This window comes from Kitasatospora sp. NPDC093806, from assembly GCF_040683335.1.
Taxonomy (GTDB): domain Bacteria; phylum Actinomycetota; class Actinomycetes; order Streptomycetales; family Streptomycetaceae; genus Kitasatospora.
Genome location: NZ_JBFBDO010000078.1, coordinates 1 through 40,611, shown reverse-complemented (window position 1 = coordinate 40,611; position 40,611 = coordinate 1). Strand labels below are relative to the sequence as shown.

Annotated in this window: 32 protein-coding genes and 1 pseudogene; 22 read left to right on the top strand and 11 right to left on the bottom strand. The window is 73.4% G+C overall.

All coding sequences use genetic code 11. The features are described 5' to 3' along the window. Positions 1-1,291, bottom strand: a 1,291-nt coding sequence (locus AB0N76_RS28620; RefSeq protein WP_363561872.1) for an ABC transporter permease, incomplete at its 3' end; no start/stop codon positions are given. Positions 1,292-1,628: 337 nt separating this feature from the next. Then, complete coding sequence (locus tag AB0N76_RS28615; RefSeq protein ID WP_363561870.1) at positions 1,629-3,149, bottom strand: hypothetical protein; 1,521 nt, start codon at positions 3,147-3,149, stop codon at positions 1,629-1,631. Positions 3,150-3,353: 204 nt separating this feature from the next. Here AB0N76_RS28615 and AB0N76_RS28610 point away from each other — a divergent pair, with 204 nt between their 5' ends. Further along, complete coding sequence (locus AB0N76_RS28610; RefSeq protein ID WP_363561868.1) at positions 3,354-4,250, top strand: nitroreductase/quinone reductase family protein; 897 nt, start codon at positions 3,354-3,356, stop codon at positions 4,248-4,250. Positions 4,251-4,421: 171 nt separating this feature from the next. Continuing rightward, positions 4,422-4,847: a MarR family winged helix-turn-helix transcriptional regulator gene (locus tag AB0N76_RS28605; protein ID WP_363561876.1), complete on the top strand. Its 426-nt coding sequence runs from the start codon at positions 4,422-4,424 to the stop codon at positions 4,845-4,847. Between the two features lie 15 nt (positions 4,848-4,862). Here the strand turns inward: AB0N76_RS28605 and AB0N76_RS28600 are convergent, their stop codons facing one another. Beyond that, positions 4,863-6,485: a serine protease gene (locus AB0N76_RS28600; protein WP_363561866.1), complete on the bottom strand. Its 1,623-nt coding sequence runs from the start codon at positions 6,483-6,485 to the stop codon at positions 4,863-4,865. A gap of 114 nt (positions 6,486-6,599) precedes the next feature. Between AB0N76_RS28600 and AB0N76_RS28595 the strand changes: the two genes are divergently transcribed. Further along, entirely contained in the window at positions 6,600-8,390 is a 1,791-nt protein-coding gene (locus tag AB0N76_RS28595; RefSeq protein WP_363561864.1) for an FUSC family protein, read from the top strand. A 34-nt stretch (positions 8,391-8,424) separates the two neighbouring features. On the opposite strand, the gene AB0N76_RS28590 is transcribed toward AB0N76_RS28595, so the two are convergent. Continuing rightward, on the bottom strand, positions 8,425-8,985 hold the full coding sequence (locus AB0N76_RS28590) for a hypothetical protein (RefSeq protein ID WP_363561862.1): 561 nt from the start codon (positions 8,983-8,985) through the stop codon (positions 8,425-8,427). A gap of 120 nt (positions 8,986-9,105) precedes the next feature. Beyond that, positions 9,106-9,762 (bottom strand): MBL fold metallo-hydrolase, encoded by a 657-nt coding sequence (locus AB0N76_RS28585; protein WP_363561860.1) that lies wholly within the window; start codon positions 9,760-9,762, stop codon positions 9,106-9,108. A gap of 82 nt (positions 9,763-9,844) precedes the next feature. On the opposite strand from AB0N76_RS28585, the gene AB0N76_RS28580 reads away from it, so the two are divergent. Next, positions 9,845-10,810 (top strand): helix-turn-helix domain-containing protein, encoded by a 966-nt coding sequence (locus AB0N76_RS28580; protein WP_363561858.1) that lies wholly within the window; start codon positions 9,845-9,847, stop codon positions 10,808-10,810. Between the two features lie 181 nt (positions 10,811-10,991). Further along, positions 10,992-11,504, top strand: a complete 513-nt coding sequence (locus AB0N76_RS28575; RefSeq protein ID WP_363561856.1) for an RICIN domain-containing protein — start codon at positions 10,992-10,994, stop codon at positions 11,502-11,504. 12 nt (positions 11,505-11,516) lie between these two features. On the opposite strand, the gene AB0N76_RS28570 is transcribed toward AB0N76_RS28575, so the two are convergent. The 4 genes from AB0N76_RS28570 to AB0N76_RS28555 are packed head-to-tail and all read right to left on the bottom strand — an operon-like array spanning position 11,517 to position 15,909. Beyond that, positions 11,517-11,870: a VOC family protein gene (locus AB0N76_RS28570; RefSeq protein WP_363561854.1), complete on the bottom strand. Its 354-nt coding sequence runs from the start codon at positions 11,868-11,870 to the stop codon at positions 11,517-11,519. Positions 11,871-11,898: 28 nt separating this feature from the next. After that, a complete protein-coding gene (locus AB0N76_RS28565; protein ID WP_363561852.1) occupies positions 11,899-13,518 on the bottom strand; it encodes a hypothetical protein in 1,620 nt (539 codons plus the stop codon). A gap of 4 nt (positions 13,519-13,522) precedes the next feature. Continuing rightward, the gene (locus tag AB0N76_RS28560; protein WP_363561850.1) at positions 13,523-14,728 is read right to left on the bottom strand and encodes a hypothetical protein; all 1,206 of its coding nucleotides are present in this window, start codon (positions 14,726-14,728) and stop codon (positions 13,523-13,525) included. Continuing rightward, on the bottom strand, positions 14,725-15,909 hold the full coding sequence (locus tag AB0N76_RS28555; protein ID WP_363561848.1) for a hypothetical protein: 1,185 nt from the start codon (positions 15,907-15,909) through the stop codon (positions 14,725-14,727). The genes AB0N76_RS28560 and AB0N76_RS28555 overlap by 4 nt, the downstream gene beginning before the upstream one ends. Before the next feature lie 313 nt (positions 15,910-16,222). On the opposite strand from AB0N76_RS28555, the gene AB0N76_RS28550 reads away from it, so the two are divergent. The 6 genes from AB0N76_RS28550 (at position 16,223) to AB0N76_RS28525 (ending at position 23,968) form a co-directional block, all read left to right on the top strand. Further along, positions 16,223-17,482 carry an extracellular solute-binding protein gene (locus AB0N76_RS28550; protein WP_363561874.1) on the top strand — a complete coding sequence of 420 codons (1,260 nt, stop codon included), beginning with the start codon at positions 16,223-16,225 and terminating at the stop codon, positions 17,480-17,482. Positions 17,483-17,490: 8 nt separating this feature from the next. Next, positions 17,491-18,405, top strand: a complete 915-nt coding sequence (locus AB0N76_RS28545; protein ID WP_363561846.1) for a sugar ABC transporter permease — start codon at positions 17,491-17,493, stop codon at positions 18,403-18,405. After that, on the top strand, positions 18,405-19,253 hold the full coding sequence (locus tag AB0N76_RS28540; protein WP_363561844.1) for a carbohydrate ABC transporter permease: 849 nt from the start codon (positions 18,405-18,407) through the stop codon (positions 19,251-19,253). The genes AB0N76_RS28545 and AB0N76_RS28540 overlap by 1 nt, the downstream gene beginning before the upstream one ends. A 49-nt stretch (positions 19,254-19,302) precedes the next feature. Continuing rightward, complete coding sequence (locus AB0N76_RS28535; protein ID WP_363561842.1) at positions 19,303-20,298, top strand: SIS domain-containing protein; 996 nt, start codon at positions 19,303-19,305, stop codon at positions 20,296-20,298. Positions 20,299-20,347: 49 nt separating this feature from the next. Continuing rightward, on the top strand, positions 20,348-21,193 hold the full coding sequence (locus tag AB0N76_RS28530; protein WP_363561840.1) for a class II fructose-bisphosphate aldolase: 846 nt from the start codon (positions 20,348-20,350) through the stop codon (positions 21,191-21,193). Between the two features lie 102 nt (positions 21,194-21,295). After that, on the top strand, positions 21,296-23,968 hold the full coding sequence (locus AB0N76_RS28525) for a TIM-barrel domain-containing protein (protein ID WP_363561838.1): 2,673 nt from the start codon (positions 21,296-21,298) through the stop codon (positions 23,966-23,968). 94 nt (positions 23,969-24,062) lie between these two features. On the opposite strand, the gene AB0N76_RS28520 is transcribed toward AB0N76_RS28525, so the two are convergent. Further along, positions 24,063-24,707 (bottom strand): GntR family transcriptional regulator, encoded by a 645-nt coding sequence (locus tag AB0N76_RS28520; protein ID WP_363561836.1) that lies wholly within the window; start codon positions 24,705-24,707, stop codon positions 24,063-24,065. A 139-nt stretch (positions 24,708-24,846) separates the two neighbouring features. Between AB0N76_RS28520 and AB0N76_RS28515 the strand changes: the two genes are divergently transcribed. The 11 genes from AB0N76_RS28515 (at position 24,847) to AB0N76_RS28465 (ending at position 40,353) form a co-directional block, all read left to right on the top strand. After that, positions 24,847-26,829, top strand: a complete 1,983-nt coding sequence (locus AB0N76_RS28515) for a beta-galactosidase (RefSeq protein ID WP_363561834.1) — start codon at positions 24,847-24,849, stop codon at positions 26,827-26,829. A gap of 9 nt (positions 26,830-26,838) precedes the next feature. Beyond that, positions 26,839-28,188 (top strand): aminomethyl-transferring glycine dehydrogenase subunit GcvPA, encoded by a 1,350-nt coding sequence (gene gcvPA, locus AB0N76_RS28510; protein ID WP_363561832.1) that lies wholly within the window; start codon positions 26,839-26,841, stop codon positions 28,186-28,188. Next, positions 28,185-29,801 carry an aminomethyl-transferring glycine dehydrogenase subunit GcvPB gene (gene gcvPB / locus AB0N76_RS28505; protein WP_363561830.1) on the top strand — a complete coding sequence of 539 codons (1,617 nt, stop codon included), beginning with the start codon at positions 28,185-28,187 and terminating at the stop codon, positions 29,799-29,801. Before gcvPA ends, gcvPB begins: the two co-directional genes overlap by 4 nt. Beyond that, positions 29,798-30,916, top strand: a complete 1,119-nt coding sequence (locus tag AB0N76_RS28500; protein ID WP_363561828.1) for an NAD(+)/NADH kinase — start codon at positions 29,798-29,800, stop codon at positions 30,914-30,916. The genes gcvPB and AB0N76_RS28500 overlap by 4 nt, the downstream gene beginning before the upstream one ends. Next, positions 30,913-31,698: an SDR family NAD(P)-dependent oxidoreductase gene (locus tag AB0N76_RS28495; protein ID WP_363561826.1), complete on the top strand. Its 786-nt coding sequence runs from the start codon at positions 30,913-30,915 to the stop codon at positions 31,696-31,698. The genes AB0N76_RS28500 and AB0N76_RS28495 overlap by 4 nt, the downstream gene beginning before the upstream one ends. A gap of 38 nt (positions 31,699-31,736) precedes the next feature. Continuing rightward, on the top strand, positions 31,737-33,050 hold the full coding sequence (locus AB0N76_RS28490; RefSeq protein ID WP_363561825.1) for a sugar ABC transporter substrate-binding protein: 1,314 nt from the start codon (positions 31,737-31,739) through the stop codon (positions 33,048-33,050). Further along, positions 33,047-33,943 (top strand): sugar ABC transporter permease, encoded by an 897-nt coding sequence (locus AB0N76_RS28485; RefSeq protein ID WP_363561823.1) that lies wholly within the window; start codon positions 33,047-33,049, stop codon positions 33,941-33,943. The genes AB0N76_RS28490 and AB0N76_RS28485 overlap by 4 nt, the downstream gene beginning before the upstream one ends. Positions 33,944-33,955: 12 nt before the next feature. Then, on the top strand, positions 33,956-34,780 hold the full coding sequence (locus AB0N76_RS28480) for a carbohydrate ABC transporter permease (protein ID WP_363561821.1): 825 nt from the start codon (positions 33,956-33,958) through the stop codon (positions 34,778-34,780). Further along, the gene (locus AB0N76_RS28475) at positions 34,780-36,438 is read left to right on the top strand and encodes a glycogen debranching protein (protein ID WP_363561819.1); all 1,659 of its coding nucleotides are present in this window, start codon (positions 34,780-34,782) and stop codon (positions 36,436-36,438) included. The genes AB0N76_RS28480 and AB0N76_RS28475 overlap by 1 nt, the downstream gene beginning before the upstream one ends. Before the next feature lie 141 nt (positions 36,439-36,579). Beyond that, positions 36,580-39,423 (top strand): SdrD B-like domain-containing protein, encoded by a 2,844-nt coding sequence (locus AB0N76_RS28470; protein ID WP_363561817.1) that lies wholly within the window; start codon positions 36,580-36,582, stop codon positions 39,421-39,423. A 150-nt stretch (positions 39,424-39,573) separates the two neighbouring features. After that, entirely contained in the window at positions 39,574-40,353 is a 780-nt protein-coding gene (locus AB0N76_RS28465) for a hypothetical protein (protein WP_363561815.1), read from the top strand. A 63-nt stretch (positions 40,354-40,416) separates the two neighbouring features. Here AB0N76_RS28465 and AB0N76_RS28460 read toward each other — a convergent pair. Next, positions 40,417-40,611: pseudogene (locus AB0N76_RS28460) on the bottom strand (plasmid stabilization protein); the annotation flags it as partial.

The window sequence follows — 40,611 nt, the reverse complement described above, 5'->3', positions numbered from 1 at the left end:
CGGGCACGCCGCGGCCGGCGGCACCACCGGCCGGGTCCGGGCCGCCGTCTGGTCGACGCTCCTGCTGGTGGCCGGTACCGCGCTGGTCGCCGTCGGCGTGCTCGGCGCCGCCGAGCGCGGCGATCGGCGGGACGGCGGACGCGGCCTTGGCGGGGCCGCGGACGGCGAGCAGGGTGAGCAGGACGCCGAACAGCGCGGCCAGGGCGCAGACCAACGGCGAGGGGAGCAGGGAGAGGTGGACCGGGCCGAGGTCGGCGGTGGTGGCGACGGCCTGGCCGGCGGCGCAGACCCCGACACCGAGCAGGACACCGGCGGCGGAGGCGCCCGCGCCGAGCAGCAGGCCCTGGCGGCGGATCAGTCGGCGGACCTGGGCCCGGTCGGCGCCGACGCAGCGCAGCAGCGCGAGCTGGCGGGTCCGCTGGGCGAGGACGACCGTGAAGGTGTTGCCGACGACCATCCGGGCGACCGCGAGGGCGATCAGCACGAAGGAGAGCGCGGCGATCAGCACCACGCCGTAGAGGGTGCCGCTCTGCCGGGTCGCCGCCTCGACCGAGGCCGCGCGGGTGTGCACCTGGGGAGTGGTGGGTGCGTCGGTACCGCTGCCGGTGCCGAGGGCGGTGCGCAGGGCCTCCACGGTGCGGGTGGGGGAGGTGCCGGGGGTGACCCGGAGGTCGAGCTGGGTCGCGACGGCGCCGGCCGCGTACCGGGCGACCGCGCTCTCCGGGACGCCGATGACGGGGTGTCCGGCGAAGCTGGGCGCGCCCCGGCCGTCCAGGGTGCCGGCGAGGCGCGCGGTGGTGGGAGTGCCGTCGGCGAGGGCGAGGCGGACGTCCGTGCCGGGGCGGGCGCCGAGCCGCCGAGCGGTGTCCGCGTCGAGCAGCACCTCGTCGGGCCCGGCGGGCCAGTGCCCGGAGCCGAGCAACTGCCAGCGCAGGGCGGGATCGTCGGCGACGGCGCTGACGACGGTGCCTTCGTCGAGCGGGCGGCCCTCGGCGGTGAGCAGTCCGCCCCGGCCGGTGAGACGCAGGGCGGTACCGGCGACGCCGGGCACCTGCCGGGCCCGGTCGGCGGTGGCCGCGTCGAGGCCGCCGCCGGAGACCGGCCGGGTGACCTGGACGTCGCCGGGGCCGACCTCGGCGGCGGCGCTCTGGCCGAAGGAGTCGACCAAGGCGCCGCTGCCGCTGACCGAGGCGATGAGGAAGGCCACGCCGAGCGCGACGGCGGCGCCGCTGAGGAGCAGTTGCCGGAGCTGGCCCCGGAGTTCGGCGAGGGTGTAGCGGAAGGTCGTCATCGTTCCCGGCTCGTTCGTGCTGCTGGGGAGCAGTGCGCTCCATGATCGACTTCGAGCCTAGGCGGGCGTCCGGGCCGGCCCGTAGGCGGCAGGTCGCGTCCGTGTTCACCCCGGCGACCGAGGGCGGGTCGGCCGGCCTCCTCCCCGGGAGGTACGCCGACCCCGAGGCGCGGGGCCATCACGGCACCGGCCCGCCCGAAGCAGCCGGCCGTCGCCCCGTTCGTGATGGTCGACCAGCACCCCGTGGACGCGCCCCCGGTCGTCTGACGGGGTACCACGCGTGCACAGGAAGTCGGCCGGTCCGACTTCCTGTGCACGGCGTTGGCGGGTGGGCCGGTCAGAAGAGGGAGACGCGGCGGGTGAAGGCGTCGGAGGCGGTGTTGGTGTCGCCGGGGACCAGGGTGCCGTCGTCGGAGGTGAAGAGCACGGTGGTGCCGAGGGCGTCGACGATCGGGCCGGAGGAGGAGCCGGTGGTCTGGGCGCCGTCGGAGGAGACGCTGAGGCGTTCGGTGCGGCCGGTCCACAGGTCGTGGCGGAAGATGTCGTCGACCTGGTTGGTGTCGCCGGGGACGAGGTTCTCGGCGTCCGAGACGAAGTACACCCAGCGGTTGCCGGCCGCCATCACCCCGCCGTAGGAGGAGCCGGTCGTGGCCGTGCCGGGCAGGACGGGCGGCAGTTGGCGGACGGTGCCCTGGCGCAGGTCGCGGACGAAGATCTCGAAGTGCCGCTGCCAGCCGGTGCTGTCGGGCGAGTTGGGGAGCGGCAGGGAGAAGACGGCGTAGCGGCCGTCGGGGCTGAGCGAGCCCGCGGAGGAGCCGAGCAGCTCGCCGCTCTGGTCGATGCTGGCGCCGCTGGTCTTCCCGGTGGCGAGCCGGTGGACGTAGAAGGGGTAGTGGCGCGGCTTGAGGATTTCCGCGCGCGCCCCGGTGGAAGGGGAGTCGATGGCCGCCCGGGCCGGTCGCCCGGGCACGTGGTCGTCGACGGAGTCGCCGGAGTCGCCGGATTCCACGGAGCCGGCCGCGAAGCCGGACGGCCGGCCCTCGGTCGCCGGGAGCAGGTTGGTGGCCTTGGAGGTGAAGCCGACGGTGCTGCCGTCACCGCTGATCACCGGGGCGGTGGACGGCCGGTCGGCGGGTGTGCCGTCGGCGCCGACGGTGATCAGGCGGGTGTCGCCGGTCCGGCGGTCGGTGACGTAGACGTTGGCGAGCGACGGGCTGCCGCCGGGCACCAGGTCGGTCCGGGTGGAGGCGAAGGCGACGTACCGGCCGTCCCAACTGATCGACGGCATGAAGGAGTTGCGGTCGGCCTGGGCGCTGTTCGGGTCGCCGGCGGTGAGCCGTTCGGTGCGGCCGGTGAAGCGGTCGCGGAGGTAGATGTCCTCGGTGCCGTTGGTGTCGCCGGGGACGAGCGCGGCGGTGGAGGTGAAGACGACGTAGCGGCCGTTGGCGCTGATCGAGCCGTCGTAGGAGGCGCCGTCGGCCTGGGCGCCGGTCGAGGTGAGGCTGACCCGTTCGGTGCGGCCGGTGAGCAGGTCGCGGACGAAGACGTCGGTCTTGCCGTTGGTGTCGCCGGGCACCAGGTTGGTCGCGTCGGAGCCGAGGACGGCGTACCGGCCGTCCGCGCTCAGGCCGTTGGCCCAGGACGCGCCGTCGGGCTGGGCGCCGGCCGTGCCGGTGCTGACCCGGGTGGTGGCCGCCCAGGGCGATCCCGGCCGGGCCGGGGCGGCGGTCGCGGTGGTGGCGGCGGCCGTGGTGCCGGCCAGGACGGCGGCGGCCAGCAGGGCGCCGGCCCCGATCGCGCGCCGTCCGGCCCGGGTGAGGGTGCCCTGGCCGGTCGTTCGTGGTGTGGTGCTGCTCAAGAGGTGCCTCCCTGGTGTGCGGCTCGCCCCCCGGCGGCCGCGTCGGGTCGAGCCAACCGTCCTGGCGGAGTGCCCGTCAATGGCCATGGGTGTGCAAAAGGCCAACTCCGCTGTCGGCGGCGTGAAATGACGAATCGTTTGACAGCGGCGAGGCGCCCGTCCTAAGTTGGCTTTGCTTTCAAAGCAAACGATGGGAGTGCCAGCATGAACGGGAACGAACCGGTCATCAAGGAATTCCGGGCGAACAACGGGCAGGTGGGCGGCAGGTTCGAGGGCGTGCCGCTGCTCCTCCTCACCACCCGGGGCCGCCGGACCGGCAAGCCGCACACCACTCCGGCCGTCTACCTGCGGGACGGCGACCGCTACCTCGTCTTCGGCAGCAACGGGGGCGACCCGGAGCACCCGCACTGGTTCCGCAACCTGGTCGCCGCCCCGGCCGTCACCCTGGAACTCGGCACCGCCGAGGGGCGGGTGAAGCCCTTCGCCGCCCGCGCCGTCGTCCTGGAGGGGGAGGAGCGCGACCGGCACTACGAGCGGCAGTGCGCCCTGGACCCGGCCTTCCGGGAGTACCGGCGGAGGGCGGCGGCGCGGGTGATCCCGGTGGTGGCGCTCCAGCTCCTCGATCTCGCCGCGGACGGCGAGCGGAATGTGCTGATCGGACGTCAGCTCCTTATCCACCACGAGGAGTTGCGCGCCGAACTCGCCGAGGTCCGGGCCGCGGTGGACGAGGCCGCGAAGGGCGGCGGCTCCGTGGTCCGGTCGGCGCCGCCCGGGCTCAGCCGGCAACTGCGCCGCCGCTGCCTCGACTTCTGCTACGGGCTCCAGCTGCACCACACCCGCGAGGACGGCGTGTTCACCGCCTTCGAGGCGCGCTTCCCGCACCTCGTCCCGGCCGTCACCCGGCTGCGCGAGGAGCACGCCGTGGTCGAGCGCGCGCTCGCCCGCCTGGCGGATCTGCTGGAGATGGGGCCCGCCGCCGACCCGGGCGGCCCGGCCGCGCTCAAGGCGGAGCTGGACCGGGTGATCGACGGCCTGGAGGAGCACTTCGCCTACGAGGAGGAGCACCTGCTGCCCGCACTCGGCCTGCCCCGACCGGCCTGACCGTCCCGACCGTCCTCGCCACCCCTTCCGGTACGGTGTCAGCAGCCGAGCGGAGGGGTGGAGAGGATGCCGACGGTACCCGGGCCCGGAACCGACGCCGCGACCGACGCTGACGCCAACACCGACGCCGAAACCGACGCCGCGCTGAGCACCGACGAGGCGATCCGCGCGATGCTGCTCCTGATGCCGAGGGTCGCGGCGCGACTCAAGCGCACCCCCGTCCCCGAGCGGCTCCGGTCGGCGAACCTGGCCCCCCGTCACCTCTCCCTGCTCGCCTACCTGCTGTTCGACGGCCCGATGCCGGTCAACCATCTGGCGGCCCGGTTGGAGGTCGCCCCCACCACGGTGAGCCTGATGGTCAGCGACCTCAGCCGGCAGGGCGTGGTCGAACGCAAGGCCGACCCCGCCGACCGCCGCCGCACCATCGTCACCATCACCGAGGAACCCGCCACCCGCGAGGCGATCGAACGCTGGCTGGCCAACGGCGCCGACGCCTGGCGCAACGCCTTCGAACCGCTCGCCCCGCAGGAGCGCGCCCTGTTCGTCCGCACCATCGAGGCGTACGAACAGGGCGTCTCCCGCCGCCTGGACGCCTGAGGCGGAAGCCCCCGCCTACACCGTCCGGTACGCGTCGGTGATGGTCTGGGTGAGGGTGTTGCCCGCGCCGTCCGTCAGCTCGGCCCGCAGTGCGACGCCGCCGGGCGTCCGCGGGTGGCGGACCGTCACCGCGCCGCCCTCGACCGGCAGCGGACGCCAGGACGCCCCGCCGTCGAAGGACACCGAAACCGCCGGAGGCAAGGTCCGCCCAGTCGCGGCCGCAGCCGCGCCCAGCACGGCGACCGGCACCGTCAGCGACGCGCCCGCCGCCGCCGTGCCCGCCGGGGACAGCTCCGGCGCGAACCGCACCACGCTGACCGGCAGCCGGACCGGCCCGTCGCCGAACCGGGACCGGAACGTCCACGTCACGCTCACCCCGGTGGTGCGGCCGGGGGCGCCGCGCCGTTCGACCGTGCTGGTCAGCCGGTACGCCGCGGGGCCCGGCGGGACGGCGAACTCGGCCTGCCCGGGGCTCCCGGTCGCCGTGCCGAGCGGGGCGCCGTTGCGGTGCAGCGTGGTGGTGGCGGTGTCGAACGGCGCCGCCGACGGGCGGTGGCCGTCACCATCGGCGAGCAGCGGCACGTCCACCGTCAGCCGGCCGCCGTCCCGGGTGACGCCCGCCCGCGCGTCGAGGTGCGGGCCGAAGACGGGGCCGTCGAAGGTGTGCGTGACGGTGGTCCCGGCGCGGACGGACAGGCCGTAGACGCCGTAGTGGTTGGACCGCCCCTCCGGATCGCGCGGGCCGCCGTACCCGAGGTCCCAGGCGCCGCGTTCCGGGGTGAGCAGAAAGGTGGCGGTGTCGGGCGCGGTCAGCCGGTGGACCAGGCCGAGCGAGAGCCCGGTGCTCGGCGACAGCTCGATCGTGCCCGGTCCCTCGGGGCCGGGCCCGGCCGCGGCCCGGACCCGCACGGTCGCCAGCTCGCGCACGGTCGGGTGTCGGGTGAGCCCGGTGAGGGCGCGGCGGCCGGTGACGACGTAGCCGAGCCCGTAGTTCACCGCCCCGGCCGACCAGTACCCGTCGAACCACTGCTTCACCGAGCCGGCCTCGGCGTCGGGCCCCAGGTGGCCGATCCGCAGACCGGGGCGGTTGGACAGCAGGCTGACCTCCCGGGTGGTGCCGTCGTGGGTGGCCTGGACGACCGTCACGCCGTGCCGGTACTCCGCGGCGTCGCCCGGCGGCCGGACGTCGACGAGCCGGGCGGCGCGGGCGTCGACCGTGACGGTGGTGTCCCGGGTGAGGTCCAGCCGGGGCTGCACCAGCCAGTCCGAGCTCCGGGCGCCGATCACCGTGCTGTCCAGCAGGTAGCGGCCCGGGGGCAGCCGCACGGTGACGGTGCCCGACGCGTCGTGCGGTTTGACGACCTGCTCGGCGCCGGGGCCGGAGATCCCGGTGAGCCTGGTGTCGTAGGAGCCGGTCGGACGGCCGTCCCGGTCGAGGTGGACGAGGGTGAGCGCGTACGTCCCCGGCTCGGCGCCTGCCGCGCCTGCCGCGTCCGGGGCCTCGACGGCGCGGGCCTCGGCCGCGCGGGCCTCGACGGTGGTCAGCGCGCCGGCCGTCAGGGCGGCGCCGACGGTCAGCGCCCGCAGGGCACCGCGACGGGACAGCGCACCGCGACGGGATACGGATGAAGTCTGCATGCCTTGACCTGGCCGAACGGGCGCCCGCGTTCCCGTGATCCGGCTCACACCCGCTTCGCCGACGCCCGCCGACCCGGTCCGCCCACCGCCCGGAGCGGGTGATATACACCCCCTATGCCCCGTTTGCGCCCCCCGTCCCCGACTCCGCGCGGGAGGTACGCACCGGGCTCGACGGCCCGCCTGGCCCGGGCGCTCTCCCCGCGCGGGGCCCTCGCCCTGCACAGCGTGGACGGCGCGCTGTCCTTCGCCCTGCGCGCGGCCCTCGCGATGGCGCTGCCCGCGCTGCCGCTGGCCCTGGCCGGACGGGCCGACCTGGCCGTCTACACGATGCTGGGCTCCTTCACCACCACCTTCGGCCGCAACCTGCCCTACCCGCGGCGCGCCCGGGCGCTCGCGCTGGTCGCGCTCGCCATGACGGCCTGCGTGGGCGGCGGCGCGGTCCTCGGCGCCTGGGCCCGGCCGCAGGACGGGGGAGCGGGCGCCGCCGTGGTGATCGCGGCCACCGCGCTGGTGGCCGGGACCGCCAAGTTCGCCTGCGACGCGGCCCGGCTGAGCGGGCTCGGCGCGGTGCTGCTGCTGTTCTCCTTCGCCGTGGCGGCCTACGGTTCGCCGGACGCCGCCGACGTCCTGCCCCGGGCCGGACTGGCGGCGGCCGGCGCGGCGGTGGCGTGGGTGCTGGCGGTGGCGGGGCGGCTGGTGCACCCGGACCGTCCGCAGCGGCTCGCCGTGGCGGCGGCCCTGCGCGAACTCGCCGCCCTGACGGAGGCCGCCGGCCCGGCTGCCGGCGAGACCACTGGTACGCCCGCCACCGCGGCCCGCCCCGCCCGGCACCGGGCCACCGCCGCCGTCCTCCAGGCCTACCGCACGCTCGGCCTGCTGCCGCCGACCGCCGCCGCGCCGCGGCCCGACGGGGGCGGCACCTGCGTCGTCCTGGCCGACCTCTCCTGGACGCTGCTGATCCGCTCCGCCGCCCGCCGCCCGTCCGGGGAACCGCTCGTCCTGGCCCGGCAGCTGCGCGTCCAGGTCCGTCTGCTGGTCAGCCGCCGCCACCGGGTCCCACCGCTGCTGCCCGAACTGTCCCGCCTCGCCCCGGCGCGCCCGCCCGCCGACGAGCTGCCCACCGACGAGCCGCCTTCAGCCGGGCCGCCCGCCGACGAGCTGCGCGCCGCCGAACTCCTCACCGGCCACCGCCCCGGCCGGGCCTCGTCCGTGCTGCTCGTCCCCGCCCTGCGGATGGCGCTCGGCACCGGGGTGGCCGGCGGGGCGGCCCTGCTGCTGGGCCTCGGCCACGGCTACTGGGCGGCGATCACCGCCGCCGCCGTCCTGCACTCGGTCAACGTCCGCACCGCGGCCCAGCGCGCCGTGCAACGCGCCCTCGGCACCGCCGCCGGACTCCTGCTCGCCCTCGCCGTGCTGGCCACCCACCCCGAACCGGGGGTGCTGGTCCTGGTGATCGTGCTGCTGGAGTTCCTGCTGGAGTACGTGGTGGCCCGCAACTACGGCCTCGGCGTCGTCTTCCTCACCCCGCTCGCCCTGCTGCTGTCCGACCTGGCCGCCCCCGCCCCGACCGGCGTCCTGGTCGAGGACCGGGTGCTGGGCAGCGCGCTCGGCATCGCCATCGCCCTGGCCTGCGCCCTGCTCGTGGTGCACGGCCGCCCGGCCGCCCGCGCGGTCCGCGCCCTGGCCGCCTGCACGGCCGCCGCCGAGCACGCCGAGCGCACCCTGACCGAGGGCCGGGCCGACGGGTACCCGGCGGCGCAGACCCGGCTGGCCGCCGCCGTGGTGGAACTGCGCGAGGCCGACGACGCCGCGGCGGGCGAACTGTGGCCGGCCGAGATCGACCCCACCGAGCTCGCCGCCGCCGAACAGCGCGCCTACCTCCTGCTGACCCGCTTCCCGCACTGACCCGCACCCCGGTCGGACGGCCGACGCGGTCCGCTCACCCCGGCCGCCAGTACTCGACGCCGAGGTCCAGGGTGATCCCGTGGTGCGGCCCGCCGGCCGTGCAGGCGCCGTGGTTGCCCTGATCACGGGTGTAGACCAGCAGCCGACAGCTCGCGCAGACCTCCCAGCCCTCCATGACGTGGTCGAACGGCCTCCAGGACAGCGGCAGGACGTACTCCTCGCCGGCCTCGTGCCGCGGTTCGACCAGGCTGGCACCGGCGATCCCGATACCGCTGGGGACGGCCGGCCCCCAGCAGCGGTCCGGGCTGTCGCCCACCGGGAAGAACAGACCCTGGCACCGCGTGCACCGGTGGAAGCCGCGCTGGGTGACGCCCGCGAACGGCCCGGACGTGTCGGCCGGGAAGAGCGTGAGCTGGCAGTACGACCAGCCCGGCCTGGGCACGTGGTGGAGGTCGGCGGCGGAGGTCCCCGGGCAGAGGCCGCTCGGCTTCGGCTGGAAGTCCGAGGACAGGATCGGCTCCGTCGGCCACCAACTGAAGAACAGGGAAAGGCAGTTGCGGCACCCGGCCCAGCCCCGTTGCACCTGATCCTGCATGGCCGACTCCTTTTGCAGCCCCAGGATCCAGTGTGCGCGTGTCGCCGGTCCGGCGCCCACCCCCGTGGGACGCCGTCCCGTCCGGCACGCAGCTCGTCCGTCCGCCCGTCCGCCCTCCGCTCAGTGCAGGGCCGACGCGGCCGGGAACGGCGCGCCGTGACCCGGCACGATGACGTCCGCGGCGGCCTCGACCCGCAGCCGGGAGGCGAGCAGCTGGTCGTGGTCGGGCGCCACCGGGTCGAGCACCGGGCCGTTCGGCCGCCACCACAGGTCGCCGACGAACGCGACCACGCCGTCCGGCGTCCCGGCGAGCAGGGTGATGTCCTCGGCGCTGTGCCCGGGCGTGCGGATCAGCCGCAGCGAGGGGGTGAGCTCCAGGCCCTCGGCGTCCCGGTCGAGCCACTGGTCGTCGAGGTACTCGGCCTTGTGGTCGTGCACCCGGGCCCGCTGGAACAGGCCGACGTTCATGGTGTTGTCCGGGTGGTGGTGGCTGAGCACGACATCGGTGACGTCGTCGGCGGAGAGCCCCAGCTCGGCGAGCGGGCCGAGGATCCGGTCGCGGCCGGCCACCATGCCCGGGTCGACGACGATCCGCCGGTCGCCGTCGACGACGAGCGAGACGGTGGCGGCCACGCCGGGGCCGGTGGACAGGGTGTAGCCGACGGTCAGGACGTGGTACCCGGCGGTGCGGCCGGCCGGCGCGTCGGTGCGGATCAGGGCGTCGTTGCTGTTCAGGGGCGCGGTCGGGGCGGCGATGCTGCTCGCGGTGGTGTTCATGGGGACGATCCTGCCCGGCCCCCGGAGACCCGACGAGTGGCAGATCTGCCACCGATCGCAGGATCTGTGCCAGACTCCCGGGATGCCGAAGTTCAGCACCGTCGCCGCCTACGCCCCGCCCGGCGTGGGCCTGCTCGCGGTCGGGGTGGTCGCCGAGGTGTTCGCCGAACGCGGCGGCGGCCTGCCCCGGTTCGAGTTCACGCTCTGCAGCGACCGTCCGGGGCCGGTCGCCACCGACGTCGGCGTCCCGGTCGCCGTCGAACACGGCCCGGACCGGCTGGCCGAGGCCGACCTGGTGCTCGTCCTGCCCTGGGCGGGCTTCCGCGACCCCGTGCCCGAGCCGGTGCTCGACGCCCTGACGGCCGCCCACGCGCGCGGCGCCACCCTCGGGGCGCACTGCGTCGGCACCTTCGCCCTGGCCAGGACCGGTCTGCTGGCCGGACGCCGGGTGACCACCCACTGGCGGTTCGCCGAACTGCTGGCCGGCCGCCACCCGGACGTCACGGTCGAGGCGGAGTCGCTCTACGTCGACGAGGGCGGCATCGTCACCGGGGCCGGCGCGGCGGCCGGCTTCGACCTCTGCCTGCACCTGCTGCGCCGCGAGTTCGGCGCGGCGGTGGCCAACGCGATCGCCCGCGACCTGGTGCTGCCGCCGCACCGGGACGGCGGACAGGCCCAGTACCTGGCGGCCCCGGTCGCCGAGGACTGCCAGGACGAGCGGCTCGGCGAGGTGCTGGCCTGGGCGCGCGAGCACCTCGACCGGCCGCTGCCGGTGACGGAACTGGCCGAGCGCGCGCTGATGAGCCGCCGCTCGTTCGCCCGCCGCTTCACCGCGGCGACTGGCACCACCCCGCACGCCTGGCTGCTGAACCAGCGCCTGGGCCGCGCCGAGGAACTGCTGGAGACCACCGACCTGCCGGTGGAGGAGGTCGCCCGCCTGGTCGGCTACGGCAGCGCGGCCGTGCTGCGCGAGCACTTCGTCCGCCGCCGCGGCGTCCCCCCGACCGCCTACCGCCGCGCCTTCACCCGCACCCCCGGGCCCCGCTGACCCGCTGCTGACCGCGTGCTGACCAGCCTCTGACCTGCGGCTGAGCCGCCACTGAGCCGTGCCGCGGTTCCGGCCATTGTCGGTGCGATTCCTGTCAGGAGCCCGTGCCCCAGGGTGACGGACGCCCTGCGAGGGAGGAAGCTCGGCGTCCCGTACCGAAGTCGACCAGGGGGTAGACATCATGAACGCACGGAAGACGGCCGCACTCCTGACCGGAGCGCTCGTCCTGCTCGCCGCACCGCTCACCGCCGGCCCCGCCGCCGCGACCACGACGACCGCCACCGGCATGCTGGCCCACACCTTCAACGGCAAGTGCGTGGAGGTGGAGGACTCCCAGCTCACCAACGGCGCCACCGTCCAGCAGTGGGACTGTGTCGGCCAGCCCGGCTCCGGCTGGTACCTGGAGGACCACGGCGCCTACGACTACATCCGCAACTCCAACAGCGGGAAGTGTCTGGAGGTGGAGGACTCCCAGACCTTCAACGGCGCCCGGATCCAGCAGTGGGACTGCGTCGGCCAGCCCGGCGCCAAGTGGTACGCGCGCAGCCTGGGCAACGGCGTCTTCAACCTGGTGAACGCCAACAGCCTCAAGTGCCTGGAGGTGGAGGACTCCCAGTACGCCAACGGTGCCCGCATCCAGCAGTGGGACTGCGTCGGCCAGCCCGGCGCCCGCCTGTCCCTCTCGCCGGCCTAGCCCACCGGTCGGCTACTCCGGCTGCCAGAGCTCGATCCGGTTGCCCTCGGGATCGGTGACCCACCCGAACCGGCCGACACCCGCCATGTCCTGCACCTCTCCGGCGACGTCCGCGCCCTTGGCGCGCAACTGCGCGAGCATCGCGTCCAGGTCGCGGACCCGGAAGTTCAGCATGACCTGCTGGGTGCGGGACCCGAAGTAGTCGGTGTCCGACTCGAACGGCGCGAACACCGTCGGCCCGCCCTCCTGCCGCCACAACCCGTGCCCGTCCGCGTCCAGACCGAGGCAGTCGCGGTACCAGGCGTTCAGCGCGGCCGGGTCGGCGGCGCGCAGGAAGTATCCACCGATTCCGAGTACGCGTTCCATACCGCCATCCTGCCAGCAGGCGGCCCGCTCAGCCCGGGTTCGTCGCCTCGGGCGGGAAATTCACCGCCCACCCCTCCCCGGCGTGGACCGCCGTCCGCTCGGCCGCGGCGGTCCACCAAGCCCCGTCGGCGGTGGCGGCGGCGCGCTCGGCGCTCCGCAAGGCGGTCACCGCGTGGCGGACGTCGGCCGCGAGCCGGGCGGCGTAGGCGGTGGCGCCGCCGACGGAGTTCCTGTGGGCCTCCAGCTCACTGCGGGCATCGGCCATGGCCGTGCCCACCTCTTTGAAGGCCTGCTGCTCATGTCCCGCCCAGGGGTCCATGGCCTCGACCGCCATGAGCCAGGAGACCGGGTCGGAGGTGGGCTGCTCGTCCTGCTGCAGCGCGTCGGCGAGGAGCGGGGTCAGCTGATCGACCTCGGACGCGGTCCCGGCGAGCGAGAGGCGGGAGGCCAGGCCCAGGCTCTCCGCGAGGGAGGAGAGGAGTCCGACAAGGACGGGCTGGGCGGACGGTTGCGACGTCGGCCGCAGCTTGAGCAGCTCGTCGACCCGGGTGGTGATCGGCCCCGACCACGCGACCGAGTCCTTCTTGTCGAGCGACACGGCGTGCCAGGGCCGCTCGACCAGGACCGGCAGGCTCTGCGGAGTGTCCGGAGACTCGCCCCAGAAGGTGGTCAGGACGGTGTCGGTCCGGGCGTAGATCGCGTATGGCAGCAGCGTGTCACGGGCGGCGGAACCGGTCTGGGAGGTCAGGTCCAGGTTGTCGTTGAGGAGCTGCACCCCGCGCGTGACCGCCGGAAGGCCGCAGGCGATCGCGGCCTCCAGCCGTTCGGCGATCTCCTCTTTGTGGTCGCCGCGACTCCGGAGCAGTGCGCTGGCCAGGATCACCTGGGCGTCGGCGGACCAGTCGTAGGCGGCGGCGAGCTGCTGCGCCCAGGTGGTGAGCCGGCTGTCGCCGCTGTCGAGCAGGTAGTAGCCGAGCGCGAGGTCGAGCAGGACGGGACGGGACGACGGTTCGATCGACTTCCCGTTGCCGAGGGTCACGGCCGCCACGGCTCCGGCTCCCTGCAGGTCGCCCCGGCACAGGCAGTCGAGCAGTGTCGCGGCGAGCCCCGGCTCGGGTTCGAGACGGTCCCCGGTGATCCAGAGCGGGGTGGCATCGGGGAGTACGACGAAACTGGCCGGTCCTCCCGACGGGCTGACCTGGGCCAGGTTGGTGGCGTTGCCGGGGCTCCCGGTCAGGAGGGTGCCGGCGGCCTGCTGCTGCGCGGTGACCTCGAGACTCCGCACGAATTGGCCCACCTCGACTTCCCAGGTCCAGCCGGCCGCCCAGGGAGGGCCGGGGAACCGCGGCCCGGCCGGTTCGGCCGCCGACTGCATTCCGGGGAGCACGGCGAGGGGCAGTGGCATCCAGGAGCCCAGACCGTCCGTTTCGGCGTAGCCGGTGAGCTGTTCCCCAGTGGTCAGCCTGCCACGGACGCTGTAGCCGATCTCGGCGGGCAGTTCCACCTGGACGGGCACCCCGCTCATCACGACGGCGTCGGCCCGCACCTCGGTGCCGTCGGCGGTGATCTCGGCCGTGCCGATCACGGTGCCGGGCGGGATTCCGGGCAGTTCGAGCAGCAGCTCCGCTCCGGGTGTCCGGGTACTCATATGCTCAGTCCACCCGCCCTTCGGTCTCGGGGGTACGGTCCTTGAAGATGATGGGGGCCGTGGCGTTGGCCGGCTTGATCGAGACGGCTCGCAGTTTGACCGGGTCGTGGACGCCGTCGTTCCAGTTCACCGTGATGTTGTACGAGGATGCCTCCGTTTCGGCTTCCCAAACCCCGGGCCCGGGCTGCTGGTGCCTGGCATCGGTCTTGAGGCATTCCAGCTCCCAGTGTGCACTGGAACGGGCCGTATCCGGGTCGCAGACGAGGCGGAACGGCACCATCGGGGCGTCCTGGAAGCGCCGCAGCACCGTGTCGTGACCGTACTCGCCGGGTGTCAGGTGGAGTCGCTTCCCGCCTCTGAGATCAGGCCAGAACCAGTCGAGCACCTCGCGCATCTTCAGCTCGAGGTAGCGGCTCCGGACGTCCCAGAAGCCGTTCTCCTCGATGGCGCCGAGCCCGTCGAGCGTCTTCACGAAGGCATCCGCGAACGGGGTGACCTTGCCCGGCCGAACGATGTTCGCGTAGCCGTTCGGGGTCGGTTTGAGGACGAGGTTGTTCGGCATCCTCTCCTCGTCCTGCATCCGGAGCTCGGCCTCCTCCCGGTTGTCGACGATCAGGTCGGGCGGCTGGATCCTCAGGGCGGCGAGTCCGTCCGGCTCGTTCGAGCAGATGTCGAGCAGGAAGCACTGGGTCAGCGCGTCGCAGGTCTGCATGGACAGGCGGGTCCGATTGAAGTCGATCATGCGGTACGGCCATTGGTCGACCTTCTCCGCGAAGTCCTCGACCAGCAGGTAGTGCTGCATGCCGCCCCAGCCGTGTCCGCAGAAGTACAGCAGGGCGATGTTGTCGGGGTTCCTGTTGCACCGGTCCACCCAGGCCCGCCAGGCGCCCTTCACGTTGTCGTAGACGGCAGGCTCCGATGCCGGCCGCGGCAGATCGTCGGGCCAGGGGGTGGCGGGGTCGACCGACAGGAGGACGTCCACCGAGCCGAGCTTGACAGGGCTTGTCGACCAGTCCGCCTTGATCAGCCGGTGGGCCACGTAGGCCGCGGAGATCGGTGCACAGGTCAGCGGCGTTTTGAGGTCGGTGAGGAGTTTTCGCTTCAACGCGCCCAGGGGCGCCGTCCTGCCGCAGTTCCGGTACACCCCGACGCCGATCACCAGGGCGTGGATGGAGGGATCCGAGGCGCCTTCGATCCGGTGCACGGTCATGCCGTCGCCTCCCGTACGTGCTTCGCCAGCCGGGCGTGGAAGTTGGGCTGCTTGAAGTAGGCGGAGTGTGCCCAGAGCGCGCCGGACTCGTACCGGAGGTCCTTGACCCCGTCGAAGACCGGTTCCGCCGAGTAGCAGAGGATGTCGCTGCGGTCGACCACGTTGATCCAGGACCGGACGTTCGCCAGCGCGGGGACCAGTCCGTGTCCGGGCCTGGGCAGGTCCTCGGGGACGCCGTGGAAGGCGGAGAACTCGGCGAACAGGCCGGGCTGCGAGCCGATCGTCACGAGGACGTCGATCTCCAGCTCCGGATGGAAGTGGCTGGCGATGTCGTAGACGATGTTGCCGCCCATGCTGTGGGCCACGACGACCAGCGGTTCCCCGGCCGGGCCGGCGTCGGCAGCCTTCCGGAGGTCGTCGAGCACGATGCGGACGATCTCGCCGGGGTGATCCGGCGTGCCGCGGAGGGTGAGGTACTTGAAGACGTCGCCCAGGTAGTCGTAGACGGGAGTACCGGTGAGGCGGCGCAGGCCGCCGGCCGTGAGCCGAGTCGGGGGCGCGACCAAGGCGGTCTTCAGGGTCGCGGCGGCCTGGAGGAGCCGCCCACGGGCTTTTTCGCGGAGGCTGTGGTCGGCGCCCAGGGTGTCCATCTCGGGGCCGGTGTCGGGGCCGGTCTCCACGAGGGCCGTGATCAGGTCGAGGTCGTCGCCTATCCCGGCCCAGAACGGGTCGTTCGGGTCGTAGCGCCGGTACTTCTCGCTGTAGTCGGCCAACGGGACGGCCAGGGCGGCGAGTTCATCCAGCTCGGCGTCGTCGCAGGCCTCCGGGTCGAGCGCGCTGTACAGCAGGTCGACGGCGTCCGCGACGCTGGTCCGGGCGGTGTCGAGGATGACGTTCTTGGTGCGGCCGTCCGGGGGCGGCTCGGCTGCGGCCAGTTCCTGGAGCAGGGATTCGTCCTCGGCAGTCCCCAAGGAGTCCGCGGCATCGGGGTAGCACACCCGCCCCCATCTGGGAACTGCGCCCGCCTGACCCCACCAGGGGAAGAGCAGCACACCGTGCTCGGGGTCGGCGCCGATCGCCGGTAACAGGTTGCGGGCGAAGAGCCGGCGCCGGAGGCGTTCGGCCTCGCGGACCTCGTGCTCGTCGTGGTTGCCCACTCCGTGGACGAAGACGACCGGCATCGGAACCACCGCCCGGGTGTTGCCTGCCCTCCCTTTCGTCCATCGTGCCCCCGCTCGCGCACCGTGACCATGAGGCGGGTGTCCCGAACTCGTGCGGTACTCGGCCGCGCGCGGAGAGTGGAGGCGCTAGTGTCATGTCCGCAACAATTTGCTCCCGGTGTCTGGACCGGCTCGGCGGCCTCATGGATACTTTCGCGTCACGACGTCGCTCAGATCTGCTCGAAATGGGCAGAGTTCAAGCATAGCTGCGCACCACCCTGCACCAAGTTCAGTCAGGCGAAGGACGAAGGCGGTAACTGCGGTGAACGGACGTGTGCTCGGTCTCTCGACGGTGGCTGTGGTCGCCGCCCTCGCGCTCACGGGGTGCGGGGGAAGTGGTGGTGGGGGAGGCGACGCCGGTGGTGCGGTGACGCTCAAGCTGGTGGCCGCGGACTACGGGGAGAAGGAGTCCAACAGCTCGCGGGGCTACTGGAACGGGGTCGCCGCCGCGTTCACCGCGGCCAACCCGGGCATCAAGGTCGACGTCCAGGTGGTGAACTGGAACGACATCGACAAGCAGGTCCGGACGATGATCCAGAGCGGCAACATGCCGGACGTCCTGCAGACCGGCGGCTACGCGGACAAGGTCGCCGACGACCTGCTCTACAAGGCCGAGGACGTGCTCTCGCCCGACACCCGGGCGAATCTCATCGGCACCTTCGCCGACGCCGGCAAGGTCGACGGGGTCCAGTACGGCATCCCGTTCGTCTCCTCCGCCCGCGCCTTCTTCTACAACAAGGCGCTCTTCCAGCAGGCCGGCATCGCCAAGCCGCCCGCCACCTGGGAGGAGGTGCGCAAGGACGCCGAACTGATCAAGGCGAAGGTTCCCGGCGTCACCCCGTACGCGCTGCCGCTCGGTCCGGAGGAGGCGCAGGGCGAGAGCATGATCTGGGAGCTGGGCAACGGCGGCGGGCCGACCGGCAAGGACGGCAAGTACAGCATCGACAGCCAGGCCAACATCGACACCTTCGGCTGGCTGAAGGGCAACCTCGTCGAACCCGGCCTCAGCTACGCCAACCCGGCGAGCACCGACCGCAAGACCGCGTTCGCCGACTTCGCCGCGGGCAAGGCCGCGATGCTCAACGGCCACCCCTCGCTCATCCAGATGGCCAAGGACGGCAAGGTCGACTACGGCGTCGCGCCGATCCCCGGCAAGACCGGCCCGCTGGCCTCCACCCTCGGCGTCGCGGACTGGACGATGGCCTTCAAGAAGAACGGCCACCGCGAGCAGATCCGCAAGTTCCTCGACTTCGCCTACGCGAAGGAGAACACGCTCAAGTTCGACGAGACCTACAACCTGATGCCGGTCACCCAGGACACCCTGCGCGAGATGACCGCCAGCGGGCGGCACCCGGACCTCGAACCGTTCTTCGCCCTCCTGCCGCAGGCCTCCTTCTACCCGCTGGGCGACACCAGTTGGGACGCCGTCTCGGCCGAGCTCAAGAAGAGCATCGGCACCGCCGTGGCCGGCGACCCGGCCAAGGTGCTCGGCGACCTCCAGAAGAAGGCCCGGGACGCCGCGGCGAACAAGTAGGTGCGGAAGTGACCTCCCTGCCTCCCCGTTCCCGCTCCCGCTCCCGTGCCCACGGGATCGCCCGGCGGCTCGGCCCGCTGCCGTGGATCGCCCCGGCCGTGCTGCTGATCCTGGCCGTCGTGGTGTGGCCGGTCTACGAGATGGTCCGCACCTCGTTCCTGCGGATCAGCACCAGCGGCTTCGTCCGCGGCCCGGCCGGGTTCGACAAGTACCGCAAGCTCCTCGACGAGCCCGAGCTGGGCCGCGTGCTGCTCGCGACGGTGCTGTGGACGGTGGCCGTCGTCGGCCTGACGATGCTGCTCTCGCTCGCCCTGGCCCAGCTGTTCGACCAGAGCTTCCCTGGGCGGCGGTTCACCCGCTGGGCGCTGATCGCCCCCTGGGCCGCGTCCGTGCTGATGACCTCGATCGGCTTCCGCTGGATGCTCGACCGGACGGCCGGCGTGCTCAACACCGCGCTGACCGACCTCGGGCTGGTCGACGGGCCCCGGGACTGGCTCGGCGACCCCGGCACCGCCTGGCCCTGGATGGTCGGCGTCGCGGTGTTCGTCTCCCTCCCCTTCACCACCTACACCCTGCTCGCCGGCCTCCAGACCGTGCCCGCCGAGGTCCACGAGGCGGCCCGGGTCGACGGCGCCTCGCCCTGGCAGGCCTACCGCCGGATCACGCTGCCGCTGCTGCGCCCGGCCTTCCTGGTCGGGCTGGTGATCAACCTGATCAACGTCTTCAACTCCTTCCCGGTCATCTGGGGCATGACCCAGGGCGGCCCGGGCAGCGCCACGGCCACCACCACGGTGTTCATGTACCAGCTGAAGAACACCGACATCGGGGAGTCCGCGGCCATGTCGGTGGTCAACTTCGCCCTGGTGGTGCTGATGGTGCTGGTCTTCCTCAAGGTCTCCCGCTGGAACCGGGAGGAGGACTGATGGCCCGTCCGGCCCCGCGGCCCCGCCGACGGACGGTCCGGCCCCGCACCCTGCTGCTGGCGGCGGCCGCCTGGTCGCTGGCGGCGGTGTTCCTCCTGCCGTACCTGGAGATGCTGGTCACCGCCGTCCGCCCGGCCGAGGAACTGCGCGACCCGGGCTACCTGCCGAGCCGCTTCGCCTGGTCCAACCTGATCGACGTCTGGCGCGACTCCACCCTCGGCGCCAACCTGCGGGTCACCCTGCTGGTGGCCGGCGGCTCGACCCTGCTCGCCCTGCTGGTCGCGTTGCCCGCCGCGTACCACACCGCCCGCACGCGCTACCGGGGGCGCCGGCTCTTCCTGCTGCTCGTCCTGGTCACCCAGATGTTCCAGCCGACCTCGCTCCTGGTCGGCCTCTACCGCGAGTTCCACCAACTGTCCATGCTCAACTCGGTCTGGACGCTGATCCTCTGCAACGCCGCCTTCAACCTGGCCTTCGCGATCTGGATCCTCACCGCCTACATCGGGTCCATCCCGGTGGAGCTGGAGGAGGCCGCCATGATCGACGGGCTCGGCCGGTTCGGGGCGCTGCGCCGGGTGGTGCTGCCGCTGGCGATGCCGGGCGTGGTGACGGCGCTGATCTTCACCTTCATCTCCGCCTGGAACGAGTTCGTGATGGGCCTGACCCTGTCGACGAACCCCGGCAGCCAGCCGCTCACCGTCGGCATCAACGGCTTCATCGGCAACTACACCGTGCAGTGGAACTACCTGTTCGCCGGGTCGGTGGTCGCCATCGTGCCGGTCGTGGTGCTGTTCGCGCTGATCGAACGCCGGGTGGTCGCCGGGCTGACCGCCGGATCCGTCAAATGACACCCCCGCTCGAACCTCTCGACTCTCCCGACCCTCTCGAAGGAGCCGCATGACCTCCGCCGCGCCGCCCTCCCGCACCTCGGTCGAGATCGCCTCGCAGCCCGACTGCTGGCGCCGGGCCGCCGACGCGCTGCCCCGGTTCGCCGCCGCGCTGCCCCGCCGGGGCGAGCGGGTCGCCGTCGTCGGCTGCGGCACCTCCTGGTTCATGGCCCAGTCCTGCGCCGCGCTCCGGGAGGGTGGCGGGCACGGGCCGACGGACGCCTTCGCCGCCTCGGAGTTCCCCCCGGGGCGGTCCTACGACCGGATCCTGGCGGTCTCCCGCTCCGGCACCACCACCGAGGTGCTCGACCTGCTCGGCCGGGCCCGGGCGGCGGGGGTGCCCACCTGCGCGCTCACCGCCGACCCGGCCACCCCGGTGATGACCGCGGCCGACGAGGTCGCGGTGCTGGACTTCGCCGACGAGCGGTCGGTGGTGCAGACCCGGTTCGCGACCACCGTGCTCGCGCTGTTCCGCGCCCACCTGGAGGCCGAGGGGGCGCTGCCGGACGGCGTGCGCCCGCTGGCCGGGGCGATCCGGGACGCCGGGCGGGCCGTCGCGGCGCCGCTCTCCGCCGAGGTCCGGGGTGCCGAGCAGTTCACCTTCCTGGGGCGCGGCTGGACGTACGGGCTGGCGCTGGAGGCCGGGCTGAAGATGCGGGAGGCGGCCGGGGCGTGGACCGAGGCGTACCCGGCGATGGAGTACCGGCACGGGCCGATCAGCATCACCGGGCCGGGCCGGGTGGCCTGGATGTTCGGCGAGCTGCCGGCCGGGCTGGCCGGCGACGTGGCCCGGGCGGGGGGCCTGCTGGTGGCCGGGTCGCAGGACGCCGCGGCCGACCTGGACCCGCTGGCCGACCTGGTGCGGGTGCAGCGGCTGGCCGTCGCGGTCGCCGACGCGCGCGGCTGCGACCCGGACCGGCCGCGCCACCTCACCCGCTCCGTGATCCTGCCGGAGCACCCGGACGGCCCCGACCACATGGCCCGGGCCCCGGAGGGCGCCGCATGAGCCGGCCGCGCATGAGCGGGCCGCGCACCCGATCCCGTGGAGGACGTCCATGCCGCTGACCCCGACCGACGCGATCGTCCGCGCCGCCGCCGAACGGGGCGGCGGCGTCGGGGCGTTCAACGTGGTGCAGATCGAGCACGCCCAGGCCATCGTGGCCGGCGCCCGGGACGTCGGACTGCCGGTGATCCTCCAGCTCAGCGAGAACACCGTCCGCTACCACGGCGCGCTCGAACCGATCGCGCTCGCCGTGCTCGCGGTGGCCCGGGCGGCGAGCGTCCCGGTGGCCGTCCACCTCGACCACGCGGAGTCCGCCGAGCTGGTCCGGGAGGCGGTGGCGCTCGGCTTCGGCTCGGTGATGTTCGACGCCGCCGCGCTGCCGTACGGGGAGAACGTGGCCGCCACCCGCGAGGTGGCGGCGTACTGCCGGCTGCGCGGCGTGCACGTCGAGGCCGAGCTGGGCGAGGTCGGGGGCAAGGACGGCGCCCACGCGCCCGGCGTGCGCACGGACCCGGACCAGGCGCGGGAGTTCGTGGCCGCGACCGGGGTGGACGCGCTGGCGGTGGCCGTCGGCAGCTCGCACGCGATGCTCAGCCGGGACGCCGTCCTGGACCTCGGGCTGATCGCCCGGCTGCGCGCGGCCGCCACCGTCCCGCTGGTGCTGCACGGCTCCTCGGGGGTGGGGGACGCGGGCCTGGCCGAGGCGGTCCGGGCGGGCATGACGAAGGTCAACATCGCCACCCGGCTGAACGAGGCGTTCACCCTGACGGTGCGCGGGCAGCTCGCCGCGCGCCCGGAGGTGGTGGACCCGCGCCGCTACCTGGGCCCGGCCCGGGAGGCCGTCGCCGCGGAGGTCGCCCACCTGCTCCGGCTGTTGCACGGCGCGCCGACGCATTGACATGTGCAGCTCATAGCTGTGACTGTTGCTCCGAACCCGCAGTTTCACGCAAGTTCAAGCAGAATCGCGCACATCTGAGCGTCCAACGAGGAGAACGCACCCATGCGCCTGCTCCGGCACCACCTCCGCCGGGCCGCCCTCGCCGCGGCCGTGACCACCCTCGCGGCCCTGGCCGGGCCGGCCCTCCCGGCCCGGGCCGCGACCCCCCGCTCCGCCCACCTCGACCTCGGCCACCAGGACGCGACCTGGCAGAGCCCCCGCTACGCCAAGGGCACCGGCGGCGGCCCCACCACCTGCCCGTCCGCCGCGCAGGACCCGGACGGCGCGGTCTGCGACCGCTTCGACCTCACCGTCGACGTCCCCGCCGGGTACTGGGACGACAACCCGGAGGGCGGCGTCCCGCTCTCCATCCGCTGGGAGAACCCCACCGACGACTTCGACCTCTACGTCTACGACGCCGCCGGCAAGGAGGTCGCCCAGAGCGCGGGCACCGCCGACCCCGAGTCGACCGTGATCCCGAAGGCCTCCGGCACCTACCACGTCGTGGTCGTCCCCTACGACGTGCACGACAACTCCTTCACCGGCCGGGCCTACCTGCCGCAGACCGCCGACGCCGGCGACCTCACCTCCTTCACCGGCGGCGAGGGCAGCTACGACATCGCCGCCGGCACCCTGAAGGCCAAGGTCGACTTCCTCGCCGACGACCAGCTGCGCCTGCGCGCCGCCCCGGACGGCGTCCTCACCGACCCGGCCGGCAGCGTCATCGTCCGCAAGCAGCCCGAACTCCGGCGCGACACCCGCTCGTTCGACGCGGGGGAGTACTACGGCATCCGTTCCGGGACCGGGACCGACGGCCTGGTGCTGCGGATCTACAAGCACCCGCTGCGCTTCGGCCTCTACAAGGGCGACGACCGCACCGCCCTCTGGCAGGAGGACGCCCCGCTGCGCTGGAGCACCAGCGGGCTGCGGCAGAGCCTGGTCCGCGGCGCGAACGAGCAGTTCTTCGGCGGCGGCGAGCAGAACGGCTCCTTCTCCCACCGCGACAAGACCGTCCACGTCGCCAACAGCACCGACTGGAACGAGGGCGGTTACAACAACTCGCAGCCGTTCTACGTCTCCACCGCCGGTTACGGGGTCTTCCGCAACACCTTCGCCCCCGGGATCTACGACTTCGGCGCGCCGGTCCGCACCGGCCAGCAGGAACGGCGGCTGGACGCCTACTACTTCACTGGCGACGTGAAGTCCGTCATCGGCCGCTACACCGCGCTGGTCGGCAAGCCCTTCCTGCCGCCGGTCTACGGCCTGGAGCCCGGCGACTCCGACTGCTACCTGCACAACGCCAACCGCGGCGAACGGCACACCCTGGACGCGGTGAAGATCGCCGACGGCTACGTGCAGAACCAGATGCCGCTCGGCTGGATGCTGGTCAACGACGGTTACGGCTGCGGTTACGAGGAGCTCGCGAAGACCGGCGAGGGCCTGCGCAAGGACCATGCCCAGCTCGGCCTCTGGACGCAGAACGGCCTGCCCAACCAGGCCGAGGAGGTCAAGGCGGGCGTCCGGGTCCGCAAGCTCGACGTCGCCTGGGTCGGCAACGGCTACGACTTCGCGCTCAACGCCTGCGACCAGGCCAAGGCCGGCATCGAGGACAACAGCGACGCCCGCGGCTTCGTCTGGCTGCCGGTCTCCTGGGCCGGCGCCCAGCGCTGCGGCGTGCTCTGGAGCGGCGACCAGTCGCTCTCCTGGGACTACATCCGCTGGCAGATCCCGACCTACGCCGGGGCCACCATGTCCGGCATCGCCTACAACACCGGCGACGTGGGCTCCATCTTCCGCCGCGACCCCAAGATGTACACCCGCGACCTCCAGTGGAAGGCCTTCCTCCCGGCCATCATGACCATGGACGGCTGGGCCCGGGACATGACCGGCAAGCAGCAGCGCGACCAGCAGCCCTGGCTGGACGGCGAGCCCTACACCTCGATCAACCGCAAGTACCTCCAGCTCAAGGAGCGGCTGCTGCCGTACATGTACACCCTGGCGGCGGAGGCCACGAAGACCGGCGTCGGCCCGGTCCGCCCGCTCGCCCTGGAGTACCCGGACGACCCGGCCGCCCTCGGGCCGGACGCCAAGTACGAGTTCCTGGCCGGCCCGGACTTCCTGGTCGCGCCGGTCTACGCGGACACCTCGGTGCGCGACGGCATCTACCTGCCGAAGGGCACCTGGACCGACTACTGGACCGGCCGCACCTATCAGGGCCCGACCACGATCAACGGCTACGCCGCCCCGCTGGACACCCTGCCGCTGTTCGTCCGCGGCGGCGCGATCGTCCCGATGTGGCCGCAGGGCACGCTCTCCTGGCAGACCCGGGACCGCACCGAACTCGACTACGACCTCTACCCGCAGGGCAACTCCAGCTACACCCTGTACGAGGACGACGGCGTCACCCGCCGCTTCGCCCAGGGCGCCTCGGCCACCCAGCGCGTGGACGTCCACCAGGCCGGGCCGGTGACCGTCGTCAACGTCGGTGCCAGCGTCGGCAGTTACACCGACAAGCCGGCCGCCCGCAGCTACCGCTTCACGGTGCACGGCCAGGGCGCGCCGCGGCTGGTGGCCGGTACGGCCGGCCTGCTGCCCCGGTTCGACTCGGCGGCCGCGCTGGACGCCGCCGCGGCCGGCTGGTACCACGACCCGGCCACCGGCGTGACGACCGTCCGCACCCCGTCCGTCCCCACCGACCGGCCGTTCAACCTCAACCTGATCCACTCCGGCCGCTGATCCACTCCGGCCTTTGACGGACCCGGCGCCGGAGGGCCTTCCCCGCCCCCATGGGGGGAGGCCCTCCGGCGCCGCCGAGTTCTCGCAGGGGGCCTCAGTCCTCCGGGATGTGGGCGAGCAGGCGCTCCATGCCGCCGACCCAGTTGGCCTTGAGGGCGGCGATGGCGCCGGGCAGGTCGTCGTCCAGCAGCCGGCGGGCGATCTCGCAGTGCTCCTCGGCCTCCCGGGACACCGGCTCGTCCTCGGCGACGACCAGGTTCTCGTAGCGCCGCATGCCGGCCTTGACCCGGGTGAGCAGGTCCAGCAGCCGCTCGTTCGGGCAACCGCTCAGCAGCAGGCCGTGCCACTCGTCGTCACGCCGGTCGACGGTGGCGTGCGCGGCCACCTGGTCGGGGAAGCCCTGGGCCAGCTCCAGCAGCCGCGGGGCGATCTCCCGCAGCTGCGCCGGGTCGGAGGACTCCAGCGCGAGGGACTCCAACGCCGCGACGATGGCGACCAGTTCGCGGAACTCCTTGCGGCTGACGGGCGCGAAGCGGAAGCCGCGGCCCTGGCTGCTCTCCAGTACGCCCTCGCCCGCCAGCGCGATCAGCGCCTCGCGCAGCGGGGTGCGGCTGACGCCCAGTTCGGCCGCCAGCACGGCCTCGTTGACATCGGTGCCCGCCGCGAACTCGCCGCGGGTGAGCCGTTCCATCAGCTCGTCGCGGATCTGCTCGCGCAGCGGACGGCGCTCGATCGCCATCGGGATTCCCCCAACTCCGGCAACTCCGGGTCTTCTTCGGATCCTGTCCAAGTTCTTGACCGCGCCCAGTGTACTGCACTATGCATTTTGAATACAAAATGCGGAACGGGGCGAAGGCGGAGCGAAGGGGAGGCGCGGCATGGGGCTGACACGGGTGCCCGGACTGCTGTTCGGCGGTGACTACAACCCCGAGCAGTGGCCCGAGGAGGTGTGGGCGGAGGACGTCGGGCTGATGGCCGAGGCCGGGGTCAACCTGGTCACCGTCGCGGTCTTCTCCTGGTCCCGGTTGGAGACCGCGCCCGGCGTGTACGATTTCGGCTGGCTCGACCGGATCCTCGACCTGCTGCACGCCCACGGCATCGCCGTCGACCTGGCGACCGCCACCGCGACCCCGCCGCCCTGGCTGGTCCGGCGCCACCCGGAGATCCGGCCCGTCGACGCGGCCGGCACCCGGCTGGAGTTCGGCTCCCGCCAGGGCTACTGCCCCTCCTCCCCGGTGTTCCGGGCCGCCACCGTCCGGCTCGCCCGCGCCATGGCCGAGCGCTACCGGGACCACCCCGCCCTGGTCATGTGGCACGTCGGCAACGAGTACGCCGACCACACCGCCGAGTGCTTCTGCGAGGAGTCGGCCCGCGACTTCCGACGCTGGCTCCAGCACCGCTACCGCACCCTGGACGGCCTCAACGACGCCTGGGGCACGTCCTGCTGGGGCCAGCACTACACCGACTGGACGCAGCCCGCCCCGCCCCGCAAGGCCCCCGGCCCGGTCAACCCGGCCCAGCTGCTCGACTGGCGCCGGTTCTCCAGCGACGCCCTGCTCGCCTGCTTCGAGGCCGAACGCGCGGTCCTCAAGGAGGTCACCCCGGACCTCCCGGTGACCACCAACTTCATGAGCATCCTGCGCGACCTCGACTACTGGAAGTGGGCCGCCGCCGAGGACTTCGTCAGCGACGACGCCTACCCCGACCCCGCCGACCCCCGCGCCCACCTCAAGGCCGCGCTCAGCTACGACCTGATGCGCTCGCTCAAGCGCCGGCCCTGGCTGCTGCTGGAGTCCGCGCCCGGCGCGGTCAGCTGGCGCCGGGTCAACGTCCCCAAGGAACCGGGCGTGATGCGCCTGCACAGCCTGCAGGCCCTCGCCCACGGCTCGGACGGCGCGATGTTCTTCCAGTGGCGCCAGGCCCGGTACGGCCCGGAGAAGTTCCACTCGGCGCTGCTCCCGCACGGCGGCACCGACACCCGCCAGTGGCGCGAGACCCTCGCCCTCGGCGCCGACCTGCGCCGACTGGCCGGGGTGGCCGGCGGCACCACCCGGGCGGAGGTCGCCCTGCTGCTCGACTGGGACAGCTGGTGGGGGCTGGAGGCGCCCGAGTCGCTGCCCTCCGACCGGCTCCGGCTGCACGAACTGCTGCTCTCCTGGTACGCGCCGCTGCACGCCCGCGGCATCGCCGTCGACCTGGCCCCGCCGGACCGCGACCTCTCCGGCTACCGGCTGGTCATCGCGCCCAACCTCTACCTGTGCACCCCCGAGCAGGCCGCCGCGCTCGCCGCCTTCCCCGGCGAACTGGTCGTCGGCCCGTTCAGCGGCGTGGTCGACACCGCCGACCGGGTTCACCCTGGCGGGGCGCCCGGGCCGCTGCGCGAACTGCTCGGCCTGCGGGTCGAGGAGCCCTGGCCGATCCCCGACGGCGTCACCCGCGAGATCGTCACGACGGACGGCACCGCGCTGACCGTCCGCACCTGGAGCGAGTGGCTGACCCTCGACGACGCCCGCGCCGTCGCCCACCACCGGGGCGGCCCGCTGGACGGCCGCCCGGCCGTCACCCGCCGCACCCGGCCCGACGGCGGCGCCGTCCGCTACCTCGGCTGCCTGCCCGAGGACCCGGCCCCGCTGCTGGCCGAGGCGCTCGCCGCGGCCGGCGTCACCGGGCTCGACCTCCCGGCCGGCGTCGAGGCCTGCCGCCGCGGCCGCCACCTCTTCCTGCTCAACCACGGCACGGAGCCCGCCACCGTCCGGCTGCCCGGGCCCGGGACCGACCTGCTGACGGGCCGCCCGCTGAGCGGCTCCGTGTCCCTCGCGCCGCGCGACGTCGTGGTCCTGAAGACCGAACCGAAGCCCTGAGGAGACCTGGTGACCCACCCCTACATCCCCAACGCGGGGCCCGACACCCGGGCGGCGATGCTCGCCGAGATCGGCGCCCCGGACGTCGCCGAGTTCTACCGCGACATCCCCGCCGACCTGCGGCTGACCCGCCCGCTCGACCTGCCCGCCCCGTTCGCCGACGAGCAGGGCCTGGTCCGCCACCTGAACGGCCTGCTGGCCCGCAACACCGACACCACGCGGCTGCTGAGCTTCCTCGGCCACGGCTGCTACCCGCACCACGTCCCGGCGGTGTGCGACGAGGTCAACGGCCGCGGCGAGTTCCTGACCGCCTACGCGGGCGAGCCCTACGAGGACCACGGCCGGTTCCAGGCCCTGTTCGAGTACGTCTCGATGATGGCCGAGCTGCTGGAGATGGACGTCGTCAACGTCCCCACCTACGACGGCTTCCAGGCCGCCGGGACCGCCCTGCGGATGGCCGCGCGCTACACGGGCCGGCAGAAGGTGCTGGTCAGCGGCGCGATCGCGGCCGACAAGCTGGCCAAGCTGCGCGACTACCTGGCCCCGGACATCGCGGTGCTCACCGCCCCGGTGGCCGCCTCGGGGGAGATCGGCGCGGTCGCCCTGGACGACACCTTCGCCGCCCTCTACCTGGAGACGCCCACCGTGCACGGCGTGGTCGAGACCCGCGGCCGGGAACTCGCCGACCTCGCGCACGGCGTCGGCGCCCTGCTGGTGGTCGGCACCGACCCGATCTCGCTCGGCGTGCTCGCCCCGCCCGCCTCCTACGGCGCCGACCTGGTCTGCGGGGACATCCAGTCGCTCGGCATGCACCAGCAGTACGGCGGCGGCCAGGCCGGGTTCATCGCCAGCCACGACGAGGAGCGGCTGGTCGCCGAGTTCCCGTCCCGCCTGTTCGGCATCGCCCCGACCGCCGTCCCCGGCGAGTACGGCTTCGGCGACGTCTTCTACGACCGCACCTCCTTCGCGCTGCGCGAGGAGGGCAAGGAGTGGGTCGGCACCGCCGCCGCCCTCTGGGGCATCACCGCCGGCGTCTACCTCGCGCTGATGGGCCCGCAGGGCATGCGCGAGCTCGGCGAGACCGTCCTCGCCCGCACCCGGTACGCGATGCGGGCGCTGGCCGCCGCCGGCGCCGTCGTCCGCCACCGGGACGCCGTCCACTTCCGGGAGTTCGCCGTCGAGGTGCCGGACGCGGACGGGCTGCTCGCCGCCCTGCGGCAGCGCGACATCCTCGGCGGCGTCCGGCTCGGACCCCGCGAGGTCCTGGTCTGCGTCACCGAACGGCACTCCATCGCCGACATCGACACCCTCGCCGCGGCCGTCAAGGACGCCCTCTCCGCCACCGGAGGCACCCAGTGAGCTCCCACGACAGTACTGCTGAACCGTTCGCCATCCTGCCGGTCGCGCCCAAGCCCGCGCTGCGCCGCTTCCATCAGGCCCGCTGGGACGAGGAGGTGATCTTCGAGCTGTCCCGCCCCGGCCGGCGCGGCATCGGGGTCCCCGCCCCGGACGCGCCGCCGGTCGAACTGCCCGAGGGCGTCGCCCGCCGCACCCCGCCCGCGCTGCCCGAGCTGTCGCAGAACCAGGTCGTCCGGCACTACCTGCGGCTCTCCCAGGAGACCCTCGGCGCCGACCTCAACATCGACGTCGGCCAGGGCACCTGCACCATGAAGTACAGCCCCAAGGTCAACGACACCTTCGTCCGCGACCCGCGGATCGCCGAACTGCACCCGCTCCAGCCCGAGGAGACCGTGCAGGGCGTGCTGGAGATCTACTGGCGGCTGGAGCGGATCCTCACCGAGGTCTCCGGCATGGCCCGGGTCTCCCTCCAGCCCGGCGCCGGCTCGGCGGCGATCTACGCCAACCTCGCGGTGATCCGCGCCTACCACGCCTCCCGCGGCGAGGGCGGGCAGCGCGACCAGGTGATCACCACGATGTTCTCGCACCCCTCGAACGCGGCCTGCGCCAAGGTCGCCGGGTACGAGGTGATCACCCTGATGCCGGACGCCGAGGGCAACCCGGACATCGAGGCGCTGCGCGCCGCGGTCGGACCGCGCACCGCCGCCCTGCTGATCACCAACCCGGAGGACACCGGCATCTTCAACCCGCGGATCCGCGAGTTCGTCGAGCTGGTCCACGCGGCGGGCGGCCTGGCCTGCTACGACCAGGCCAACGCCAACGGCATCCTCGGCATCACCCGGGCCCGGGACGCCGGGTTCGACCTGTGCCACTTCAACCTGCACAAGACCTTCTCCACCCCGCACGCCTGCGGCGGCCCGGCGGCGGGCGCGTGCGGGGTCGCCGAGCCGCTGGTGCCGTTCCTGCCCGGCCCGGTCGTCGACCGCGTCGGCGGTGTCGAGGGCGACCCCGAGGGGTCCACCTTCACGCTGACCGTCCCGGAGCGGTCGATCGGCAAGATCCGGCCGTTCCTCGGGGTCACGCCCAACGTGGTGCGCGCCTACGCCTGGGTGATGGCGCTCGGCGCGGAGGGCCTGCGCGAGGTCGCCGAGACGGCCGTCCTCAACAACAACTACCTGCTGCACAAGGTCCGGGCGATCCCCGGCGCCTCCGTCCCCTGGCCGCAGCGGCGGCGGGTCGAACAGGTCCGCTACTCCTGGCAGGAGCTCGCCGAGGAGACCGGGGTGCACTCGGAGGAGATCGGCGTCCGGGCCGCCGACTTCGGCGTGCACTACTGGACCAGCCACCACCCGTACGTGGTGCCCGAGCCGTTCACCCTCGAACCGACCGAGTCCTACTCCCGCGAGGACCTCGACGAGTACGCCGCGATCCTCGCGCACGTCGCCGACGAGGCCCGGGAGCAGCCGGAGTTCGTCAAGAACGCGCCCTACCGGCAGACCGTCCACCGGATCGACCCGAGCTCGCTGGACAACCCGGCGCAGTGGTCGCCCAGCTGGCGCGCCTACCGCCGCAAGCACGGCGGGGCGCGGACTGAGGCGGCCGACCGCCCGTGATCGTCGGCCTGATCGTCAACCCGGTGGCCGGCCTCGGCGGCCCGGTCGCGCTCAAGGGCAGCGACGGGACGGACGTCCAGGCCCGGGCGCTCGCCCTCGGCGCCGTCCCGCAGGCGCCCGCCCGCGCGGCGTCGGCGCTGCGGGCGCTGCGCGACCGGTGCCCCGGACTGCGGGTGCGCACCGTCGCGGGCGCCATGGGCGAGGAGAGCGCGCTCGCCGCCGACGTCCGGTACGAGCTCGCCCATCGGCCGGGGTCCGCCGTCACCGGCGCGGCGGACACCCGGGCGGCGGTGGCGGCGCTCGGCCCGGTCGACCTGCTGCTGTTCGCCGGCGGCGACGGCACCGCGCGCGACGTCCTGGACGCCGCCCCGCGCACCCCGGTGCTCGGCGTGCCGGCCGGCGTCAAGGTGTACTCCGGCTGCTTCGCGGTCAGCCCGTTCGCGGCCGGGACGACGGCCGCCGGCTTCGACGGCAGGACGGTCGAGGCGGAGGTCGTCGACCTGGACGAGGCGGCGTACCGGGCGGGCCGGGTCGGCGTCCGGCTGTACGGGACGATGCGGGTGCCGGCGGCGCGGGCGCGGCTCAGTGGCCGCAAGACCGGCTCCTCGGCGGCGCCGCCCGGCTCGGTGGACGCGATCGCCCGGGCGGTGGTCGCGGCCATGCGCCCCGGCACCGCCTACGCGCTCGGGCCCGGCGCGACCACGCTCGCCGTCGGGCGGCGGCTCGGCCTGGAGCCGACCCCGCTCGGGGTGGACGTGGTGGGCGTGGACGCCGCCGGGACCGGGGTGCTGCTCGCCTCCGACGTCACCGAGCAGACGCTGCTCACCCTTGCCATGTCACAGGTCACGCATGGCGTGCTCTCCGTGATCGGAGGACAGGGCTTCGTCCTCGGCCGCGGTAACCAGCAGTTCAGCCCGCGGGTGCTCGAAGTCCTCTCGGGGATCACCGTGCTCGCCACCCAACAGAAGCTCGCCGCGCTCGGCGGCCGTCCCCTGCTGGTGGACAGCGGGGACCCGGCGGCCGACGCCGCGTTCGAAGGACACGTCCGGGTCGTCACCGGACACCGCGAATCCGTGCTCTACCGCATCCAGTCAGCGAGTGAGGAACTCCCGTGAACGCTCCCGCGCACACTCCCGTCCACACCCCCCGGAACACCCTGAAGAACAAGGTCGCCATCGTCACCGGCGGTGCCTCCGGCATCGGCCGCACCACCGCCCGGCTGTTCGCCGCCGAGGGCGCGGCCGTGGTCGTCGCCGACCTCGCGGACGCCGGGGACGTCGTCCGGGAGATCGAGGCGGCCGGCGGCCGGGCGGTCGCGGTCCGCGCCGACGTCTCCTCCGAGACCGACTGCGAACGGGTCGTCACCATCGCCGTCGAGACCTACGGCGGACTGCACGTGCTGTTCAACAACGCCGGGATCATCCGCCGCCAGACCGCCCTGGAGATCTCCGCCGACGACTGGGACCGGGTGATGGCGGTCAACGTCCGGTCCGTCTACCTGATGTGCCGGTTCGCCGTCCCGGCCATGAAGGAGGGCGGCTCGATCATCAACACCGGCTCCGGCTGGGGGTTGAAGGGCGGCGCCAACGCGCTCTCCTACTGCGCCTCCAAGGCCGCGGTCGTCAACATGACGCGCGCCCTGGCGATCGACCACGCCGCCGCCGGGATCCGGGTCAACTCGGTCAACCCCGGCGACACCCTGACCCCGATGCTCCGCGACGAGGCCCGCCAGCTCCAGGTCGACTGGTCCGACTTCGCGCAGGACGCCGCCGACCGCCCGATGGGCCGGGCCGGCTCGCCCGAGGAGATCGCCAACGCGGTGCTCTTCCTGGCCGGCGAGGCGAGCAGCTACGTCACCGGCTCCGCCCTGGTCGTCGACGGCGGCGGCCTCGCCTGACCCACCCGCGCCATCCACCCCCATCCAGGAGGCATTCGATGTCCGCAAACACGAGTTTCGCCAAGAAAGCAGCCCTGGCCGTGCTGGCCGTCGCCCTGACCGCCTCCGCGTGCAGCGGCACCAACGGCGCGGGCTCCGCCGGCGGTGGCAAGGACGGCAAGGTCACCCTGCGCTGGTCGACCTGGGGCTCCGCCGAGGACATGGAGGCCTTCAAGGCCTTCACCGACGAGTTCGCCAAGAAGCACCCCGACATCACCCTCAAGCTTGAACAGGTCGCCTCCTACGAGGACTACCACCCCAAGCTGCTCACCCAGCTCACCTCCAAGACCGCCCCCGACGTCTTCTACGTCGGCGACGACTTCATCGGCAAGCTCGTCGCCGAGGGCGTGCTCGCCCCGCTCGACGCCCAGCTCGCCGGGCCGGAGAGCCGGAGCAAGCCCGCCGACTTCTTCGAGGGCATCTACGGCGGCGCCAAGAAGGGCGGCGTCACCTACGGCGTCCCCAACGACACCAACCCCGAGGTGCTCTGGTTCGACAAGAAGGTGCTGGCCGAGGCCGGCATCACCGAGGACCCGGCGGCGCTCAACGAGTCCGGCAACTGGACCATGGCCAAGTACCTGGAGATGAACGCGAAGCTCAAGGCCGCCGGCAAGTACGGCTCGATCTTCTGGAACTGGTACGGCGCCAACTACAGCCTGGTCAACGGCTTCGGCGGCAAGGTGTGGGACGGCGGCCGGTTCGTCGCCCCCTCCGACCCGAAGACCCGGCAGGCGTTCAGGACCCTCGCCGACGGCTACCGGGACAAGACCTTCGCCTCCGCCGACCTGCTGCCCGAGGGCAACGGCCCGGGCACCCAGTTCATCAAGCACAAGGCCGGCTTCTACGCCGGCGGCCGCTGGGTGGTCGAGAGCATCCAGAAGGGCGGCGACCTCCAGAACTACGACATCGTGCCCTTCCCCTCCGAGTCCGGACAGCCGATCCCGGCCGCCGTTGCCGCCTCCTACCTGACCGTCAACAAGGACTCCAAGCACCCCAAGGAGGCCTTCACCTTCCTCAGCGAGTTCGTCAGCAAGGAGGGCCAGCAGCTGCGGCTCAAGGGCGGCAGCGCCGTCCCCTCGATCAAGGGCGCCGAGAGCGTGGTGACCGACGCCGACTACCCCGCGCACGCCAAGACCTTCCTCGACCTGCGCGACCGCGGTTTCGCCAACTACCCCGACGAGGTCGCCGTCCCCGGCCTGACCAAGGCGATCAACGACCACCTGCTGAAGATCTGGGAGGGCAAGATCGGCTTCGACGAGGCCATGACCCAGCTCCAGACCCTGGTCGACGGCATGAAGGGCAAGCAGGGGTGAGCGCCGACGAACCGCGCTGGCGGCGCCGGGACCGCCGCTGGGCCGTCCTCTTCCTCGCCCCCCAACTGCTCGGCCTGCTGGTGTTCCTGGTCGGCCCGCTCGGCTTCGCGGTCGTGCTCTCCTTCCTGCGCTGGGACGGCCTCGGCGACGCCACCTGGGTCGGCCTGGACAACTTCCGCGCCCAGCTGACCGACCCGGAGTTCGGCCGCGCGGTCTGGAACACCGTCAAGATCGGCCTGATCACCGTGCCCGGCGGGCTCGCCCTGGCCCTGCTGCTGGCCCTCGCCCTGCACGGCGTCCGGGGCCGCACCGCCTACCGGGTGATCTACTTCCTGCCGGTCGTGACCAGCTCGGTCGCGGTCTCGGTGATCTGGCAGATGATCCTCGGCGGCGGCACCGACGGCATCCTCAACGGCACCGTGCACGACCTGCTCGGCGTCACCCTCCCGGACTGGCTGGCCGACCCGGACTGGGTGGTCCTCGCGGTCGCCGTCGTCACCGTCTGGTCCTCGCTCGGCCTCAACGTGGTGATCTTCCTGGCCGGCCTCGCCACCATCCCGCCGAGCCTGCTGGAAGCCGCGCGGATCGACGGCGCCGGGCCCTGGCAGACCCTGCGCTCGGTCATCCTGCCGCTGCTCTCGCCGACCGTCTTCTTCACCGTGGTGGTCTCGGTGATCAGCTCGTTCCAGGCCTTCGACCTCATCTACGTGCTGGTCAACCCCGACCACAACGAGGGCGCCCAGACCATCGTCTACAAGGTCTACCAACAGGGCTTCCGCGAGTTCCACTTCGGCCTGTCGAGCGCGGCGGCGCTGATCCTGCTCGCCCTGACGCTGCTCGTCACGGCGATCCAGTTCAAGGCGCAGAAGCGCTTCGTCCACTACGAGTCCTGAGCCGAGGCCGGTATGACCATCCGCAAGCAGTTCCTGCTGCACGCCGTCCTCGCCCTCGGCGGCCTGCTGATGCTGTTCCCGTTCGGCTGGATGCTGCTGACCTCGTTCAAGGGCGTCAGCCAGATGCTCAACGACCCGCTGGCGTGGCTGCCCGCGCCGTGGCGGCCGCGGAACTACCCGGACGTGTTCGCCAACGTGCCGATCGGGCGGGCCTACTGGAACAGCATGTACATCGCGGCCGTCACCGTCGCGGCCACCCTGCTCACCGGCGCCATGGCGGCCTACGCCTTCGCCCGGATCCCGTTCCGCGGCTCCGGGCCGCTGTTCGGGCTCTTCCTGGCCACCCAGATGGTCCCGGCGCAGGTCACCATCGTGCCGCTGTACATCATGCTGTCCGAGTTCCAGATGATCGACTCGCACCTGGCGTTGATCCTGCCGGCCGTCGCCAACCCCTTCGCGGTGTTCCTGCTGCGCCAGTTCATCCGGGCCGTCCCGGTCGAACTGGAGGAGGCCGCGCGGATCGACGGCGCGAGCCGCTGGACGATCTTCTGGCGGATCATCCTGCCCAACATCAGCCCCGGCCTGTGGACGCTCGGCATCATCGTCTTCCTGGCCAGCTGGAACAGCTACTTCTTCCCGCTGGTGTTCCTCAACACCCCGGAACTGTTCACCGTCCCGCTGCTGCTCGACTCCTTCAACTCCCAGCGCGGCGGCATCGACTACGGGCTGACCGCCGCGCTGTCGGCGATGACCGTGGTGCCGATGCTGATCGCCTTCCTGGTCGGGCAGCGCAAGATCCTCAACAGCATGGCCTCCTCCGGCCTGGGAGGCCGCTGATGACCGCCCGACACCTCGAACTCGACCTCGTCGACCGCCCGTTCACCGAACGCGGCTCCCGGCTGCTGGTCACCGCCGGCCCGGACGGCCTGCGGGTCGCCCGCGCCGAGTACGAGACCCCGCTCGCCGCGACCGTCGAACTGACCGGCCTGGTCCTCCGCGACCGGGCCGGCCGCCCGCTGCCCGTCGTCTCGGCCACCCCGGTCGCGGTGACCTTCGCGGGCGGCGCGTCCCTGCTGTTCGCCGACCCCGCCACCCTGGTGCTCGCCGGACACGACGCGCACGCCTCCTGGCGGCTGCCCGACGGCACCGCGCGCACCCTCGCGCTCACCGGCTGCCACGTGCTGACCGGCCCGCCGGGGGAGTGGACGGCCCCGGCCGTGCGGGCCGCCGCCGAGGCCCGCTGGGCCGCCTGGTTCGCCCGGCTGCCGGCCGTCCGCGCCGACCTCGCCGAGGCGGCCCGGACGGCCTGGTGGACGCTGGCCGTCAACCTGCTGCCGATCGGCGGCCGGGAAGGGCTCGTCCCGTCCAAGTACGGCTACGTGGGCGTCTGGAACTGGGACGCGCTGTTCCACGCCGTCGGCCTGCGGCACGGCGCGCCCGACCTGGCCCGGGACCAGATCCGGATCCTCCTCGACCACCAGCTCCCGGACGGCCGGCTGCCCGACGTCGTCCACGACCACGGCGTGCTCGCCGACACCACCGACCTGCCGCGCGCCGACCACGCCCGGCTCGCCGAACACGTCGGCAGTGCCCTTCCGGATGGCAGCGCCCGTCCCGGCTCGGCGGGCCTCCCCCGGGAACCGGTCCCGGTCACCAAACCGCCGCTGGCCGCGTGGGCGGTCTGGAAGGTCCACCAGACCGACCCCGACCTCCCCTTCCTCGCCGCCGCCTACCCGCGGCTGGTCCGCGCGCACCGGTGGTGGTTCACCGCCTCCGACCCGGACGGCGACGGCCTGCCCGAGTACCTGCACCCGTACTCCTCCGGCCTCGACGACAGCCCGGTCTGGGACCACGGCCCGCGCGCCGAACCACCCGACCTCAACTCCTACCTCGCCCTGGAGGCCGACCGGCTCGGCGACATCGCCGAGGCCCTCGGCCGCCCGGCCGAGGCCGCCCGCTGGCGGGCCCGGGCCGCCGCCCACGCCGACCTGCTGGTCGCCCGCCGCTGGGACGGCACCCGCTTCACCACCCTGTCCGGCGGTCGGCCCGTCCCCGTCCGCACCGCCCTCGACCTGATGCCGCTGTTCACCGGCCGCCTGCCCGCCGGGGTGGCCGCCGCCCTGGAACGGACCCTCCGCTCACCGGCCTACTGGGGCGAGCACCCCGTCCCGACCGTGGCCTTCGACGACCCCGCCTTCGACCCCGACGCGATGTGGCGCGGCCCGGTCTGGCTCAACGTCAACCACCTGCTGATCGACGGCCTGCGCCGCTCCGGCCTCACCGCCACCGCCGAGGAGCTGCGCGAGCGCACCCTGACCCTGGTCCGCGACGGCGGCGGCCTCCACGAGTACTGGAACCCCCTCACCGGCACCCGCGCCCCCCGCGCCACCACCGGCTTCGGCTGGTCCGCCGCCCTCTTCCTGGACCTGGCCGCGGAGGGGTGGCGTCCGGGCACGCCGGAAGGCCGGCCTCCGGAACGCCAGAGGAACGCCTGACGAGGCGTCAAAGTTCCTGGTTTTCCTGCGAACTTGTGTGAAGTCCCTTTAAGCTCCCATTAACAATGGCGGCTTTTCCGCCACACGCGAACTCCCTTGCGGGGTCGGGGCGGAAGGCCCAACTGCGCGATGAGAGCAGGGATGACAAGGACACGTGAACACGAGGCCGGTGCCGCGCGCGGCCCGGCGCGGCGGAGGACGGCCGTCCTCGGCCGCCGCACCGCCGGCGCGGCGGTGGCGCTGGTCGTCGGGATCGGCGCGGCCTCGCTGGTGGCGGCCCCGGCGGCCTACCCGCAGGCGGGCGACGGAACGGTGACGGTCCGCGTGGTGCGGGCCGTGGACACCAGCGGGGTGTGGACGCCCGCGCTGGAGCCGGGCCTGGCCGGCGTCAAGGTGACCCTCACCGACGACACCGGGGCCGGCGTGGAGGGCACCACGGCGGCGGACGGCACGGTCACGCTCGCGCCGTCCGCGAGCAAACTGACCGGCGGCAAGTACCGCGTCCAGGTGGTGAATCCGAAGCCGGGCAAGCTCTTCCCGGCCTTCGCCTCGCGCCAGGGCCTGACCGGCGCGCCCAACCAGCTCAGCAGCAACGAGGAGTTCGTCGACCTCTCCGGCGGCAAGAACGTGGCGTACACCACCGGCCTGTGGAGCCCCGGCGACTACTGCCAGAAGAACGCGCCGCTGGTGACGACCTGTCAGCCGACCGCCCGCGAGGGGGGAGCGCAGCGCACGCTGGTCTCGTTCCCGTACAGCGCGCGCGGCCAGGAGGGCCGGGACGTCAACGCCACGAACATCGCCACCAACGCCGAGACCGGCACGCTGTACGGCATCGCGTGGAACAAGGCCGACCGGCGGGTGTTCTCCTCGGCGGTCGCCAAGCGCGCCACGGACTACGGCCCCGGCGGCGCGGGCGCGATCTACGTGACCGACCTGGAGACCAAGCGGACCACGCCGTTCACCACCGTCCCGAACGCCGGCACCACCGCCCATGGCGCCGGCACCGACGACGGGTTCATCGCGGCGCCGGGCAAGGAGAGCCTCGGCGGCATCAAGGTCACCGACGACGGCAAGGACCTCTTCGTCGTCAACCTCGACGACCGCAAGCTCTACCGCTACGACGCCACCGCGGCCACGGCCGCCGCGCCGAAGGCCGCCTACCCGATCCCCGACCCCGGCTGCCCGGCCGCCGTCGACTGGCGCCCCTTCGGCCTCGGCCTGCAGGACGGCACCGGCTACCTCGGCGGCGTCTGCTCGGGCGAGTCGACCGGGAAGGCCTCCGACCTGCGGGCGGTGGTCCTGCCGTTCGACCTGGCCACCGGGGCGTTCGCGGCGCCGGTCCTGAACCAGCCGCTGGACTACCCGCGCCAGTCGACGGTCGGCGGCGGCCCCTGCGACGGGGCGGCCTGGTTCCCGTGGACCGACACCTGGCCGACCTCGCAGAACGGCAGGCCGTGCGGTGCCGCCACCATCGCCCAGCCCGAACCCGAGCTCGGCGAGATCGCCTTCGAGACCGACGGCTCGATGCTGCTGGCCTTCCGCGACCGGTTCGCCGACCGCGCGCCGTCCGGCGCCCCGTACTCCAACGTCATGTCGGGCGGTGACCTGAACAAGGCCTGCTTGGCGAACGGCACCTACGTGCTGGACACCAACAACGGCTGCGGACTGTCCCCCCGGGGTACCCGCTTCTTCGACACCAGCTGGGGCGGCCACCGCAACACGGCGTTCGCGGGCCTGGCCGAGTCCAAGGTCGAGAACACCATCGCGGTCTCGGCCTTCGACCCCGACCACACCGCCCTGGGCTACGGCACGTCGTTCCTCCAGCGCAACGGCGCGCAGGACCCGAAGTTCGGCCTCCGGCTGACCCCGGCGGGCGAGGTCGCCCCGTTCGGCAAGGGCGCCTCGATGGGCGACCTGGAGGTGCTCTGCGACCAGGCCCCGCTCCAGATCGGCAACCGGGTCTGGTACGACCCCGAGCGCTCCGGCCTCCAGCTGCCCGGCCAGCAGCCCGTACCGGGCGCGACCGTGAACCTGTACGACGAGTCGGGGAAGCTCGTCGGCACGACCAGGACCACGGCGCGCGGCGAGTACTACTTCGACGACTCCAACGTCACCGGCGGACTCAGGCCGCGCACCAAGTACACCGTCCGGCTCGACAACCCGGCCGACTACGCCAAGGGCGGCCCGCTGTACCAGTGGGTGCCCACCGACGCGGACATCGGCGACAACCGCTTCGTCGACTCCAAGGGCGTCGTCCCGGCGGGCGGGCAGTACGCCGAACGGGCGCTCACCACCGGCGGGCCGGGCGAGAACGACCACACCTACGACTTCGGCTTCCGCCGGCAGGAGGGCGCGCTGCGCCTGGTCAAGCACGACCAGGACGGCAAGCCGCTGGCGGGCGCGAAGTTCCGGCTGTGGCGGGAGAGCAACGGCACCGACGGACTGCAGACCGCCGGCGCCAAGCCCGACACGGCGGTCGGCGACCCGTGCACGACCGGGGCCGACGGCCTCTGCAAGGGCAGCGGCGTGCCGGGGACGTACTACTGGCAGGAGCTGAGCCCGCCGGACGGCTACGCCGCGCCGGAGGTGACCGTGTTCGGGCCGCTGGTGCTGACCGCGGAGAACCTGGACGTCGGGGTCTCGGTGACGGCCGTCAACCGGCTGGTCCCCACTCCCACCCCGACGCCGACGGCGACGGCCACTCCCACGCCGACCTCGTCGCCTACCCCGACCCCGACGCCGACGGACACTGCGACGCCGACGCCGACGCCGAGCCCGACGGCTTCGACCGAGGCGCCGACGGTGCCGATCCCGGCGCCGCCGCGGCCCGCGCCGCCGGCCCCCGCCCCCGTCCCCGGCTCGCACCTGCCGAGCACCGGTGCGGGTGAGCAGATCCCGGTGATGCTGGCCGGGGCGGGCACGCTGACCGTCCTCGGCGCCGCGCTCGTGCTGCTGGCCCGCCGCCGCAGGGCCCGGCAGCAGTAGCACCACCCACCGTTCGGGCGGGTTCGCGGGACCTCAGGTCCCCGGGCCCGCCCGACCGTTGTGACCGACGGATCGACGTGATCGACGGATCGACGTGATCGACGGATCGACGTGATCGATGTGATCGATGTGAGAGAGAAGGCAACCGCCATGGCCCGGAAGACGGCTCCCGAGCCGCGTCGTCGGACCGTCCTGCTCAGGACCCTGGTCGCGCTCGCGGTGTGCGCCGCCGCGGCCGGCGGCCTGGTCGCCTACCGGAGCGCCGCCGACGCGAGCGAGGAGCGGCCGGTGACCGTCGACGAGGCCTCCCGGCTGGCCCTGTCGCGCCTCAACCTGTTCCAGGCCAGCCCGGTCACGGTGACGCTGGCCGCCGCCGAGGGCGGGGGAGTCGACGTCCGGGTCGAGGGGGTCGTCGACTACCGCACCCGCCGGGGCGTCGGCCGCTATCGGGTCACCGGCGCGAGCGGTCCGCTCGACCACGGCCTGGTCGTCTGGGACGCCGGGGGCCTCGGGCTCGCCCCCGAACCGCCCGGCGTCGACGGCCCGGCCTGGCAGCAGGCCGAGCACGTCCCCCGCCAGGGCTGGTCCCCGCGCACGTACACGGCGGACCCGCTGGACGCCGGGCTCCAGCTGCTCGTCGAACTCGGCGCGGACCGGCCCGACAACCCCCTGCTGCTCGCCCAGTCCGGCGCCCGCTGGCTCGGCCGCGAGCGACTCGACGGCCGGGACCACGACCGCTTCGCCGGCCCCCGCGCCCAGGGCGCCCCGGCCGACGGCGTCCGGTCACCGCTGACCTACTGGGTCGACACCGACGGCACCCTCCGCCGGGTGACGATGCGGATGCCGGGCCTGGGCACTCCCGCCACCCTGGAGCTCACCGGCCACGCCGCCACCGCCACGCTGCCCGAAGCCCCCTGGCTCACCTCCTGACACCGGGCCACACATCGCGGGGGCAAGATCCGAGAGAGAGGCCCTGGGCCCGGCTGACCCGCCTCACCCCGTCGGGCGGGCCGGCAGGGTGGCGGGATCCGTCGGGAGGGGGTACGCCGCCGGGTCGACCGGGCCCGGGAGGTCGACGGCCGGGCGGCCGGGGGCCGTCGGGTCCGGGAGGGACAGCTGCGCGGGCGGGGCCGGGACCCGGCTGAACGGCACGCCGGGCGGCGCCTGGACGCGGGCCGGGCGGCCGGC

Excerpts from the sequence above, each read along its gene's own strand:
- AB0N76_RS28515 (WP_363561834.1), top strand. The coding sequence starts at position 24,847 with ATGGGGCTGACACGGGTGCCCGGACTGCTGTTCGGCGGTGACTACAAC.
- AB0N76_RS28555 (WP_363561848.1), bottom strand. The coding sequence starts at position 15,909 with ATGCCGGTCGTCTTCGTCCACGGAGTGGGCAACCACGACGAGCACGAG.
- AB0N76_RS28520 (WP_363561836.1), bottom strand. The coding sequence starts at position 24,707 with ATGGCGATCGAGCGCCGTCCGCTGCGCGAGCAGATCCGCGACGAGCTG.
- AB0N76_RS28610 (WP_363561868.1), top strand. The coding sequence starts at position 3,354 with ATGAACGGGAACGAACCGGTCATCAAGGAATTCCGGGCGAACAACGGG.
- AB0N76_RS28570 (WP_363561854.1), bottom strand. The coding sequence starts at position 11,870 with ATGGAACGCGTACTCGGAATCGGTGGATACTTCCTGCGCGCCGCCGAC.
- AB0N76_RS28600 (WP_363561866.1), bottom strand. The coding sequence starts at position 6,485 with ATGCAGACTTCATCCGTATCCCGTCGCGGTGCGCTGTCCCGTCGCGGT.
- AB0N76_RS28475 (WP_363561819.1), top strand. The coding sequence starts at position 34,780 with ATGACCGCCCGACACCTCGAACTCGACCTCGTCGACCGCCCGTTCACC.
- AB0N76_RS28560 (WP_363561850.1), bottom strand. The coding sequence starts at position 14,728 with ATGACCGTGCACCGGATCGAAGGCGCCTCGGATCCCTCCATCCACGCC.
- AB0N76_RS28565 (WP_363561852.1), bottom strand. The coding sequence starts at position 13,518 with ATGAGTACCCGGACACCCGGAGCGGAGCTGCTGCTCGAACTGCCCGGA.
- AB0N76_RS28575 (WP_363561856.1), top strand. The coding sequence starts at position 10,992 with ATGAACGCACGGAAGACGGCCGCACTCCTGACCGGAGCGCTCGTCCTG.
- AB0N76_RS28490 (WP_363561825.1), top strand. The coding sequence starts at position 31,737 with ATGTCCGCAAACACGAGTTTCGCCAAGAAAGCAGCCCTGGCCGTGCTG.
- AB0N76_RS28480 (WP_363561821.1), top strand. The coding sequence starts at position 33,956 with ATGACCATCCGCAAGCAGTTCCTGCTGCACGCCGTCCTCGCCCTCGGC.
- AB0N76_RS28580 (WP_363561858.1), top strand. The coding sequence starts at position 9,845 with ATGCCGAAGTTCAGCACCGTCGCCGCCTACGCCCCGCCCGGCGTGGGC.
- AB0N76_RS28470 (WP_363561817.1), top strand. The coding sequence starts at position 36,580 with ATGACAAGGACACGTGAACACGAGGCCGGTGCCGCGCGCGGCCCGGCG.
- AB0N76_RS28590 (WP_363561862.1), bottom strand. The coding sequence starts at position 8,985 with ATGCAGGATCAGGTGCAACGGGGCTGGGCCGGGTGCCGCAACTGCCTT.
- AB0N76_RS28605 (WP_363561876.1), top strand. The coding sequence starts at position 4,422 with ATGCTGCTCCTGATGCCGAGGGTCGCGGCGCGACTCAAGCGCACCCCC.
- AB0N76_RS28540 (WP_363561844.1), top strand. The coding sequence starts at position 18,405 with ATGGCCCGTCCGGCCCCGCGGCCCCGCCGACGGACGGTCCGGCCCCGC.
- AB0N76_RS28465 (WP_363561815.1), top strand. The coding sequence starts at position 39,574 with ATGGCCCGGAAGACGGCTCCCGAGCCGCGTCGTCGGACCGTCCTGCTC.
- AB0N76_RS28585 (WP_363561860.1), bottom strand. The coding sequence starts at position 9,762 with ATGAACACCACCGCGAGCAGCATCGCCGCCCCGACCGCGCCCCTGAAC.
- AB0N76_RS28525 (WP_363561838.1), top strand. The coding sequence starts at position 21,296 with ATGCGCCTGCTCCGGCACCACCTCCGCCGGGCCGCCCTCGCCGCGGCC.
- AB0N76_RS28530 (WP_363561840.1), top strand. The coding sequence starts at position 20,348 with ATGCCGCTGACCCCGACCGACGCGATCGTCCGCGCCGCCGCCGAACGG.
- AB0N76_RS28595 (WP_363561864.1), top strand. The coding sequence starts at position 6,600 with ATGCCCCGTTTGCGCCCCCCGTCCCCGACTCCGCGCGGGAGGTACGCA.
- AB0N76_RS28535 (WP_363561842.1), top strand. The coding sequence starts at position 19,303 with ATGACCTCCGCCGCGCCGCCCTCCCGCACCTCGGTCGAGATCGCCTCG.